A 57,671-nucleotide genomic window follows, 5' to 3' on the forward strand; every position below is an offset into this window, starting at 1 on the left:
CACTGTTCAGGCAAGCTGGCATCGTCAATTTGATGTATCGGTGCTGCACTTTCATAACTAACGGAGACCACCCGGTCTACGTCAGCGTCACTCCACAGGGGCGTCATCTGACTCTTCTTTGCCTCCGGCACCGGCCCCGTCGGATCGTATCCAAAACATCCGCCCAGCAACAAACCAACACACGCCAACAACCCCCACCGGGCGCCTGGTTCAAAAAGAATATTTAGCATGGGTGCTCATCTCCCTTTCCATTTTTATATTGTGAAAGACAACCGCTATGATCTTCAGAGACCATTAATAGGCAAGACCCGCCATTAACGTATCGATGAAATGCACCTCATTATAGGGCGGCCTGCCATAGGAAGATTGTTCATTCAGGCTAAAAAAAGGGCTCTGCCTTTCGGCAGAGCCCTTTATAAAACAAATTAATAGGGTGACGAAATGTGTATAGTCAGTTGTTCGCTTTCGCCCAGGTATCACGCAAAGTTACGGTCCGGTTAAACACCAACTTTTCCGGTGTACTATCCGCATCTTTTACGAAATAGCCTTCTCGCTCGAATTGATAGGCTTCACCTGCAACTGCATTGGCCAATGAAGGCTCCGCATAGGCCTGCGCTACTATGGTCAGTGAGTCACAATTAATATGGTCCAGGAATGACGTGCCGGCTTTGGAAGAGTCCGGGCTTTCATGGTTGAACAGGCGATCGTACAATCGAATTTCAACCGGCAGTGACCGGGTAGCAGACACCCAGTGAATAACGCCTTTTACTTTTCGCCCTTCCGGGTTCTTACCCAGAGTCTGGTCATCAATACTGCAACGCAGTTCAATCACCTCCCCCTGTTCATCTTTTATCACCTCATCACAACGCATAACGTAGGATCCGCGCAAACGAACTTCACCGCCGGGAATCAGGCGCTTAAAACCCTTGGGAGGCACTTCTTCAAAATCACTTCGGTCTATATAAATCTCGCTGCCGAAGTAAAGTTCGCGACTGCCGAGTGTTTCATCTTTCGGGTGAGCGGGTAAAGTCAATGTTAAATCGTCACTATGCTTCCAGTTTTCAATAACCACTTTGAGTGGGTTGATCACACACATAGCCCTCGGCGCACGCTTATCCAGATCATCGCGAATCGAAAACTCGAGCATACTCATATCGACGACCCCTTCACTTTTGGTGACGCCAATCATTTCACAAAAGTTACGGATGGAGGCCGGGGTGTAACCGCGTCGACGCATACCGGCAATCGTCGGCATACGTGGGTCGTCCCACCCGGATACATGTTGTTCATCCACTAATTGCTTGAGTTTACGTTTACTGGTCACCGTGTAATTCAGATTCAAGCGCGCAAATTCTATCTGTTGTGGATGGCAAGGAACATCGAGCTGGTTCAGAATCCAGTCGTAAAGCGGACGATGGTCTTCAAACTCCAAAGTACACAACGAGTGTGTTATGGATTCCAGTGCATCAGATAGGCAATGGGTATAATCGTACATCGGATAAATGCACCACTTGTCCCCGGTTTGATGATGATGTGCCCGGCGAACCCGGTACAACACAGGATCACGCATATTAATGTTGGGCGACGCCATATCGATCTTGGCTCTTAAAACCGCACTGCCATCGGCAAATGCGCCTTCACGCATACGCTCGAACTGTTGCAGGCTGTCCTGCACCGGTCGGTTGCGGTAAGTACTTTCGGTACCGGGCTCAGTCAAGCTGCCACGCATAGTACGGATTTCTTCTGCTGAGGACTCGTCAACATACGCTTTATCACGCTTGATCAGCTCGATCGCAAATTGATATAACGCATCAAAATAATCGGATGCAAAGCGGATTTCTTCATTCCATTCAAAACCAAGCCAGTTGACGTCCGCTTTGATCGCGTCAATGTATTCCTGACTTTCCCTTTCCGGGTTGGTGTCATCAAATCGAAGATTGCAGGTGCCATTGAACTCTTCTGCCATAGAGAAATTCAGGCAAATTGACTTTGCGTGCCCGACATGAAGATAGCCATTCGGTTCCGGTGGGAATCGGGTAGCTACCCGGCCGTCATTCTTACCTGATTCCTGGTCTCTGCGGATAATCTGGCGAATAAAATGGGTGGGCTTTACAGGTTCGGTCTTGCTCATAGAGTCGTTATAATCCCAGGCTATTGGATACGCTGCTTAGCACCCGGATTGCGTGCACAAATTGCCTGCAGAACCGATACTACGCTTTAGCCGCGTAGTATAGGTGATTCAACGGCACAACCCAACCAAACCCTGACACCGCGTCTAACATCAGACCAGCGCAATGGATAGCACCGCCATGGCCACGGCCATCACCGCGAGCAACGGCTTTAGCGCCACCTGCCAGGCGGGCTGTTGGTGTGGAAATGAGCAAAGCTCTTGCAGTAACGGCGCACAGGTTCCGCAGACTGTCCCGGCTCCGGTACAGGCCGCTAACGAATCGGCAGTGCTACATCCTGCTCTCTGCGCGTAGAGCAGCTTACCCACCGACACATTCCTGCAACTGCACAGCTTCGCGCTGGCCGGCCAGTCCCGGACGTGCCTGACTTTACCCACTGGCCACAAGCGGCCATCCTTTTTAAAGCGTTTTTTCTGCCAGGGCAGGATTCTTTGCTGCGAAGTCACCACCTGATGCAAACGATTTTTTTCTTCGCATTCCCCGATGGCCACCACACCGCGTAATCGGTTACGCTGCAAAAATAATTTCCGATAGGCTCCGCTTTCACAATGAAAAATCAATGTCTCGTCAATGCGATGCTCGTATTCATCGCCGATCCAGCCCAAAGTGAAGACAGGTAAATCCAGCACCTTAAGGCTGGTCGTTGCCTTGGAACCTTTATAGTGGGCGTTACCACCGCAAAGCCGATCCGCCAGAACGGCCGCCTGTTCATGACCTGGCGCTAACAGGCCATAGATCTGATCGTCGTGCTCCGCACATTCGCCAATGGCAAAGATATCCGGTAGATTGGTCTGCAAGTGATTGTTGATTCTTATGCCCCGTCCGACCTTGATACCACTGCTTCTGGCCATCGCCACATTCGGTTGGATACCGGTTGCGAAAATTACGGTATCACAAGTCAATACCTGCCCGTTGCGCAGCTCGACTCCGGTCACAACGTCCTCGCCCAGTAACGCGCTCACCCCCGCATTCAGCTTGACCTCAATACCATAGCCTTCCAGGCTGCGTTTCAAAATAGCACCGGCTTCCACATCAAGCTGGCGGTTCATGAGGCGGTTGCTTTGATGCAACAACGTCACCTGCGTATGATTACGCTGCATCGCACGGGCCGCTTCCACACCCAACAACCCTCCCCCAATCACCACGGTATGCCGGGTACGGACGCTGCGCGCCATCAATTGCTGAGCATCATCCAAATCACGAAAGACAAAGACCCCTTTGAGGTCGACTTTGTCTAGTTTGGGAATCCAGGGGGTCGAGCCGGTCGCAAGCACCAGCGCATCATATTGGTGGCGCACCCCGTTGCTATCAATCAATGAATGTTTGAGCGCGTGAATCTCGGTCACACGCCGGTTGAAAAAGTGGTAATGCTCTTTATCGGTGCTGATTTCCGGATACACGATGTCGCCGTATCGTATCTCCCCTGCCAGCAAAGCGGATAATTGCACCCGATTGTAAGGGCGCCAGGGCTCATCACCGAACAATTTGATAATGCCCTTGAAACCGCGCTGAATCAGCTCTTGCGCAAACTGCACGCCCACCGGACCGCTGCCCACAATAATTAAAACGGAGCTTGTGGTTATGTTTAGGGGCTTTGCTTTGGGTTTACGGTAGCTATTTTCCAATATCACCGTGCGCTCTACTCTCGCCATGAAAACCTGTGCCCTGACTTACGTTTGCCGATTAAAGAAAGCGTGTTCGTTCGCAATTGCCCTACAAGAGGCATGCCAAGTCCACCACAAAGGTCAATGAAACCTCCACCCCTTGCCGGCACGCTAATGGCTGCAGCACCAATAGGCTTCCGATATAGCCGAGCGCAGACATTCAACCGCTACCGTGAAACCGACTCGAACCGGCTCCGCCACCCCGTCAAACCTAGTCAATCTGCCTCACTACCCAACCCCAATTCACTGCGATTCAAGCAGATCCCTAATGGCCCTCGGCGACCAGGGTATCCCGCTGTGCAATCCAATTAGACCGGGGGTACTACCAAATGAAACATTCTATTGCCGCCAATTCGTTGGTTTTGTTTCACTTCTCCCATATAATACGCCCGTTTTAATTAGTGGGACCCAGTCTGTTTTTAACAGCGGGTAAATCTTTTTCGGCCACCGATTGCGGCCACCCACTTTCTGTTCATCCATAGGCTTGCCAGAGGAGACACGCTATGGAACGTGAATCGATGGAATACGACGTAGTCATCGTTGGTGCGGGGCCCGCAGGACTTTCGACTGCATGTAAACTGAAGCAAATTTCCGAAGACATCACCGTTTGTGTGGTAGAAAAAGGCTCTGAAGTTGGAGCCCATATCCTGTCCGGCGCAGTCATCGAACCACGCGCTATGAACGAACTGTTTCCTAACTGGAAAGAACTGGGCGCGCCCTTGAACGTTCCGGTGAAAGGCGACGAAGTTCACTTTCTGACAAGCGACACCAAAGGATCTAAAGTCCCTCATTTCGGCATTCCTAAACCCATGCACAACGATGGCAACTACATTGTCAGCCTGGGGAACGTCTGTCGCTGGCTGGCAGAACAAGCAGAAGGATTGGGGGTAGAAATCTATCCCGGCTTCTCCGCAGCCGAGGTGCTGTTTCACGAGGATGGCCGTGTAAAAGGGGTAGCCACGGGTGATATGGGTGTCTCGCATAGCGGTGAGCACAAACCCAGTTACCAACCCGGTTTCGAACTTCACGCCAAATACACTGTTTTCTCTGAAGGTTGTCGAGGCAATCTTGGCAAGCAGTTGATCAAGCATTTCAAACTGGATGAAGGAAAGGATCCACAGCATTACGGCATCGGTATCAAAGAGTTGTGGGATATCGACCCTGCAAAACATCAGGAAGGCATGGTCATACACGGCGCTGGCTGGCCGCTCACAGAAAATGGTGCCACCGGCGGGTTTTTCCTATACCACACCGAAAATAACCAAGTGGTTGCCGGCCTGATTACCGATCTGAATTACGACAATCCGTATCTTAGCCCGTTCGATGAATTTCAGCGTCTCAAGCATCACCCGCTGTTTAAAGATACATTGGAAGGCGGTAAGCGTATTTCCTACGGTGCCCGTGCCGTCATCAAAGGCGGCCTGCATTCCTTGCCTAAAATGACCTTTCCGGGCGGCCTCTTGATTGGATGTGATGCCGGCACACTGAATTTCAGTAAAATCAAGGGCACGCACACGGCCATGAAAAGTGGCATGATCGCCGCAGAAACACTGGCAGAAGCACTGAAACAAGAAACACCGCCAGCAGAAGTAACGGCATACACCACTGCATTTGAAAATTCCTGGGTTTATGACGAGCTGTTTAAAAGCCGCAACTTTGGAGCCGCAATGCATAAATTCGGCACGTTTATTGGCGCTGCGTTCAACTTCATTGACCAGAACATTTTTAACGGTAAGTTGCCTGTTAACCTGCACGATATGACACCGGATTACGCGTGTACTCAGCCGGCGGCAAATTTCTCACCCATTAGCTATCCGAAGCCTGACGGAAAACTCAGTTTTGACAAATTGAGCTCCGTTTTCCTGTCCAATACCAACCACGAAGAAGATCAACCCTGCCATTTGCAGCTAAAAGATCCGAGTATTCCCATTGATGTGAACCTGCCCAAGTACGCCGAGCCAGCTCAGCGATATTGCCCGGCAGGCGTGTACGAAGTGGTGGACAACGCAGACGGCAGTAAACGCTTTCAGATCAATGCGCAGAACTGCGTGCATTGCAAAACCTGCGACATTAAAGACCCGTCGCAGAATATCAATTGGGTGACACCGGAAGGCACAGGCGGTCCGAATTACCCGAATATGTAAGCGATCAAAAACTAAATCATCGCCTGATCAACCAGAACAACGTTACAGGTGACAAAAAAGGGAGCCGATGATATATCGACTCCCTTTTTTAATGATGTTGACCGGTCTTTTCACCGTCAACCCGATGGGTTTCGTTTTTAACCGACCTGCTTTGGCTCTAAAACTTTCCAAGACTAAAGCGCGATCCAAGGCTTGTCACATACAATTCATTGGTGTCGCCCTGTTCCACATCGGCCTGGTCCACCAACTGATAAAACACATTGCGGGAAATCAGCGCTTCCAGGTTTCGGCGTACGGTTATCAACGGAGTAGGTTCCTCGGTCACCGAATCGATCACCACCCGTATCGGGTTATCCGGCCCGGCGACCACCCAATCGCCGACGTTGGTCTCGAACACCAAAGCAGGCTCTCTGCTTTGATCATCAACCTTCTTCTGCACCGAAATGGCAATAAATGGCGCTACTTCAACAACAATACGATACTTTTCTACCGGGGTGACGAGAAAGTACTCGTCGTCTTCCCGCAACAATATAGTCGAAAACAATTTCACCATTGCACTGCGTTTAATTTCAGAACCCAGATAATACCACCGACCGTCCCGCGCAATACGCATATCAAGATCTCCGGAAAAGTCCGGATTCCATTTTTCTATTGGCGGTAAGCGTTTGCTTTTCCCTTCGATCTGTTCAGCGATTGTGTTCAGAGTAGTTGAATCCATCATGGCCTTTTTGAAGATTTACCTCTCGCTAATGTGCCTGGCTTGTTTATTGACTGGTATGAATTGTGACATTAACTGCGCAGCCATCGTTCCAGAATTTGTTTTAATTCTTCGGTTCTGAAGGGTTTGGCTACGTAGTCGTCCATGCCTGCCTTTATACATTGATCACGATCTCCCGCTAATGCATGGGCCGTCATCGCGATGATCGGCGTTCTTGCGCGGGTCGACAAACGCTTCTCTTCCTGACGAATTCGACGGGTAGCTTGATAACCATCCAAAACCGGCATCTGACAGTCCATAAATATAAGGTCAAATTGTTCCCCGTTCAGCATTTCAAGAGCAGCGGCCCCATTCTCTGCCACCTGGACTGAATAGCCCAATTTTTCCAGCCGCCCCCGAGCTACCTGCTGGTTAACCGCATTGTCTTCCACGACCAGCAGCTTATAGGAACCAAAAGGCAACAGATTAACCGGTTTCACCGCCGGGTCTATTTTGCTCATTACACAATCGGAGTTTACTTCGAACAAAGTATCCTTCAACCGCTTATAACGAAGCGGTTTCATTATAAAGCTGTGTTGGATTCTTTCTTCTGCTGTGAGCTGACCGCGTTGCTGCGCGGTACCGGCAATTGCAATTTGGCGATGTGAAAACCGATTCAGTAACAGCGAACAACTCAGAGTGGCTGCGACCATTTCAACTCCCGCACTCAGACTCATTATCACCCCATTATATTCAGCGGGGCTGTCTTCGAGTTCAACCACAAGGCTCTCCAGATCAGCCACCGACCGGGCTGTAATATTGAGCGTTGCCAGGTAAGTCGCAAAACTGGATTGCATTGCCCTGTCGGGCTCAAGAATCAGAAAGTGCTTTGTTTCGGGAAGCCTGTTTTGGTCTGGCTGTCCCACTTCCGCCAAGGTAAAGAATACTTCAAACCAGAATGTACTCCCCTTGCCATACTCACTTTCGACTCCGATTGTGCCATCCATCAGCCGCGTTAGCTGCTTACATAAAGCAAGCCCCAGACCGGTACCGCCAAATTCCCGAGTGGTCGATGTATCTGCCTGAGAAAATTTTTCAAATATAAGATCCCGTACTTCCTCTTTGATTCCGATCCCTGTATCGCAGACCGTGAAACGGAATTTTTTACGCTCGCCAAAATCGCCGGTTTGTGAAATCCCAACGCGAATGTGTCCTCTGGAAGTAAACTTGATTGAGTTGCCCACCAGATTCACTATTAACTGTTTAAATCGAATCGGATCGCCCACCACATTCAACGGTGTGCCAGGCTCCCAATCCAGCGCCAGCTCCAGCCCGTTTGACTGCGCGGATTCTGCCAGTATCGCAAAGACCTCTTCTATAGACTGACGCAGATCAAAACGGATGCTCTCCAGAACCAGCTTGCCCTGCTCAATTTTCGATAGGTCCAAAACATTATTAATCAGGTCTAACAATACGTGTCCCGACTCATAGGCGACGCCCAGATATTCCTTCTGCTCTTCAGACAGTTCAGTTTCGTTGAGTAATGACAGCATACCCAGAACACCATTCATAGGTGTACGCAACTCATGGCTCATATTGGCAAGAAAATGCGCCTTGGACGAGGCACTGGCTTCCGCCAAACGTTTGTTCTCTTCTGAAATACGGATGGCCCGGTTGGCCTGCTGCAAAGCTCGAACTGTCTGCTCCAGACTTTCATTTGCGGTTCGTAATTCCCGCGTTCTATCCTGCACATCCACTTCCAGCTTCAGATGCTGTTTACTCAGCTCGGCATCCCGTTCACCGATCTCCTTCAACATTTGGTTGAACGTATGAGACAACTCACCCAACTCATCACCCGGGATTTTTTCAACCCGGACCGCATAGTTTCCCTGGTCCCGAACCGCGTGTATCGCTTCGAGAAGGTTATCAATTGGCTCCGTCACCACTGACACCATACGTCTCACCATTAACCAGGCGACGCTCAATGCAAAAAGAAACACCAGTGCGACAAACCAACTTGAATTACTTTGGGCGCTCGATGCGTTTTGTAACGACAGCCGAACGAACAATCCACCCTGACGCTCAGCAGACAAGGGAATACTCTGAATGACCAGAACACCTTTCCGGGAGAAAACCACCGAATGCTTATCAGACCCTGGCCACTGCAATCGGCCACCGTACAAATAACTATAATCGGAATCTTCTAAGTGGGTATTGGAGGTGCTGTATCGAGCGAAAACTTCACGTCCCGGACCGAACAGAACCGCTTCTTTAACCGCGGGGTCAGATTGGTATGCCGAAAGCAAACGCGCAGCTTCAACCTGGTCTTCGCGTTGCAATGCAGGTGCAAGGCTGAGCGCCATGATTTCTGTCTGCTTGCGTAACCCGGACACAATCTGTTCACGATCATCGTTACGCTGGGAAACAACCAGAATCGCCAGCGCACAAAGCAACGCGGCGAACACGACAACCATATTGATCGACACCAACTTACCTGCGATCGAAAGCCGGTCAAAAAAGCGCTTCATCCGAAGCCTCCGAGCCTAATCCTTCTACCCCAGTCTCACTGTTTGCAACTGCCTAGGCCAGCTACAAATCTACTCCCTGATACCCTGCCTTGAGACATTGAATTAACACGCCCAGCGCGTGTCAGTTGATCTATTGACTGCGGATGTTATCAGCAATCAGTGTACAATGCATACCCATGAATGCTCAGTTCGGCACCAGTTTCGAGACAATTAACTGGTTTAATAAGCCCAGTTCTTTCAAATTGTCTTTGTAGAGGTACGAGGAAGCGCCTCTTCTGGATCGAGCGGAAATCGTATCTAACTGCCGTCGAGATAACACATCGTAGATGGCAATCATCACGCCCATTTCATCATTGGATGAGTTCTCATTGCTATCGCTGTCGCAGTTTTTCGTGGCCTGTGGCTCATTCTTGCAGTTACGGCTGCCTATTGGCTCAATATCCGGCCATTTCGTGATTCGGGGATACAATAAAATCTGCGCATTATTGTCGAGCGCCTGATTGAGTGAATGACTCAGACTTTGCGGGGTGTCAGACACACTGACCTCAATAAAGTATCGGCTAATCTGGTTGGCCAGCGCGTCACGCTGAAGCCTGTTCAGGTCTGCAGACTCCGCCACCGACATCCCTCCCGGTGCATACCCGATGTGAATTCGGTAGCGGCTGGCCAGCGTCGTTTGATGTTTACGGATCACATCACGGCTACCCACAGGTGAATAGGCACCAAACAGATCGGTAGAGGATTTGGCTACATGCGAATCAGAACTACAGGCAACCACAGCGCAAAAAGCGCTGCCAAGAATCAGTAAACGAATAAATTTCAATTGGACTCGACCTTTCAGATGCATTCTGAACGGTAAGTATAGTTAAGGTCTAAAGGGTGTGGGCGATAGCAATCGGGGTGCTTGCAATAAAAATTAAAAGAGCTGCCAAGTGCAGCCCTTTTTACCGGTAGGCCTGATCAAACAACCCGGATAACGGTCTACTCGTTATTACTCTTATTCTTTGTTCGTTTATTTCCCATACGAATACCAATATCGCCCAGAAAGCTGAAGAAGCCCTCCTTGTCATCAATAAACTCCTGGTAAAACTTGGAATGATGGATAGCCACCGCTCCGTGCACCAACGCCCAGGCGGCGAAGATATGGTAGTAGGTTGGCACATCTTCCAAGGTGCCGTCATCAATCTTGGCTTTGATCGACTCCGCAAGCTGATCCAGATTTTTTGCGCGGATTTCGTGTAAGGTCGCCACCAGCTCCGGGCTCGAAGTCCGGTTCGTTAATTTATGCTCCAGACGATGAAAAAGTGCATATTTATCCGGTTGTTTCATACGAAACGAAAAATAATCCTTCGCCAAACGGGCGCGATCTTTGGTATCACCTTCTTTAAGCCGGTCGAACATTGCGGCCAGCTCTTCTTCATAGCGAATCATTAATCTCAGGTAGATTTCATCCTTGGTTTCGAAATGTTTATAAATGGTCCCTTTGCCAATGCCTACCGCATCCGCAATCATTTCGACGGTAACCTTATCCTCGCCATTAGCAATGAAAAGCTCCTGCGCCCGCACTAAAATTTCCTCTTCCCTTTTCCTAAATTCCTGCGCCTTTAGGCTAGCTTTGTGCAAATCAGACATTTACCTCTCCATTCACCGGATTTTTGCTGCGCAATTATGCGCAATTTACGCGGGGTTTCCTATTGCTGGCAGACAATTTGTTTAGCTAAAAAACGGGTTTACCGAGCAGGATCAACCACTTATACGGCAATTAGATTGCCGCGTAAATCATGACCTTTGAGTCATCATATCAGACACTATAGACTATGGCCTAAATTGTTAAATGAACCGGATTGAGCACCAAATGCCGAATATTAAGGACCAATTTCCCCAGGATCCCGCCATCACCTATCTCAATCACGCTGCCGTTTCACCTTGGCCCCGCTGTACGGCTGACGCTGTCACCCAATTTTCCAAAGAAAACGTATTCCGGGGCGCCACTGATTATCCTGGCTGGCTAAAAACAGAAGCCAACTTACGCCAACAGCTGGCGCGCCTGATTGGAGCGCCTTCCACACATAATATCGCATTACAGAAAAATACATCGGAAGGTTTATCTGTCATTGCCTATGGGCTTGAGTGGCAGGCTGGTGACCAAGTTGTTATCAGCGACCAGGAGTTTCCGAGCAACCGAATCGTGTGGGAATCCCTACAACAATTCGGGGTGAAGATCGTTGAAGTAGACATTTCCGTCCCGGATCCCGAGGCGTCCATCATCAAGCACCTGACCCCTAAAGTACGCTTGCTATCCATTAGCTCCGTGCAATACGGCACCGGACTGGTGCTGGACCTTGATCGCCTGGGTCAGGCGTGTGCCACCCGGGATACTCTATTCTGTGTCGATGCGATCCAAAGCCTCGGCGCCCTGCCCTTCGATGTCACGGATTGTAAGGCGGATTTTGTCGTCGCCGACGGCCATAAATGGATGATGGGGCCGGAAGGCGTTGCATTACTTTATCTAAGCGACCGGGTTCTGAACTCACTAAAGCTGAATCAATACGGCTGGCATATGGTTCAGGATCGCGGTAACTACGACGTTAAAACCTGGCAGAGTGCGATTGATGCCACGCGCTACGAATGCGGTAGCCCTAATATGCTGGGCGCAGTAGCGCTCAGCAGCAGTATCGGTTTGTTGCTTGATATAGGGCTGGATCAGGTGCACAGTGAGTTGATGGCACGAATGGACCACCTTGAACGGCGTTTGCAAGAGATTACTGCCATTGACATCATCACCGATACCAGCCGATCGTTACGCTCAGGTATTCTTACCTTTAGACATAGCCAAATTGAATCCCTGGCGTTACAGAAACAGCTTCAATCGGCTGGAGTTATCTGCGCCTACCGGGGTGGTGGCATCCGTTTTTCGCCTCACTTTTACACCCCACTGGACCAATTGGACAAAGCAGTAGACTTGATTCCGCGTTGAATATAGAAATCAGGAAAATCAGCCGTCGATTAGAAGAGTATCACTATGGCCCTTTTTAAACCCTTTATTGAATTCGTGCTGGAGCGGCTGACCAAAGTTCAGGACAGCGGGGAGCACGGCCTGAGCGATTTTGAACGCGTCCGCAATGAAATCAAACCCTGTGACGTGCTTTTAATCGAAGGCACCAGCCGGTCTGACCGGGTGATACAGAAAGCGACGCAATCATCCTGGAGCCATGCTGTTCTTTATATCGGTCGATTACTGGATATTCCTGACCCCGATTTAAAAACGATAATCAGTCATTTTTTTGAAGGAGATGCCGACACGCCACTCATTATCGAATCCAGGTTGGGGGAAGGCATTGTTGTGAAACCATTGCACTACTATGAGCATGAACACGTTCGTATATGCCGGCCCAAAAGCCTGAATCGAAAAGATACTGCCCAGGTCATCCGTTTCGCTATTAATCGCCTGGGGGCCCACAGAGGCGGTGGCTATATGCTTGATCTGATCCGCTTCTATTTACCCTGGAGCCTATTGCCGCTGAACTGGCGCACAAAAGTGCTGGGGCAGTGGGCTGGACGCCACACTAAAAATGTAAGTGCGGCGTTTATTGCGGAGTGTTTCGGATTTATTCAGTTTCCGGTTTATCCTCTGGTAAAAATCAACGGAGACCAGGGTATAAGATTACTGCGACGCCATCCCAAATTGTGTATGCCCAATGAAATCGACCAATCTCCCAATTTCGAGATCATCAAATACCCTTTTATCGATTTTAAAATCTATGAGAACGAACGTTTGATTCCATGGAAGGGCAGCGGCATCTATTCCGGCGTCGATCAGGAGCCGGCATTAACGTTCGATAGCAAACCCACACACCTGAACCATGTGGATCCAAAACAACTCGGCGACCAAACTAAAATCACACCGATCAACACCAAATCGGACTGACAATTCAGTCGTCAGCAGGCATGGCCCCTACTTATGCCGAATGGGCAGAACTTACGTCTTTTTAATGTCTAAAGAGTTTAACCATTTACTGGATGTTTCAGGTTGTTACGCAATACTTACCATTACTGATGTTGCTCACTTTCCCCCAAACGTGAGAGATAGCATTGGTTGGGTCACCTAGTGTGGTCCAGGTACCGTGGATCGTGTACCGCATATTTAACTCCTATTGGTCTTAACCCGACTCCCCCCCAGGGGTCGGGTTTTTTTTTACCTGGAGTGCCCGAGCGTTTGTTTCCGTCCCCTGCATCCAATCACTGCGCATACCCCGATCTGAATACCACTTGGCAATAGAACAAGATACCCTGCTATTTGGCACAAACTAGGCAGAATTCAGTTTTGCGGATATAGTGAATAATGAAATGATCAAGCACTGCTCTAAATGTAAGTTGGCACTTTTCCCAGAGAGAGAAAAACATTGAAAGGCCGGTTTCACCTGAAAAATATTCTGGCAATAGCTGCAACTGTTGCCGCGCCGATGTCAAAAGCAGAGAATGCAAAAACAGAAAATGATCAAGCCTGGACTTGCCTTACGGAACAAGTTGTCGAATTGGGGCGGGACACGGACCTTTTAGCCGCGGTTAATAATTACAATAGCAACCCACCTGACCCGATCCAGCTGGATAAAATATGGCCTACCCTGGATAAAAGCACGGAGATCATCGAAAATTTAACTCAAACGCCAGCGGCCCGATCTATGCGGGAATGGATTAACGCTATTTCGATTCAAGGGGAAGGTCTGCTTATCGGTAAGAATGGAGGTTTAGTTGCTTCGACTGATAAAACCTCAGACTTTTGGCAGGGGGACGAAGCGCAGTTTCTGCAAGCGATCACACTGCCTGAATCACAGGTGCATATTCAGAGGGAAATGTTAGACGAGAGCACTAACATGATGCTTCTGAAAGTATCAGCACCTATCTATAACCCGCGTTCAAACCACGCAATAGGCGTCCTGGTCATCGGCTTTGACCAGTTTGTGATTGACTTCAATCAGCCCTGCGAACTAGATTACCATTGATCTTATTGATCCGGGCTTAGCAAATCATGCGCAGCGTTCTGCGAGCCGGGGAGTTCATCTTCTAGCTGATCTGGGGCTGCATCTTCCCGATAAGAAGCCGGCATGGTTTTCTTAGCCTTGGCACCCAACGATTCCAGCTGAGATACCCGTCTAATAAGATTCCCCTTGCCTGTTGCTATGCGTTTGCGCGCGATCTCATAGGCTTCGTTCGCTTTCGAAATTTTGTCGCCGATATCTTCCAACGATTCCAGAAACAACACAAATTGGTCATGCATGGAACCAGCACGTTGCGCTATTTCCAACGCGTTCCGATTCTGATGTTCATAACGCCAAATATTATGGATGGTTTTAAGGGTGACCAATAATGTAGACGGGCAAACCAACATAATATTCTTTTCAAACGCCGCGGAAAACAGGGCAGAGTCGACCTCAAGTGCTTTCAGAAATGCCGGTTCAATGGGTATAAACATCAACACATAATCCGGTGTATTTATTCCATATAAATCAGGGTAGTTTTTAGCACTCAGTTCTTTAATATGTTTTTTTATAGATTCAACATGAGCCTGCAAATGCCCGCTCTGCTCTTCATCCTGCACCGAGGTAAAACGTTCCCACGACGTCAGTGACACCTTCGAATCAATCACCACCTGTTTATTTTCAGGCAAATGAACGATCACATCGGGTCTCAACCTCTGACCGTTTTCATTACTGTAACTACCCTGAGTTTGGTATTCCCTGCCCTTTTGCAGCCCGGACGCTTCCAGTACCTTTTCCAGCACCATTTCACCCCAGTTACCCTGAGCCTTACTATCCCCTTTAAGCGCTTTGGTCAGATTGATGGCGTCCTCACTCATTCGGAAATTAAGCTCTTTCAGCGACACGATTTCTTGCAGCAATCCGATTCGGTCACGGGATTCTTTATCGTACACATCTTCAACTTTCTTTTTAAAATCGGAAAGCTGGTCTTTTAAGGGAGACAGAATCTCGCCCAAATTCTGCTTATTCTGCAGAGTAAACTTCTCGCTCTTGTCTTCAAATAGTTTCTGCGCAATATTCTGGAATTCATGTTTAAGCTGATCTTTCGCTTCTTGCAACAACTGAACCTTTTCTTTCGTTTCTCGCTCGGCGGCTTCCAGGCGTGCCTTTAATTCCTTCGCTTGTCCATGCTCCTGTTTCAGCTCAAGCTGCAGTTCAGCGACCTGCTTTTCCTCTGCGAATAACGCCTCCTGCAAACGCTGCTGATGTTTTAATTGCTCCTGAGCCTGGATAAAATTGCGCTCCGCAGTGGTCAATAACTGCCGGTTTACCTCAATAGTCTGCTGCGACTCTGAAACTCGCCCGTTGAGCTCATCTATTTTCTCGAGTTTTTGCGCCAACGCTTGTTCAAATAACGCCTGCGCGTGCTCAGACTCCAAACGCGACTTTTGCAACCGGCTTTTGCCTATCAATGCACCGGCAACCCAGCCCACTAACACACCCACCAGAGCCACACAGGCCAGCGTCAATTGCATTGTGGGATCTATTTTCATGAGTTCGTGCAAATCGATCATTCCCGGGGTGAGAGTAAATGGTCAGGCAGGATTTGCTTTTTGAAATAACTGAAAAAAATTATCAGTGGTGACCTGAGCAACCTCCTCAATATCAACGCCCTTTATTTCGGATATCTTTTTCGCCACCTCAAACACATACTGGGGCTCGTTCTTTTTGCCGCGATGGGGCACCGGAGCGAGCCAGGGAGAATCGGTTTCCACCAGTATCCTGTCCAGTGGCAAGGACTTTACGACCGCCCTTAATTCATCTGCATTGCGGAAAGTCACAATCCCCGAAATCGAAATCAGAAAGCCCAGATCTATGGCTCGTTTCGCCATATCCAAATCTTCAGTAAAACAATGCAGAACACCGTTGACCTGATCGCCACCAACCTGCTTAAGATAATCCAGTGTGTCTTGCTTTGCACCGCGGGTATGGATAACAAGTGGGAGTTTGGTCTCCCGCGCGGCCTGAATATGGACACGGAAGCGGTCTTGCTGCCAACTCAGATCCCCTTCTCCATAAAAATAATCAAGTCCGGTTTCACCAATCCCAATGATTTTCGGGTGATTTGACCATTGCAAAAGTTCATCTAAAGCAGGTTCACGACTGTCGCGATAGAGCGGATGAACACCCACCGTCGCAAATACCTGATGATATTGCTCAGTCAGGCTGACTACATGCGCAATATTTTCAAGATCAATACCGATACACACCACATGCTCGACGCCGCGAGTCCTGGCGGCAGCTAATGCTTGGTCCAGATCACCCTGGTATGCGGTAAGATCGAGTTTATCGAGATGACAATGGGAGTCGACCAGCATCGAGCGAAAGCCTCTTAATTCGTAAAATCAATAAGATGCAAAGTTTACACGGAAGCAGGTCCGGATTCGAGGAACGGGTACCAAAAGGCATTTACATAGTGTGAGTGGGACGATCCGATTGCAATGCGCCCGCCAGGTAGGTTTCAATTTTGGAACGAGCGGTATCATCCTGATCATTGAATTGCACGCCAATTCCAGCGGCACGATTACCCTGCGCGCCTCTGGGCGTAATCCAGACAATCTTACCTGCTACCGGGATCTTCTCGGTCTCTTCCATCAGGTTCAATAGCAAAAACACCTCTTCCCCTAATTTATACTGCTTGTTGGTGGGAATAAAAAGACCCCCGTTTTTTACAAACGGCATGTACGCCGCGTAGAGCACAGCTTTGTCTTTTATTGTGAGGGATAGGATGCCACTCCGGGAACCGCCAATTGCCATAGAATATCCACTGATTCGCTATTTACTCATGTTTATCCTGAGTTTAGCATTTAAGCAACCGGATGCCAGCATAAGGCTAACGCTTTGCGGCCTGCGACCATTTCAATAGTAATTCTTCCAGCAACAGTTGCGTATTGGGGTTAGCCTGACTGGCAATGAGACGCTTCACGTTGAGTAAATGCTCGTAGCAAAAAAACAACTGGTTTACGTTCAGTACCGCCGCCGCTGCATGCAGGTCTTGCTCCAGATCCTGATTATGAATGGGTTGCTGTGAGCCGGATACCAATCTTGCCAAATCCACCTGCCACGCCTGTAACCAGTTCAATAGTTCTTTCAACGGATATTGCATCCAGCCATCTGCCGTCCGCACCGCATCACGCTTTCCGGTAAGCACACCTAACCACTGCTGAACCACGGTCACCCTTTCCCCCAGCCACTCGCTCTGATCCAGGGACAAAGCCCTACAAGGGGCGCCTCCCGCAACATTGAGCAACTTCTCAACTTTATTGTCGTCACCTATCTGGGGTAATAACCAGCTTTTCGCCACAGAGCGATCGGGAATTCCGAATTCCATTACTTCACAGCGGGAACGTATGGTCGGTAAAACACCACTGATCTGATCCGATACCAGAATCAATAACGTGCGCTCACCGGGTTCTTCCAGTGACTTCAACAACGCGTTGGATGCGTTGGCATTCATTGACTCTGCGGGCCCCAATACCATTACGCGGTAGCCACCCAATTGAGCGGTTTTACCTACAAATTGCACCACTGCACGAATCTGATCCACTTTAATGGCCCGTCCCGGCTCCTCGGGCTCCAAAATAGCCAGATCAGGGTGGGTACCCGCCAGATTCAGCAAACAACCCTTACATTTGCCACAGGCGGTATTCGCAACCGGTTGCTGGCACAACAAATACTGCCCCAATGCCAGTGCAAACTGTCCTTTTCCTGTACCGGGCTCCCCTCGCAGCAGCAGAGCATGGGGCATCCTGCCAGCCTGTAAACGCTCGATCAAACGCAACCAGGACGCCTGTTGCCAGGGCAACGCAACCATCAGATGATTAATTTCAGCAAGGTTCATTTATGTTCTCGCTACGTTAAATCGGCTTTTAGAGTAGCCAGCACCAAATTCAGCTGTTGCTGAACCCGATCCAGCGGCTGCCCGGCATCCACTACATGATAACCTGAATGGTTTGCCGCCCGCGCCAGATAGCCCGCCCGAACACGCTCGAAAAAGGCGACATCTTCACGCTCAAACCGGTCCAGTTCACCGCGACCGCGGGCTCGTTGCAAACCTATTTCTACCGACACATCCAGCAAAATAACAGCGTCAGGTCGCAGACCGTTCTGAACCAGGTTTTCCAGCTGCGCTATGGTGTCCTGGTTCATGCTTCTACCGGCGCCCTGATACGCGTATGTGGCGTCGGTAAAACGATCACATAAAACCCATTTTCCTTGTCGTAACGCGGGCAAAATCACCTGATTCAAATGCTGCGCCCTGGCAGCAAAGACCATTAACAGTTCAGCGGTTTCATCAACAGATTCTTCCCGGGGTTGCAGCAGAAGTTCCCGTAACTGCTCCGCTAAAGGCGTTCCTCCCGGCTCACGGGTCACTATAAACTCGATCCGGTTTTCAGCCAGCCAATGCTTAATAAACTCGATATTAGTGGTTTTGCCCACGCCTTCACTGCCTTCCACAGTAATAAAGCGGCCTTTCGGCAACTTTTCAGAATTTTTCATTGGGTTGCTGATTTCCTTGGTAGTACAGGTGAAGAGCGATAGTCTGAACGACGTTGCCACTGAAACTGGCGCACGGCCTTCTGGTGTTCCTCTAAGGTTGTGGAAAACTGGTGGCTACCATCGCCTTTGGCAACAAAATACAAAGCTTTTGTAGTTGCCGGATGCAAAGCTGCTTCGATGGCAGGCAACGCCGGATTGGCAATAGGGGTCGGCGGCAAACCTTTAATACGATAGGTATTATAGGGCGTGTACGCTTTTAAATGAGCACGGGTTATATTGCCCTGGTACTCTGCGCCCAACCCGTAAATGACCGTGGGATCCGTTTGCAGCCGCATATTTTTTCGAAGCCGGTTTACGAAAACTCCGGCAATCAGGGAACGCTCTGAACTGACAGCGGTTTCCCTTTCCACTATGGACGCCATGGTCAGTGCTTCATAGGGTGAATTATAAGGTAGCGCATCCGCTTTACCGGCCCAGGAAGTTTCCAGCAACGTATTCATTCTCTGGTAGGCCCGACGCAAAATATCCAGATCGGAGTCACCGGCTTTGAAATGATAAGTATCGGGATAGAAAAGACCTTCAGGGTGACTGTATGGGGAGTTCAGTTGTTCGAGCAGCGCTTGCGTCCCTAACTGTTGGAATTCCTTCGCTAAACGAGGGTCCCCTTGCAAGGTTTCAACAAACTGGTTAAATGTATGGCCATCAATTAAGGTAACGGCATATTGAATGACGTCACCGGACTGTATTTTGTTGATGAGTTGCCTGGGCGTGGTGCCGGATGCAATATGATATTCTCCCGCCTGAACCAGATTCCCCAGATTATTAATGCGCAAATACGCCCGCAGCAATAGGGCATGCTCAATTAAACCTTCAGCCTGCCACTGCCTTGATAAACGATGAAAATTGAAACCTGAAGGGACGACTATTACGCGGTCCTGGTCCAGCTTGAGCGGCGCCTCTCCCCAATGATTCAGACAGGCTTTCCCACCAATCACAGCTAACACAGCTAATATCAACAAGACCAGAATGGATTTAGAAATTCGTTTTAAAGACACCAGTGTTCAGACACCATTTTCTGAGCAAGACGCGCTACCGGTCCTGCAGGCCAAGTATTTTCTTCGAACCGGCGTACCGGCCAGACACCATACACACTATTGCAAAAAAAGCGCTCATCTGCGAGCTTGAAATTGTCGGGGGTTAACTCACCTTCGACTGGGTTGTAACCCTGGACAGCAAACTGTTGCAGCAGCCAGTGACGCATAACACCTGCAACCCCGCACTGCTCTATTGCCGGCGTCAATACGGTCTTGTTTTTTACCACAAACACATTACTGAACACCCCCTCTACTACCTTGCCATATTGATCGAGCACCAAGCCCTCCTGGTATTCCTGGCCAGCCCATTCCTGACGCGCCAAAACCTGCTCCAAACGATTCAGATGTTTTATACCGGCTAAACGCCGATGACTCGACAAACGGGTTGCACAGGGGAACACGGAGATGCCTTCATCGTAATTTTGACTGGGATAGGCTGGCTCGGGGTGGCTGGTGAAGATCCGTGTTGGCGGTGCTGAATTTTCGCAACTATAACCACGGCCACCTGCTCCGCGGGTGACAATAATCTTCACCACGCCACACTGCTTGAAGCCGGGGTAGGATGCCAATTCTGACTCCAACAGGACTGGGTCAATTTCGATAGCAAGTCTGCGTAATCCTCGATAAAGGCGCTCCAGATGCAACGACATTAACACCGGGCCGGACCGGCTAACTCTTATGGTTTCGAATACACCATCGCCATAGGCTAGACCGCGGTCCTGCGTGGACAACCCGCCTTGTGCAGCGGGTGAACCATTGATCCAGGGGAAATCAACTTTGCTTTGTTCAGACACGTTTGAAAATTAATGATCCATTGGTACCACCAAAACCAAAGGAGTTGGACACTGCTATATCAATTTTGCGCTGCTTAGCTTCATTTGCCACATAATCAAGATCACACCCGGTATCCGGGTTTTGAAGATTGATCGTGGGGGGTGCGACCTGGTCCTGCAGCGCTTTGAGGGTAAAAATAGCCTCGATGCCACCGGCTGCGCCCAGCAAATGTCCGATCATCGATTTGGTCGAGCTCACGGATAAATCGTAAGCATGACTGCCGAAGACCGATTTTATTGCGTTTGTTTCTGCCATATCGCCAGCCAGGGTAGAAGTACCATGGGCGTTGATATAGTCCACGGCAGAGGGATCAATTCCGGCATCACCAAGAGCATTTTCCATAGAATCCGCGGCGCCGCGGCCGTTCTCGGGAGGAGCTGTTATATGGTAAGCATCGCTGCTGGCGCCGAACCCGATTAATTCTCCGTACACGGTTGCTCCGCGTTTCACAGCATGTTCGTATTCTTCAAGTACCACAATCCCGGCACCATCCGCCAACACAAATCCGTCGCGCTCTTTATCCCACGGCCGGCTGGCAGACTGCGGATCGTCATTGCGGGTAGAGAGCGCACGAGCAGCGACAAATCCCGCCATGCCAAGAGGACTGGAACCACATTCCGCTCCACCGGCGATCATAACGTCAACATCGCCGTATTTAATCATACGGGATGCATAGCCAATACAGTGGGTCGCTGAAGTGCAGGCGGTCGTGATTGCCCAGTTCGGACCGTGGAAACCAAACATGATTGATAGGTTTCCGGCAATCATGTTAATAATCGAGCCGGGCACGAGAAACGGGCTTACTTTGCGGATTCCGCCTTTATCAAGTAGCTCTTTATTTTTCTCGATAGAGCCTATGCCGCCAATACCTGCGCCAATTGCTGCCCCTATCCGCTTGCGGTTTTGGTCGGTAATTTCAATACCGGAGTCCCTGATCGCCTGGATGCTCGCAATCAGACCGTATTGTATGAACAGATCCATTTTTCTGGCATCTTTGGCGGGCAGATAATCAGTCACGTCCAGATTTTTAACCATCCCGGCAAAACGGGTCGGATAACTGGATACGTCATACGTATCTATCGGTGAAATACCGCTCTTGCCATCCAGTATCCCTTTCCATGTATCATCCACGTTATTCGCCAGGGGCGATATAGCACCCATTCCAGTGACAACCACTCTGCGACTCACGATATTGCCTCCAATATTCTCATGCTGATTTCTGCGTAGCCTATTTCCGGAACGCTAGTGTACCCTCGTTACATTATTGTTATATAGTTGAAATATCTTTCAAAAGGTTTCGTAACAAGAGATTAGCAAGATTCCACTATAACGCATTGTAAGCATTATAATTTAGCAAAAAAAAGCCGCTGAGAAATCAGCGGCTTTTTTTATCACGATACCTGCTCACATGTGGGCAGAAACGTAATCGATAGCTTCCTGAACCTTAGTGATTTTTTCGGCTTCTTCATCAGGAATTTCGGTTTCGAATTCTTCTTCCAGAGCCATTACCAGCTCAACCGTATCAAGAGAGTCTGCCCCCAGATCTTCGACGAAAGAAGAGTCGTTAGCTACTTCTTCCAATTTGACGCCAAGTTGTTCGGCAACGATCTTCTTGACGCGCTCTTCGATATTGCTACTCATTTGACTCTTATCTCCTGTGAATGATCCCTACTTCTGTAGGATATTAGTAGTTTATATAAAGCGCGATGGTAATTACAACCTGCAAAATATAACGACCAACAATCACGCCATAAAAAAACAATGCGGAAACTATATCACATATACATACCACCATTAACAGGAATTGTTGCCCCTGTTATGTAACCAGATTCTTCACCTGCGAGGAAGCTGATAGCAGCAGCGATTTCTTCCGGTTGACCCAACCGTCCGGCCGGAATCTGCCCCAACAAGGCTTCTTTTTGAGCATCAGGGAGTTCTTTCGTCATGTCGGTGTCAATAAAGCCCGGTGCAACTGCATTCACGGTGATATTACGCGATCCGATTTCCCTCGCTAACGAACGGGTAAACCCTTCCAAACCGGCCTTTGCAGCGCTGTAATTCGCCTGCCCTGCGTTACCCATCAACCCCACCACCGAACTGACGTTGATGATACGCCCCCACTTGGCTTTGGTCATTCCCCGCAGGCAGGCCTTACTCATCCTGAATACAGAGGTCAGATTGGTATCAATTACCTGTCCCCATTCGTCTTCTTTCATCCGCAACATAATATTGTCTCGAGTGATGCCGGCATTATTAACCAGCACCAAAGGCGCACCGAACTCATCTTGAATAGCCGACAGCACAGAGTCAATACTGCTGACATCGGTTACATTCAGGCAATATCCGCGCCCCTTACCACCCGCTTTCTTGATATAGTCAGTGATCTTTTCTGCACCTGACTCCGTAGTGGCCGTTCCCAGCACAATTGCGCCCTGCGATATCAGGGATTCAGCAATGGCTTTTCCTATACCGCGGCTGGCACCGGTTACTAATGCCACTTTGTCTTGTAAAGACATTCCGCTCTCCTTTACTAATGAATTTTATGTGTTTTGTTATTATTCAGACTTGCAGGGCCGAAGGCACAGGGTAATTCTGCAAGCTGAATTTTTATTGATTCTAGGCGTTCAACTGCGCCAAAGTGCTTTCAAATCCGCTTTGATCCTGCAGAGTAGACACCTTTAATTGACGGGAGATCCGCTTATTCATACCACAAAGCACCTTACCCGGGCCACACTCAACCGTGTGCGTAACACCACTGCCTACCATATTGTTTACTGATGCAACCCAAAGAACCGGGCTGTAAAGCTGTGTTGCCAGCTTTTGCCTGATCAGATCGGGATCCAACTCGATGGCAGCATCCACGTTATTAATCACCGGAATGACCGGCGCTTTAATCTCGGTATCTCTCAAGCGCGCAGACAAATCTTCACTCGCAGCCTTCATTAAATCAGAGTGGCACGGCACGCTCACTGCCAGCGGCATGGCTTTCTTGGCACCCGCCTGCTTAGCCAGATCAATGGCTCGATCAACCGCCTCCGCATGCCCAGCTATCACGACTTGCCCCGGCGCGTTAAAATTCACAGCCTGCACTACCTGCCCTTGAGCTGCCTCTGCACAAACAGCGATAGCCTTTTCATCTTCCAGGCCTATCAGTGCTGCCATTTTTCCTTGGCCATGCGGGCAAGCGTCCCGCATCAGCTCGCCACGGCGCTTGACCAAACGGACGCCCTGCTCCAGCGAAATAGATTCTGCGCACACATAAGCACTGTACTCACCGAGACTATGACCTGCCATTACTGCCGGGCGAATTGCCGATGCCTGACACCAGGCCCGCCACGCCGCCACACCCGAAACGAACATGATCGGTTGAGTGATCTCAGTTTGCGCTAACTCGGTGTCCGGACCATTTTGGATTAAAGCCCACATATCTCGGCCAAACGCGTCGGAAGCCTCATCAAAGGTTTCTTTTACAACGGGGTGCGTATCGTTCAGATCCGACATCATGCCTACGGATTGGGAGCCCTGACCGGGGAAGACAAATGCGAGTTGTTGGTTCATTGGAATCCTAAATTGAAAAGATTTTGGCTATGATAACTGGCCTAACCGCTGTCTGCTCACCTCAAAAGTAACAAAATTTAGCGCGTCAGCTAATTAGACTTTCAATCTTGGCGGGCAAGTTTTTATCCACATAATTACGAGCTGCCAATATCGCCTGACAGAACTCCTGCTTATCGGCGTCACCATGACTTTTCACCACTACGCCCTGCAAACCGACCAACACTGCGCCATTGTAGGCACTGGGATTAATCCGTTCCTCAACTCGCAGCCAGAATGGCACAAACAAAACACTCAAAATTCTGCTCCACCAACTGCGGGCAAACTCACGCTTGGTTTCCGCCATAATAAACCTGGCCAGACCTTCGATCGTTTTCAACGCCACATTGCCTACAAAGCCATCACAAACCACAACATCGGCCTTATTTCTGAATAAATCCGAGCCTTCCACAAAACCGACATAATTCAGGCTATCATCGGCGCGGAACAGCTCGCTGGCCGCGCGCACCTGGTCATTACCCTTTACTTCCTCGGTTCCGATATTAAGCAATGCAACCTTAGGGTGATGTCGGCCATCCATCACCTGGGCAACTGCCTGCCCCATTATTGCGAACTGGTAAAGCTGCTCAGAATCGCTTCCCACATTCGCCCCCAGGTCCAAAATAAAAGTATGCCCGCCATCCTCTCGGGGAAGCGCAGATATAATAGCGGGGCGATCTATGGATTCTGAAGTTTTGAGGATAAACCGGCTTAATGCCATTAAAGCACCGGTATTACCGCCACTGACACAACCGTCTGCCCGCCCTTCTTTAACGGCCTGCAGCATGAGCGCCATGGAGGATTTTTTCTTGGAACGAAGTGCCACTGAAGGTGCATCGTCCATCTTTACCGCTTGCTCAGAGTGACAGACCACCAACCGGTCGTGACTGTGGCCACCCAACAAAGCTGCGATAGCAGGTTCGTCACCAAACAACAAAACCCGCAAATCCTGTTGCCATCTAAGGGCATCCAGAACTGCGGGTACAGTTATCTGGGGACCAATATCCCCACCCATTGCGTCAACCGCAAGGGTCACCATAATCAGCTAGCTATTTATTCGTCGTCTTTGCTGGCGATAACCTGACGGCCACGGTAAAACCCGTCAGGGGTTACGTGGTGGCGACGATGAACTTCACCTGTGGTTACGTCTTCTGACAAAGTCGAACCAGGCAAACTATCGTGTGAACGACGCATGCCGCGCTTGGATCGGGTTTTACGGTTCTGTTGAACTGCCATTTGTATGTGCTCCTGACTACCGATACACGTAATTAATCGGAATTTTTAACGTTCCCTTTCAGCTGTTCTAATACAGCGAACGGGTTGGGTTTCTCGCTTGCTTCAGCTTCGCCACCATCACTTCCTTCGTATGGGAAAGGCTTACACTTTTCGTGATAAGCGACTATCGGCAACGCCAAAATCAATTCTTGTTCGAGCAGGCTGGCCAGGGGGATTTCCTCCTCTTCCAGCATAAAGGGCTCAAGATCACCCGGCATCTGATTTACCTGCTCTTCAGTTTGGGCAACCCCTAAAGCAACCTTAATATCAATTTCCACTTCAACCGGCTCAAGGCAACGCTGACAAACCAATTGCAACGCCGCTTTCGCCGTGCCATGGATTTCAGGTCGGGCACCGTTCATATGAAGTGCAAGATCGGCCTCCACTCTACCATCGTCAGTCGCGCAATCAGCCACCAGCGCTGTCAGCTGTTTCAAAGGCATATAACCAACTAACTTACCTTCTTTACGGGCAAGTTTTACGGGTTTTATTGTCGTGGGCAGTGGGTGCTCAAACATAAGCGCGCAATTCTATTGTCCAGTTATAAATCTGTCAAAGGCTTTGACCGGATTTTTTCGGCTGGATGTGGCTTATTTGCTATGAGATCATGGGATTTCACGCGCTCAGCACCTAGTATCTTTAGGTTTTGAAGTCGAATTCATTAATTGCCTGGAATCACGAATATTTTTGCAAAACCAGGCACGGTACGGAGTCATCCGTGAAGCAAATTGTGTTGGGGTCCAGTTCCCCTTTCAGAAAAGAACTGTTGGGTAAAATTCTGAGTCATTTCGAAACTTGTTCACCCGACATAGACGAAACGCCTCGCGCCGATGAATCCCCTTCAAACCTGGTAAAACGCCTGGCGCTTGAAAAAGCACAAGCAGTTGCAACCAGCTATAAAAACGCCCTTATTATCACCAGCGATCAAGTCTCCGTAATAGACGGTGAAATAAACGGAAAGCCGGGCAATTACGACAATGCATTTCGCCAATTAAAACGTTGCAGTGGAAACACCGTCACATTTTTAACCAGTTTATGTCTCTATGATGCTCCTACAGCAACATATCAGTTAGAGGTCGAACCCTTTTGCGTTCACTTTCGCGACTTGAATGACGGGCAAATTGATCGTTATTTAAGAAAAGAGTCACCTTTTAATTGCGCCGGAAGCTTTAAATCAGAAACTTTAGGCATAGCACTCTTCAACAAGTTGGAAGGTAACGATCCTAACGCGTTGATTGGATTACCCCTAATAAAATTAGTCACAATGCTCGGTAAACAGGGTGTACAAATTCCGTAATTTTTTTTGCTAATTTCTAAACAAAGTTCGTCGGGCGTCTACACTTATATTGTTAGGTGCTACGGAGTGTTCGCGCAGTCAGTCGAACACCTGTGTAACGAGGCGAAAAAACAGATGGCCGATGAATTTCAAATTACTAAACCAAGACGCAGAAACACCAAAGAAAAGATCATAGACGAAGCGGAAGCGCTTGCTGCTTTACATGGTATTGAGCATTTAAAGCTACAGGACGTTGCAGATAAGATCGGAATTAAACTTCCATCTGTCTATGCGCACTTTAGCGGCCGAGAAGACATCCTCGCAGCCATGGGTGCACGAATCAGTAAAGGGATGGGGCAACTTTATATTGCCCGACCGGGTGAATCTGCAATCGAAACCCTTAAGCGGGGTGCGCAGGATATGTTGAAGTTCCTGGGTGAGCATCCGGCGTATTTCCGATTGATGCTGCGAGATCATTCAGTACCGCTTGGATACGACCCACTGAATCACCGCGCAGCAGTGAATCAGAACGTCAGTTTGCCCAGTGAAATCCAGGACATGCATTCCCGCCTGCAGCATTTAATTGATCGGTGCAGCGGGGAGAACAGCAAAATTCAGGCAGTCGATTTTGCAGCCTGCATACACGGGTTTCTTTTGATGAGATTGAGCTGGTTGCCGACACGCAACGACGACCAGGGACGTGTCTATATTGAGTATCAGCCACTTCAGAGCACAATCGATACCATTATCAACCGGCTGATAAGCTGCTCCTGAAGCGGATTTTCGGAAAACTACGATAATACAGCCCGGCTATAAGTCCGGGCTGTTTTTTGCTTGGCGTTATTTCAATTGAATGGTACCAATCCCCAAAGTCGCCATAACGCGATCTGCCATGGATACCCCCAAACGGCCAGTCAAAGCCTCAAGCGGACTGACCCGCGGAGTATAATTCACGATTTTCTCTTCGCCGATCACTTCACGCGCCACCTGCCCAGGACTTGCCAGGCCGTCGACCAGACCTAAATCCAGCGCCTGACGGCCCGACCAGAATAATCCGGAAAACACAATATCATCATCTTTAATCCGATCACCCCGCCCGGCTTTCACTGCGTCGATAAACTGATTGTGCACATCACCCAGGATGGTGGAGAAAAACGCTTTCTGCTCCTCGTCTACGGGTTGGAACGGATCCAGCATTGCCTTGTTGGCTCCCGCATTAAACACCCGACGCTCAACACCCAACTTATCGATGGCCTCGACAAATCCGAAGCCATCACTGATTACTCCAATTGAACCCACTAAACTCGCGGGGTCTGCGTAGATTTCGTCAGCAGAGGCTGCAATATAATACGCTCCCGATGCGCCGATATCGGTTATGACTGCGTATACTTTTTTATCAGGATATTCGTGCCTTAGCCGCTGCACTTCCCGATAGACTAATCCGGATTGCACCGGGCTGCCCCCCGGGCTGTTGACGCGGATAATGACGCCTCTGCTATTTTCTGCCTCGAAGGCATCCCGAATCCCCTTGACCAGGCGGTCAGCACTGGCTTCACTATCGGCCATAATCGGCCCACTCAAATCCACCAGCGCTACATGAGGTGAACTCTCGGACGGTGCATCGCCACTCCACATTCCCGGGTTGAACACCATCAATGCAACGAACAAATAACCAAACATCAAAAATTTAAAAAAGATGCCCCAGCGCCGGGCTTTTCTCTGCTCGTCCTGGGAGGACATCACCATTTTCTCTATCAGCTTCCATTCTTTACTGGTCCGCGGCCGATTGAAACGATTCCGGTCATTTTGCTGATACTCGTTGGTTTTACTGTCGTCTTCGCTCATCTATCCTTCCTATGCAATATCATCATGCAACCAGGCTGATAATTCCTCTACGCGGTCAACACAGACCTTGGGATTATGGCGCCGGAGTCGTGTTATATCATGCGCGCCCCAGGTCACGCCAACCGCATCCACTTTTGCCCTGGCGGCCATTTCGAGATCGTATTCGGTATCACCTACCATTACCGCCTGAGCGGGGCTCAAATTATGCAATTGTAATATTTCCAGTAACATATCGGGCTCCGGTTTAGACCGGGTCTCGTCAGCACATCGTGAGCTGTGAAACAGCGCGCCGACGTCATGGGCACCGAACACTCTGCTTAGGCCTTTTCGACTTTTACCGGTAGCCACACTGAGCAATCGACCCTGTTGCGACAAACTGCGCAGCATTTGAGGAATTCCCGCGAAGAAAGGGCTCGGTGCTGCCTCGGCCTTGATATAGTGGAAAGAATAACGCTGCCGCATCAGCTCGACCTTTTCATCTGACAACGATGGATGCAGTTGGCGGATAGCAATTCCCAACGCCAGACCGACAATATTTTCAATGGCCGGAGCAGACGCCGGAATGATATTTAAATCCTGGGCGGCTGCCTGCATGCATTGGACTATACGGGACAGGGAATCCATGAGTGTGCCATCCCAGTCAAAAATGATTAGTTGATACCTGAACATCGCTACTACGCCTACAATCGCTCTAAAAATGCTTTCAGTTCATCCGGTAGCGGCGCTTTAAACCGCTGCTTTTGACCCTGTACGTCTACCAACTGAAGCACAGAAGCATGCAGAAACAACCGCTGAAGCCCTTTTTCTGCAAAATAGTCACCCTGCTCCCTGTGTAAGTATTTGTCATCACCGGCAATGGCGTGCCCACCGTGCTGGGCATGCACTCGGATCTGATGAGTACGGCCGGTAACCGGCTTGGCCTCCACCAGGGTTGCGTTGTCATACAGTTCGAGTTGCCGGAACAACGTCAGTGAAGGCTTGCCATCGGCTGACACTCTCACCACACGCTCACCGGACGGTAAGTGGAACTTACGCAGCGGGGCATCGATACGGTGCTGAAGCCCATTCCAACGCCCCCACAACAAGGCGGTGTAGCTCTTTTCCATGCGATTTTCGCGTAAATCGTCATGCAGTTTTTTCAGTACACTGCGCTTTTTTGCAATCATCAAGCAACCTGAGGTATCACGGTCTAAACGATGCACCAGCTCCAGGTAACGCTGTTGAGGTCGCATCAGACGCAAAGCTTCAATTACGCCCAGACTAACACCACTACCACCGTGCACAGCAATGCCGGAAGGCTTGTTAATAACGATCAGGCCATCGTCTTCATGCACGATGGACGCTTCCAGCCGTTTTTTCAGTGGGTCGCCAACAAACAAGTTCTTATCTGCTTCAGGCCGCACCCTTACCGGCGGCACCCTGACGTTATCGCCTATTTTCAACTTGTATTCAGGCTTTACACGGCCTTTGTTTACGCGCACCTCCCCCTTCCGGATGATCCGGTAAATGACTGATTTCGGGACACCTTTCAGTCTCGACATCAGGAAATTATCAATCCGCTGATCAAGGTTGTCTTCCGTTACTGTAACTACGACGACCGCTGTGGAACTTTCAGTGCTGTTCATGAAAAATCAAGGACTTATTGCTATCTATTTGATGAGGTTAACAATTCCTGCTATATTGGACGTTGGCCAAAAAAGAAGCTTAGATGAGCTAGCAGGGACTGCGTCAGATGGTAGCTCCATCCCGCGCAACACCTTCGCTAATTGCCCCTACCCGAATCAAATCAGGTGGCCAATTGAGCGAAGGGCCGCATATTCTAACCAGAATAGCGACAATAACCCAATCCTCATATGATCTTTCTTCGTAGGGCCGGGAAGCCGGTTGATCCGGTCTCCATACGGCATTCTGCAGCGGATGTGAGTGAACGCATCGGTTAGTATCATGTTACCCCATGAACGATGATGCTACTTAGCCATCCGCTAAAGCCGTGTTTAGGACGCCATTGGTATGCTGAAAGCCAATAGTGAATTGCAATAAATTTTGTAATTTTAATCGTTATAAATAGGTACGTTGCCATTTCAAAACGAGCAACGTGAACGTTAAACATGCGTTTAACACAATTTCAGAACAGATTATTTGTCAGACTTGATTACAACGCCCGACAGTCCATCGCACACAGATTTAACACAGTGCGATCAAAGCTAGGGCATCATAGTTTGATCAGGGTGTAAATAAGACACCCAGCACAAAAAAATGCAGCAGTAAACCGGCAAAGCAATTGGATTTTATACCCATAGGCCCACATCGAGTTTTAACGATTCGGCCATGGCGTCAGGGCTTGTAAAGCCCGCGACCGAAAGCAGAAATAAATGCGTATGGCGAATCTATTATACCAGCGCATTTCTCGCATTCAGCCAAGGGGAAACCATTTCAAAAGCGATGTTCACGGCGTTGTCATAATCAACCGCCATGATTGTTGGTTACCCGCCCGCATTTCAATATGTGTTCATACTCTTTCTTGTTTGTGTTTTGCGCTTTGATTGCTGGATTTAAACCTGCATGAAAAGAATGCTTATTAATGCAACCCACTCAGAAGAGTTACGGGTTGCTCTGGTCGACGGTCAACGTTTATATGATCTGGATATTGAACACCGCACCAGAGAACAGAAAAAATCAAACATCTACAAAGGCCGTATCACACGCCTAGAACCCAGCCTGGAAGCCGCTTTCGTTGACTTCGGATCTGAACGCCACGGCTTTCTCCCTCTGAAAGAAATCTCCCGCGAGTATTTTGTTAAAAACCCGAAAGACATCCAGGGTCGATTTTCCATCAAGGATGTTATTAAAGAAGGCCAGGAAATCATTCTTCAGGTTGGAAAGGAAGAACGCGGCAATAAAGGCGCAGCCTTATCCACTTTTATCAGCCTGGCCGGTCGTTACCTGGTTTTGATGCCAAACAATCCGCGAGCCGGCGGAATTTCGCGCCGCATTGATGGTGACGAACGTGCCGCGTTGCGTGAAGTAATGAACGCACTAAATATCCCTCAGGATATGGGGGTTATTATCCGGACTGCCGGTATCGGTCGCAGCGTTGAAGAGCTGCAATGGGATCTTAATTACCTGCTGACATTGTGGGAATCGGTCACTGAAGCATCCGCTAAAAAGTCGGCTCCATTTCTGATATACCAGGAAAGCAACGTTATCATTCGTGCCGTGCGTGACTACCTGCGCCAGGATATTGGTGAAGTACTGATTGATACACCCGAAGTCTATGAAGAAGCCATAAGCTTTGTGCGTCAGGTAATGCCGCAGTACGAAAACAAGATAAAAACCTATCGCGATAATATCCCGCTTTTCAATCGCTACCAGATTGAATCGCAGATCGAAACTGCGTTCGAACGTGAAGTTAAACTGCCTTCCGGTGGATCCATTGTTATTGACCCGACCGAAGCCTTGGTATCCATTGATATAAACTCTTCAAAATCCACTAAAGGTTCGGATATTGAAGAAACAGCGCTGATGACCAATCTGGAAGCAGCAGATGAAATTGCCCGGCAATTGCGCCTGCGTGATATCGGTGGCTTGATCGTGGTGGATTTCATAGACATGAACGCCAATCGCAATCAACGTGAAGTTGAGAACCGGATGCGCGATGCCCTGGAACTGGACCGGGCCCGCGTACAAGTAGGCCGGATTTCCCGCTTTGGGTTAATGGAGCTTTCCCGTCAACGTCTGCGTCCCTCCCTTGGAGAAACCAGCGGTCACATTTGCCCACGCTGCAACGGGGTCGGCTTTATCCGGGATCTGCACTCTTTATCGCTGAATATTATGCGGCTGATTGAAGAAGAAGCACTGAAAGAGAACAGTTCCGAAATCCACGCGAAAGTCCCCGTTAACGTTGCCACTTACCTGCTTAACGAGAAACGGGACAATATTGTTAACGTAGAAAACCGCAACAAGGTTCGGGTCCTGATATTGCCGAGCCCAAATCTTGAAACACCTCACTATGAGGTGTCGCGCTTCCGTACTGATCAAGTAGAAAATGACGGAACCGTGAGCTATGAGCTAATAGAAGAGGCTGACGAAGTCGAAGAGACGTTCCTGGTGCCCGGAGAATCTCCAATTAAGCGCCATGAAGAAGCCGCCGTTCAAATGATCCAGCCAAATACACCGGCACCGGTACCTGTAGCACCGGTGGTCAAAAAGGATCCGAGCTTCTTTGCCCGCCTGTTTTCCTGGTTTATACAACTGTTCAGCAGCAACACTCCGGAACCTGAAGAGAAAGAAGTAAGCAAACCCAATAATCGCAACAATAACCGGAATCGGGACAACCGCAATCCACGCAACAACAGCCGTCGCCAAAGTAATGACAACCGCACCCAAAGAGGCCGCAACCGTCGTAATAGCAACGCCGACAAACAAGATGCGGAAGCCAAACCCGGAGCCCAGGACACATCAAATAAGGACAGCAATAAGGATCAACAGCAAAAACCGGAACGCAAGAGCAATAATCGGCAAGGCAACCCGAAAAGGGAAGACCAGGGAGCCAAGAAACAAAACGCCGAAAACAAGCAATCGCGTTCAGATCAACCTGATAAAGAGAATAAAGACAATCAGGAGCGCGGCCCACAGGAACGCAACGCACGGCGTGGCCGACGTCGCAACCCCGGTGACAACCGCCGACGCCGCCAGAGCAAGGCGCAGTCTGAAAAGTCTACTGATAACAATAGCTCGCCCGAGAACAGCCAGCAGCAGTCACCGGCACCGCAGCCAACGACCGCTCATGTTGACACTCAAAAAACCGCCAAGCCGGATCAACAACCGGCAGTAGCTGAAAACAAGGGTGTAAAACCGAGCCAGAAGCCAGCAGCGTCCCAGCTGCCTGATCAAGGCGAAAAAAAGTCAGCTGATAGCGGCTCAAACAGAAACACCACTGTGCAGCAAGGTCAGCCTTCCGCGCCAAGCCCCAGCCCGGCTCCGGAGAAAGCTGCGGGGAAAACCCCGACGCCACAAGCGTCAGAACAGGCCCCAAACCCAGCACAAAAACCACAACACGGCACTCCGGAAGTGTCCAAGCCGCAACCTGCAAAACAGGAAGCCGCTGCCAGTTCCGCACCGCCTGTGCCAAAAACCAAACCCTCCTCACCGGTAGCGGATCAGGCTGAGTCGTCTTCGACGCCACCAGCGCAGGCGAAACTGGATCGAGCGAAGGTTGAGGCAGTAAAAACAGAGCCTGGAAAAAACGTTCCGCCAGCGGCAACCGCGCAAGCACCCAAGATTGCGGCTGCAGCACCGGAAGCCCCTAAAAAGCCAACCGCCGCAGCGCAGGACAAGGCTGAACCCAAACCTGAACTCAACAAAACCGAGAACAGGCCAGCCGCAGCGGTAAACGACGAGCAACCCAGAAGGGCGTCAAACGACCCGAGGGAAATTCGTCGCCGCCAAATAGCTGAAGCAAAAGCAGCCCAGGGAAATGCTGCACCGAAGCAAGACAATTAGACTTGCTTGAGCATTTGCTTTAGTCAGCAAAAAGCCCCCCTGCAATAGTTTGCACGGGGGCTTTTTCATAAGCTTTCTGCAGCGGAATTCTCTGCTTGGAGCTGAACACTGGCGTTTGCCTTAGACAATCCTTGGTTCTATTTCCAATACCACACCGAAATGAGCTGACACATCTTTTTGAATGGATTTGGCTAGAGTTAGAAGGTCTTCACAATGACCTTCTCTCACGGTCAAAACCAATGCCTGTCTTGAATGCACCCTGGCCATACCCAGCACCTTTCCCTTCCACCCCAACCGATCAATCATCCACCCCGCAGCCAATTTCACGTCGTCGTTATCAGTGGCCGGGAAATAAACCAAATCCGGGAAGCTCTCCAATATAGTTTGCAATTGCTTTTTACCGATGACCGGGTTTTTAAAAAAACTTCCTACGTTGGGAGTCACTTTGGGGTCGGGTAATTTACGTGCACGAATAGTTGAAATCAATTGTCGCAGCTGCACGGGGGTCAGCTCTTTCTCGCTGATGCGGCTGGCGTCCATTTCGCTTCTGATTTCCCCATAATTTAATTTCAGAGTCGGTCTTTTATCTAACCTGAACGTTACTGAGGTGATGATGTGCTTATCTTTTTCAGCCTTTTTGAAAATGCTGTCCCGATAACCAAACTCGCACTCCTGCCTGTCAAACTGACGAACCTGGCCTGACACCAATTCAACAGTGGATACAGAGACCAAACAATCCTTAAGCTCGACCCCATAAGCACCTATATTTTGAATAGGTGCCGCACCAACTGTTCCGGGAATCGCACTCAGGTTTTCCAGGCCGGCCCACCCCTGGGATAAACTGTAGGCAACAAATGCATCCCAATTTTCACCACCCCCGACGCTGACCATAACAGAGTCCGAATCCTGATGGACGACATCAATGCCTTTAATCGCGTTCAATAACACCAGGCCCGGAAAATCCCGGGTCAACACCAGGTTACTACCACCCCCGATCACCAGAATACCGCCCTTCTCCGTAACGGCAGGGGTGCGCAGCAATGAAATTAATGCAGCTTTTGAATCAATCCGACAAAACCAGGCCGCGCAGGCATCGATCCGTAATGTGTTGTAGTCAGCGAGGCTAACCTGCTGTTTCAATGTAGTCATACTGTATTTGATACTACCAATATACTAAGCGCCGTTCTCATTGCTTCGGAGCCGTTCTATCAGCCCGTCACACGCGTTCTCTACCAAATCCAGCACCAAATCGAAACCGGATGCCCCGCCATAATAGGGATCCGGCACTTCCAGGTAATCGCTATCACCAAATTCCAGCAGCAACTGAATCTTATCGCGGTATTTTTTAGGCGCCCGTTTTCGCATCTCGTTGGCGTTGGCGTTGTCCATCGCTAACAAATAATCAAACTCCATATAGTCCGCGTCTGACAATTGGCGGGCGCGTAGATCTGACATATTGTATCCACGTTTAACGGCCGCCTGCTGAGAGCGCTTATCCGGAGCTTCGCCCGCGTGGTAGGCGGCAGTCCCGCAAGAATCAACCTGATATCGGTTTTCCATTTGTAAGTTCTTGAGTTTGCCTCGCAGAACCGCTTCAGCAGTCGGGGAACGGCAAATATTTCCCAAACAAACAAATAGGATTTTTTTCAATTTTTATTCCCTACAATCAAACTAGGACTGAAAAAAAGCCCGGACCCGATTCAGATCTGCTTCGGTATCGACCCCGGCCGGTGGTGTAATCTGAGCTTGCTCAACGTGTATTTTAACACCATGCCACATCGCCCGTAGTTGTTCCAGGCATTCAGTCTGCTCCAGATCACACGGCCCCCAGCGAACAAAATCATGTAATAAGCTGACCCGATAAGCGTAAATACCAATATGGCGATGTAAGTTCATCTGCGGCGGTAAAGATCCGTAGTTTTGCCCGTGTGAGCTGTTAAACGTGTCGCGACTATAGGGAACAGGTGCTCGACTAAAATACAACGCGTAGCCTTGCGCATCCGCCACCACTTTTACCGCATTGGGATCAAATGCCGTTTCCATATCGATGACCGGCTCACACAAGGTGGCAATACCGGCACTGGACGCAGCCAAATTCTGAGCCACCTGCTCAATTACCTGGGGTGGAATTAACGGTTCATCGCCCTGCACATTGACCACGATGTCGTCTGCCGCCAAGCCCAATTGACTGACCACTTCCTGCAAGCGGTCCGTTCCTGATTGATGGTCAGCTGAAGTCATAACTGCTTTTGCACCAAATGACTGAGCGGCCTGCTCGATACGGGCATCATCGGTGGCGATAATAATTTCTTTTGCAGAACTTTTGCAGGCTTGCAGATAAACCCGCTCCACCATGGATTTACCCGCGATATCCAGTAGCGGTTTTCCGGGTAAACGGGAGGATGCGAAACGGGCGGGAATAATAACTCGGTAGTCAGGCATAACGTGTGCTCAATAACGGTGGCTGTGATGTAATTTAAAATCCTCAAGCCTGGCCATGATAACATCAATCAGGCCCTCCTGAAGTTTGGCATTTACCGGCAAGTACGCTCCCCGAACTTGCGGGAAGCATTGTAATTTCACAGCGTCTTTTTCAGTGGTAACGATAAAATTCTTACCCATAGCCACTCGGCTCAGCTCTGACAAATCCTGCTCAGTATACCGGTGGTGATCCCGAAACGGATACGGGTCAAATTGGATAGACAGATCACTTAGCGTTTGGAAAAACCGCTGCGGATTGCCTATTCCGGCGACCGCCTGAACCCTGCCAGGATTTTGCAAAGCCATGCTACCCGAGCCTAGTGGTTGCTCTGATTCTTTATTAAGTGCGACCAGGTCACCCGCTGTTAGGTGCATTTGAAAGCGGGGTGCCATCGCATCCATGTCATTCAGACGCGACACCAAGGCCTGACCAGCGCTGCAATTAATAACCACTGCATCCACTTCCTTCAATCTTCCCACCGGCTCTCTCAGCGGACCCATAGGTAGCAGATTTTCATTGCCGAATCCACGCTGGCCATCAACCACCGCCAACTCTACAGTGCGGGCAAGCCGGTAATGCTGCAGGCCATCGTCGCTGATGACAACGTCAACTGCGTTGTTCTTTAGTAACGCCTGAACGGCACTTGAACGATCAGGATCAATGACCACCGGCACCTTACTGCGTAAATAGATCATCAGTGGTTCGTCACCCACTTTATCTGCGGTATCTGCCGGGCCCACCTGATGCGGGTATTGATCCGGATCTCCGCCGTAACCACGACTGACCACGCCGGGTGTATAGCCGCGCTCACGCAAAGCCTCAATTAGCCAAATCGTTAACGGGGTTTTGCCAGTACCACCCACCGAAATATTACCCACCACGATGACGGGAACCGGCGCATGAAACACAGGCGACTGTCCGTTTAAAAAAGCAGAACGACGACGAGAAGAAAGAGAGTGAAATAGTCGCTCGAAAGGCCACAACAAATATCGCAAGGGGTTGTGGCCGTACCAGAAAGACTGAATAGCTTTGTTCAGCAGATTCATATCAGCAACCGCAAGCGTTACTCACCGGGTTGCTGAGCGGTTAAACGCAGTCGGGTAAAGCCGAGTTGTCCTGAAACATCCATTGCGGTCATAACAGACTGATGAGCGGCTTTTGCATCCGCCGTTATGATTAGGGGAGTATCCATATTGCCATTAGCCAGATCTTTTAATGCCCGCGATAGGGTTTTGCTATCCCGGTTCACCAGACGCTTGCCATTGACCGCGTATTCACCTTCGGGGTTGATTTCTATTTCGATAAATTCAGTGGATTCGGCTATGGCTTCGCCCACGGCTTCCGGCAATTCAACCGTAAGTTCCCGCTCACGGGTAAAAGTGGTAGAGACCATAAAGAATATCAACAGAAGAAAAACGATATCGATTAACGGTGTCAGATTGACGTTGACCTCTTCAACCGGCTGACGTTGAAATTTCACCGCTTCGCCCCTTCACTGTTTTCTTCTTCCCGATCACCGTGAATTACATCCACCAATTTTATCGCGTCTTGTTCCATCAATACGGCGATCTCATCAATACGACGAGTAAAGAAACGGTGAAAAAACAAGGCGGGAATTGCAACTACCAAGCCGGCAGCTGTGGTATAGAGCGCCTCTGAGATTCCACCCGCCAGAATCGCGGCATTACCCGCGCCTTCAAGTACAATGGCATTGAATACTTTGATCATCCCAATGACGGTACCCAGTAATCCCAACAGGGGCGCAACCGCGGCTATGGAGCCCAATAAATTTAGAAAACGACCTAACTCGTGAATCTCATGAGTTGCGGTATCGACAATCGCCTCTTTCATAATGTCACGACCATGCTTGGCGTTGATTAATCCGGTTGCCAACACCCGACCCAACGGCGAAGAATCTTTTAGCTCCTTAACCTTACGACCATCCATTTGACTATTTTTAACCCAACCCCACACCTGAGCGATCAGGTTTCTGGGGCTGATTTTATTCACTCTTAATGCCCACAACCGCTCTGCAATAATGGCCAGAGCCAATATAGAACATAAGAGGATGGGGTACATTACGATGCCCCCGGCCAAAATCAAATCAAGCACTCGCACGCGCCACACTCTCCCTTGTTTTTTTAATAAGACTTTAACAGCGAATTTAACCGTTAATTGTCTGATGAATATAGCAATTTAATTTAGCACAATCAGTGGATGATCTCCTATTAAATGGGAACAAATGCGGACCTTTGTTTATTTTTTTAAGGCGATATAAAAAAAGCCATCCTGATTCAGATTATGCAACAGGCCTCGATCCAGTTTCTCGGTGAGCCAGTCGCTATTCTCATACTCGGCATCCCAGTCTCCTAGTAAAACAACCTGGCTTTCACTAGCCGGGACCTGCTTCATGAACTGTTCTATTCTCAATCGCGGGCCTGCTTCCAGCACCAACAACGAGGCTGACGGAGGCAATGGTTCCGTAGAACTGAGCATAGCGCCCCGGATCCCCTGCTCCGCCGCTGGCCAAAACAACCCGGTCTGTCCAGCCATATTCCACTGCAGTGCGCAGTATCGAGAATTACCTTTTGCAACCAGCGCCGATAATGTGACCACGCCGTAGCGCAACGGATGGCGAGATCCGCACACATCCTGGTAAATAACCTTTTCAACCACCGCTTGCCCCAACCAGTTCCGCTCCAGCCTGTATTCCGTAGCCACGAGACCTTCAGCACGCCATAGCTCAGCGCCTTGCTCAACCGGCACCAGCGCCGCCGGCATCTGCAGTCCCCAATACCTGAGCAACTTCTCGTGCCAGTCGGGCACTATTTGTGGCCAGTGACTATCTGAAACGAACACCACCCGGTCCGGAAGATAAATGGCCATCTGCAGCTGTTTTGACTGTAACACGGTGAGGCCATAACCTTGAGAGTGCGCCAGAAATATCGGTGCCAACAGAATCAGCCCCCAAAGCCGCCCCGGCACACCCGCACTACACAACCACAGAACGCCGGCCATCGCGAGCACCATGTCTGTCCAGTGCGATGCGCCAACAGACCAAATGCTCCACTCCCAGGCCGCAGCCTGCTCAAGCAGCGCAATTATTGCCTTCACCAGCCCCGACAATACCACCAACACGACATCAGCGGATGCGCCAAAAACGCCCCATAACAACACCCACAACAAAGCGAACGGAACCACCAGAAAGCCAACTACCGGAACGGCAATCAAATTGGTCAACATTGACACCAGAGACGTTGCCTGAACTTGCCATAACAGAATAGGCGCAAGGCCGATAAGCAAGCCGACCTGAACTCTGACCCAGACCCGGACAGGTGAAGCAATGATGGCGGAACCACCAACCACCCATATGATGAGGTATACCGCGACAAAAGACAGCCAAAACCCCAAGCTGACGCAGGCTACAGGATCCCAGGTCAGCACCAAACAAAACGCCAGCGCCAGTGCAAACCAACGCTGCTGAATCCGGCCCGACAATTTAAGCGCCACAAAAACAGTCAGCATAATCACAGCGCGCTGAACCGGAAATGCAAAGCCGGCCACAGCGGCATATATCAGAGCGCCCGCCAGCGCTATAACGATGGAGCCGTGGCTGGCAGGATAACGATCAGTGAACCAATGCCAACGCCGCAACAACGGTTGCGTGCACCCTATAATAAATGCAGCCACCAGCCCGATATGCAATCCGGAAATGGCGACCAGATGAGAAGTTCCCGTGCGGTTGAATACGTCCCAATGCAGATCGCTCATCAAGGAACGATCACCGGTGACTAACGCCAGGATAACAGCATAGGGCGATAGTTCCGCAGGCGGGCCCGAATCCTGTTGCTGTGCCAGATACCGATTCACCCGAAGCCGGAACCGATCCACTGAAAACCACGACTGATCAAGGATTTTCGGATTACTGCCGCTAATTAGCACAAACTGCGCAACCACATGCTGGCTAAGCAACCAACGATGAACATCAAACTCCGCCGGGTTGTCTGCGGTTTCTATGTTGCTGAAACGCACCCGGAAACGGACCCGCGCCCCGGGGACGAGGTCGAGTTCGCGTGGCAGGTTAATATGCGCATAGACTGATTGCCCCCACAACGCCTGCAACCAGGGGCGGCGGTAGCCTTCACAGTGATCCGGCTTCACCCCCAAACATTCCATTCGTACTTTTAGACGCTGGCTGTAGAAACGGTCTGATGGTAACTCGACTACCTCGCCAGTGAGAAAATACGCATCGGGCGGCAAAGCCCAGGGTGCCAACTTGAGGGAGGAGATTGCACCCCACTGCCAGCCGGCTCCCGTAGTCAAAAACAACAAAAGCACCGTCAAAGTCCGCTTGGCAGGTCCTGAAATTTTTGTTCGCGCAAAACCCAGGCCGCAGCACGCCAATACCAGCAGCAAGAATGGACTAAGACCCGCATTTTCTTCAGGAAATAGTACCCCACCGACTATTCCCACTGGGAAGCCCAGTACCAGAAACCACATCTAGTGTTATCACTCCATTGACGGCATAATAGGCGCGCTGTTAGCGGCAACCAGGTATTAATTTCTCTTGAAGAATATATTCAAAAAGTACATTCCAGCTCCGCACACCATTACGGAGCACCGCTGGATTTCAAAACTTGGTCCAAAAATAAAAGACCCCAACCTATGGCACCTCAACCGCAGGTCTGTGTCCTATGGTATTTTGGCCGGCACTTTCTGCGCTTTTATTCCATTGCCGATACAAATTTTCTTCGCCATTTTTGCGTGTTTTTTTATCCGCGGTAATCTACCGGTCGCGGTGGCATCCACCTGGATAAGTAACCCTTTCACCTATCTTCCCCTGTACTTTTTTTGCTACGAAGTGGGTGCCTGGCTTTGGGGCTTTCCTGTCGACAGCACAGGTAAGCCGATTCAGATACAGTTCGATTTAATTCTGTCCGATTTTCAACTATTTATTCATCAGTTGGGGAATCTGGGCTGGAAAGCGATGGGGCCGCTGCTGTTAGGCTGTTTTATTGTAGGCACTCTGACTGCAGTTGGCTGCTTCATAGTAATTAGAGTGCTGTGGCGAGTGCATATTTATCGCGCCTGGAACCACCGCCGCGAGAAACGCTTCAACAAAAAAAAATGGTAAATCAAAACCGGGACCCATCACCTTACAACGATTGACTAGAGCCCGCTCATCAAGCTCTCCCTATCTGCCTCACTCAAATGCCCATCTTCCATTTTGACTACTCTATCCACCTGTTGAGCTAATCCAAGGTCGTGAGTCACAATCAAAAACGAAATATTCAGGCTACGATTCAGGTCATGCATTAATTTCTGAATTTCTTTTGCTGTATGCACGTCAAGATTACCCGTAGGCTCATCTGCCATCACGCAAGCGGGCTCGGTCACAAGGGCTCGAGCTATTGCCACCCGCTGCCGTTCACCTCCGGATAACTCAGATGGTTTGTGCCGCAACCTGTGACCCAATCCCACCCGTTCCAGCATCTCGGCGGCACGCCGTTTTACCTCTGCCGGCGCCTCATTGCGAAGCAATAACGGCATCCCTACGTTTTCCAACGCTGAAAATTCAGGTAAAAGGTGGTGAAATTGATAAACAAAGCCTATGTGGCGGTTGCGTACAATCCCCCTATCTTTGTCGTTTAAGGAACTGAAATCGCGACCATTAATTAAAATGGCACCGGAAGTGGGTGTATCCAATCCGCTTAGCAGATGGAGCAAGGTTGTTTTGCCGGATCCGGAATTGCCGATAATCGCAGCGAAATCCCCTCTGGCCAGGGAAAAGTTGATGGCTTTGAGCACCTGTATCTGCTCCGGACCTTCATCAAAACTTTTGCTTAAATCCCGACATTCAAGCACGATCGGGTTATTGGTGTGATGAACGTCGTCACTCATAACGCAGTGCCTCCGCCGGTTGCACTTTGGCTGCTCTGCGTGCGGGGTAAAGTGTCGCCAGGAAGCTCATAATAAAACCCATACCACTGACAAACATGACATTGCCCCAACGCAACTCGGATGGCAGATAATTCACGAAGTACTGCTCGAACAGCTGGGTATTTGAAACCTCTTCAACCCAGAGAGCGAAGTCACTGATATTGAGGGCAATAAATACACCCAATAAAGTTCCCATCAGCGTGCCCATCACTCCGATAAAGCTGCCTTGAACCATAAACACCGTCATGATAGTTCGAGGTGAAGCCCCCAACGTTCGTAAAATCGCGATATCTGCTTTCTTATCCGTCACAACCATCACCAGGCTGGATACAATATTGAAGGCTGCCACCGCCACGATCAGAGTCAGTAACAACGCCATCATCGTTTTTTCCATTTTGATGGCCTGGAATAATGTGCCATGAGTACGGGTCCAGTCCGAAGCATAAAACTGCCCATCCAGTTTACCGGCGATTTGCCAGGCCACCTGACCCGCAATAAACAGGTTATCCACCTTAATGCGTACGCCTTCCACCTTACCCTTGATTCGGGCCAGGCGCGCAGCATCTTCCAAATGAATAAATCCGACGATACCGTCCAGTTCTGCCCCGACTTTAAATAGCCCGGACACAGTGAATCGTTTGAAGCGGGGAATAACCCCGGCAGGTGAAACCGTTGCTTCTGGTAACACCAGGGTGACTTTATCACCCACGGCAAGGCCTAATTTACCTGCCAAAGCGCTGCCCAGAACAATATTAAAACTGCCGGATTGCAGATCCTGTAGACTGCCACTGGTCATGTATTTCGAAATAATGGATACCCGGTCTTCATAGTCCGGATGAACCCCTGTAATAAACGCACTGTCTACCGTGCCCTTATGACTGAGTAGCCCTTGCAGCTGGATAAAAGGGGCCGCGCCTTCAACGTGTTTTTCAGTTTCTGCGTCTGCGATTACCTTTTCCCAATCCGAGAACGGCTGATACCCGACAATGCTACCCTGAGGCACCATACCCAGAATGCGGTGCTGCAACTCGCGGTCGAATCCATTCATCACCGACAACACCACAATTAAAACCATAACGCCGAGTGTGAGGCCCAATATAGAGGTCAATGAGATGAAGGATATAAAGTGATTACGCCGCTTTGCGCGGGTATATCGTAATCCGATAAATAATGAGACAGGTCTAAACATGGACGGAATTAAACCACAGCAGAGAATCGAATACTATCAGGATATTAGACCCCATAAACTCACCAATTGCAGGTTTTCTGATACACTTTTTTTAAGGTACTTTGCAGAGGAATAAACGTGAACGATCTGGACCGCAGGGATTTCTATCGTATTGACGACCTGATTCATCTGATTCATACCCCCATCGACCCCGACCACGCTTCGGGAAATCCCTATGATGAGCGTTATCCAATCCCGCGGGAGGCCCTGCTGGTAAGCCAGCTGCAGACGATAAACAACGATAACCGTGATTTGCTCAGACTGGTGGGTGACTCGAACCGGGCATTGGGAAATTACCTGCGCAGCATCGACGAGAAAATCAAGTTATTAGCGCAATACATCGCAAGCGATGACCCCGAACTACAGCAGAAAGTACCCGTCACCCTGAGCGAGGGTGGCCTCTCCTTCTATAGTGGCGAACTGCTTGAGATAGGCACCTGCCTACACCTGGTGATCGTGCTCTTCCCCAAAATTAATGCAATTGCTGCGATCGGCACCGTTAAAACCAACGAAAAACTGGAAGAGCACCCCACCCTATACCGGCTTGGGGTAGAGTTCACATCCCTGAACGAGGCGGATCGCAAACAATTAGTGCGCCATATCCGACGCCTTGAGTCACAAGGGATTCGTGAACAAGGCCAAAATTCGACCAACAATAATTAGCGAAACCAAAGATCTATCTGCTATAACTTATTTATAAGTGATAAAAGGTTGATCCATTATGAGAAAACTGAAGCCATTCCTATTAGCTTTGGCGGTGTTGGCATACGCGCCACTGGGCATTGCCCAGGATGTTGCTATCCCCGTTGGACAGCAAGGCACCGAATACAGCAATGTTGAACGCCCGAAAACCGGCCAGAGTATGGACCAGGTGAACGCCCGATTCGGCGCTCCGGATCAGAAATTAGCGGCCGTAGGCGAGCCCCCCATATCACGCTGGATTTATTCTCAATATACGGTTTATTTCGAGAGCGGCCAGGTCATCCACAGCGTCCTCAACAACAGCCACTAAAGCTCTTTAAAAACAGGCGGTAATGGGCTATGTTACCGCCTCGTTTACCCCATCTTTGGCTGTGATTTCCCGACTATGTCTGACCCCTTTCAAATGCTGCCTGAGTGGGCAGAACAGTCTGCTGTAATGTTGGCGTGGCCACATGAGCGCTCTGACTGGAAGCCCTGGCTAACCGATATTGAGCAGGACTACGTGGCTCTGGCAAGCGCCATAGCCGACAGTGCCAACCCGCTAATCTTGTGCCGCGACCATCATCACCAGGCACGTATAGAGCAACTGATAGGCGATTGTTGCCAACACCCTCCCCAATTTTATATTCGCTCCTACAACGACACCTGGTGCCGGGATTTCGGGCCGTTGGCGCTGGGTCACCGGAACGACCTGGTTCTGATGGATTTTCGATTCAATGGCTGGGGCGATAAGTACAATGCCGAACTGGATAACGCTATCAACAGCAGCCTGAAGGCGGTTTGGCAGGTGCCAATGCGTTCGGTCGACTTTGAATTGGAAGGCGGCAGTATCGAATGTGACGGCCTCGGCACCCTGCTCACCACCGAGCACTGCCTTTTGGACAGCAACCGAAACCAACACTTCGACCGCAACACCATCGAACACCTGATCAAAGACAAATTGGGGGTGTCCAGGGTTCTCTGGCTTTCTGCAGGCGCTCTGCTGGGAGACGATACCGACAGTCATATAGATAATCTGGCTCGCTTTTGCGATCCCAGAACAATCGCTTTTGCAAGCTGCAACAACCCTGAAGACCCTCACTTTCCACACCTGCAGGAAATGGAACGTCAATTGAAAAAGTTCAGGCAGTTGGACGGATCACCTTATATCCTGGTGCCCATAGAGATTCCCGAGCCACAGCTGGACGAAAGTGGACAGCGCCTACCAGGGAGCTATGTTAATTTTCTAATTCTGAACCAACAAATTATTGTCCCCGTTTTCGGTTGTGAGCAGGATGAAGCGGCCCTGAATTCGCTCCGTCGCTGTTTTCCTGACAAAAAAATTCGTCCGGTTCGGGGAAATAATCTGATCCGTCAGTTTGGTGGCCCTCATTGCGCAACCATGCAACTACCGAAAGGAGTCATTGCCTTATGAGTGAAAACACCCACATTCGCGTGGCCGTTATCCAGCAACCGGCCTGGCCAGACAAAGATAAAAGTCTGGCCCAAACAGAACAACTGCTACAGGAAGTCATGGCGTCAGCCAAACCGGATTTGGTTTTGCTCCAGGAGCTACATTGCACTCATTATTTCTGCCAGACAGAAGATACCCGGTTATTTGACCTGGCCGAACCATTGGACGGCCCTTCTGCTCAGCAACTTGCTGGCTGGGCAGCACAGTATCAAGTCGTGATAGTCGGCTCACTGTTTGAAAAGCGTGCTCCCGGTGTGTTTCACAATACCGCCGTGGTTTTTGACAAGGATGGCTCGCTAGCCGGGTTTTATCGCAAGATGCACATACCTGACGACCCGGGCTTCTACGAGAAGTTTTATTTTACGCCCGGTGACGCAACCCAGCTAAACGGTAACAACGGATTCACACCAATCCAAACCAGCATAGGCAAGCTGGGCGTGTTGGTGTGCTGGGATCAATGGTACCCGGAGGCAGCACGCCTGATGGCCCTGGCTGGTGCCGACCTGCTTTTGTACCCCACCGCCATCGGCTGGGATCCGGGCGATACCGAGGAAGAAAAAAGCCGTCAAAAGGAAGCCTGGCAGCTGATCCAGCGCTCCCATTCAATAGCTAATCACCTGCCCGTATTGGTCGCAAACCGGGTGGGCCATGAATCAGACCCGTCCAAGCAAAGTGAGGGCATTCAATTTTGGGGTAATAGTTTTATTGCCGGGCCCCAGGGTGAGCTACTGGCGCAGGCGGATGCGATCAGCGCCCAAAGTCTGTACGCAGACATCGATATACACCGCACTGAATACCTGCGCCGCATCTGGCCTTACTTCCGTGACCGTCGTATCGACGCCTATGACGGGCTTACCAAGCGTTTCTTGAGACCCTGATCCCATGCAAATTATTGGTCATCGCGGCGCGCGTAATGAAGCACCTGAAAATACACAGGCCGGATTCGAGTATCTGCGTCAACTGGGCCTGCATCACGTTGAACTGGATATCCGGCTTTCCAGCGACGATCAATTGGTGGTTATTCACGATACCAGTGTCAACCGGACCTGTAACGGACGCGGGAGAGTCCGGGAACTCACCGCGTCTGCAATGCAAGCGCTGGATGCCACCAAGCCCTTTTCTCAATGGCCGCAACCAAGTGGCGTCCCTCTGCTGTGTGACGTATTAGAGCAATGGCCTGCTTTGCAGTCCATCCAGTTGGAAGTTAAAACCACCGATTTACCGTCCTTGAAAATCATTGTCCGAAAATTGGTGACCTTGATCGAACAATTCAATCTCCATGACCAGGCCACCATCACCACCACCGATCAAAAATTGCTTCAGTTATTGCACCGGTCCGAACCCCATATCGCCCGAGGATTGGTAGCCGAGCGCTTCATCCGTTCGCCGATCGACGTTTGTCTACGCCATCAATGCACCCTGATCGCCGCTAATTATCATCGCTGCTCAGAACGATTTGTCGCCACTGCCCACCAGGCAGGGCTGCAGGTTTCCTGCTGGACCGTCAACAGCGTCAATGTTGCGCGTCGTCTGCAAAGTATCGGAGTTGACAGCCTGATAACCGACTGTCCCACCACCCTGCTCCAACAGCTATCGGGCTGTGATGTCTAAATCCATTTTTCGTACGCTTCGTTGCTGTCTGCTAATTTACCTCATGATCCTGGTGGCCGGATGTGACGCAACCTATTATTGGCAAGCCGCTTCCGGGCAGCTCCAGCTCATTACTGAGCGTCAATCGATTGAAGAGCTGGTGCAATCGGAGCGAACGCCACCGGCGCTAAAAAGCCAATTACAGTTAATACTCGACGCGCGGCAGTTTGCACTGGATCGATTACCTATTACTGCAAACGACTCCTACCTCAGTTATGTCGATCTGAAGCGCGAACATGTTATCTGGAATCTTTTCGTCACCCCGAAACTGTCTATGGAGAATCAAACCTGGTGCTATCCGATCGCCGGCTGCGTGAGTTACCGGGGCTATTTTTCGCAACAAAAAGCATTAGCGTCCGCCCAGGACTGGCAACAGAAAGGATTCGATGTTTATGTCGGTGGGGTGGATGCCTATAGCACCCTGGGCTGGTTTGACGATCCTGTGCTGAGCTCGTTTCTTTCCCGCCCCCCATTGGGACTGGCTGCCCTGCTGTTTCACGAGTTATCGCATCAGGTACTGTACGTAAAAGACGATACGGTTTTCAATGAGAGCTTCGCCACCACAGTGGAAGAAATACTGCTGCAACAATGGGTCGTCCACAACCATTTACAACCGACCTGGAGCGATTATCATACAAATAAAGCTCGCCAAAATGCGTTCATGGAAATGGTGATTGACAACAAACTTCAACGGGACCAGCTATTCCGCTCAGATCGCCCCGCCTCGGAAAAAGCGATCGGAAAACAACGATTGATTGCTGACTTAGCCAGTCAATATCAGCAGTTCAAAGCGGAATGGGACCACTACAGTGGTTACGATGACTGGTTCGCGCAGGGACTCAACAATGCCCAACTCTCAACGATTGCCACGTATTATGAGCTAGCCCCCGGCTTCCACGCACTGTTCCAACAGAGCAACAACGATTTAGCCGAATTTATCAATCGCTGCCAGGCGCTTGCGGAGCGCTCCAAATCCGAAAGGGACTCCGTACTGAAACAACTCGCAACCGCGAACATCGACTATACTGAAAACTAAGTAGATGAATTAAAAGCGGTTAACCTATTTCTGATGGCCAGTACGCTAACTCACCCCGACAAGAATGCCCTCGATCCTTTTAGCAGACTGGATGCATTAATCCCTGTTCTGTCCGACCTCTATACGGCAATCAAGGCCAAGCACGCCGGGTGTGTGGACATGATGGATAAAATCGTGGCTGTAATTTGCCTGATCACGGATACCTATCCGGATGCTGCGCTGGCCGCGATACACCTTTCCCGGCAGACATCGCCTCTAAAACAACCTATCTATTGCGCTGTTATTGCTCACCTTTTCGGCCAACAGCATCAGCTGAGCCCGGATAAACAAAAAGCACTAATGCAGGCCGTATTAAGCTGTAATATCACTTTTTACGAGTTCCAGGTGTTACTCAACAGCATGGATGGCAAGCTAACAGCAGCCCAACGGGTCAAACTTGAGAAGCATCCCTTGCAAAGCGCCCTGTTACTGGAAGCAGCCGGCTTCAACGATGCCATGCTGATTAAAGCGATCCGCCAACATCATGAACGACCGGACGGCAGTGGCTACCCGAACCACCTGACCAGCACCGATATTTCGGACATCGCATTAATGGTGTCCATGTGCGAAGTCTACAGTGCACGCATCGACAATCGTGCGTATCGTAAACCGGTATTGGCGCGTGAAGCCCTGGCCCATTTTAATAATGATCAGGATGACAGGCTGAAAGGATTGCTGCTCAATTTCGCGAAATCCGTCGGCATTTATCCGCCGGGCACCTGGGTAAAATTAGCCAGCGGAGAAACCGCAATAGCCACGCATCGGCAGAAAAACAGTCCGGTGCCCATTGTCAGAGCACTGTTCGATGCTGATGATGAACCCTATATGGGCTCAGTAGTAAGAGATTGTAGCCTGCCGGAATGGAAAGTAGTCCAGGCAACCGCTCCCCCTGCGCGGCCTTTGGTCGACCTAACGGTTTTATTCATGGGGAACGAACACAGATAGACAATTAAGCGGATGAACTTCCCCGGGCTACAACAAGTTGCCTGAAAGGCTTCCGCACTAGCCAATAAGCCCCCACCGCAATTACGTCTGCGAGCAAATCCCACAAAGAAAACTCCCGGTAGGCTAACTCACTTTGCAATAGTTCTATCGATACCCCGTACAGAAATAGGGGCACAAATTTGAATTTAAAAAAGTTGTACCCCGGGAAACCGCGGTCAAGGCAGTACGACAGCACAAAAAAGGCAGCAAAGTGGTTCACCTTGTCAGTCGCCAACTCCGCAATTTGCACTTTGGAGGCCGTAAACGCCAGCCAACTGATAACGGTCAGATTAATCAGCAGTGCTATGCGAAAGGCCCAACATAACTGATGGGGTTTTAAGGGTACGACAATCATTAATAACTGCTCACTCTGTACAGTCCGTTGAGTGCTGCAACCCGGTAGGCTTCAGCCATGGTGGGATAGTTGAAGGTGGTATTCACAAAATACTCGATGGAATTTGCTTCACCGGGCTGGTTCATAATCGCCTGGCCAATATGAATTATCTCGGAAGCCTGATCACCAAAACAATGAATACCTAAGATCTGCAACGTTTCGCGATGGAATAGAATTTTTAGCACACCTACGGTTTCACCGGTAATCTGCGCTCGCGCCACGGTTTTAAATGCCGCCTGCCCCACCTCGTAGGGAACCCGCTCTTGCGTTAGTTCTTGCTCGGTCTTTCCCAGCGAGCTGATTTCCGGCAGAGTATAAATTCCCGTTGGCACATCTTCCACCAGGTAAAAATCCTCTAGCCCGGCGACACCGGCTCCGGTAGATCGCCCCTGATCATAAGCGGCACTGGCCAGGCTGGGCCAACCGATAACATCACCCGCCGCATAAACATGACTGGCAACCGTCTGATAACGGTCGTTGACCTCCAGTTGGCCGCGATGGTTAGCCAAAAGACCGATGGCATCCAAGTTCAATAAATCGGTATTGCCGGTACGGCCATTGCACCATAGAAAGGTATCACCACGCACAATCTTCCCTGATTTCAATTTTACCACCACGTCACTTTCCCGACCGATAACGTCCTCATACTCTTCGCCATTGCGGATCAGCACACCGATATCCCGCAAGTGATAACTCAGACTATCTGAGATTTCGTAATCCAGAAAATCGAGCAAGCGGTCGCGGGTATTAATCAATTCCACCCGGACACCTAAACCGCAAAAGATAGAAGCGTATTCGCAACCAATAACACCTGCTCCGTAAATGACAATTTTTCGGGGCGTGTGTTGCAGTTTCAGCACCGTATCGGAATCGTAAATTTGCCGATGACTAAAATCCACATCATCAGGGCGATACGGTCTGGAACCGGTCGCAATGACAAACTTATCCGCAATCAGGGTTTCGATTGATCCATCACTTTTCACTACCTCGAGTGTATTGCTATCCGTAAAGCGGGCTTGCCCGTGATAGAGTTTTATCTCATTACGCGAGTAAAATGTTGTTCGCAACTTTACCTGCTTCGCGATAACGCTCTCTGCCCGCTTCAGCACTTTGGGAAAGGAAAAAGTTCTGGGCTCACCGATATCTCGAAATAACGCATCGGTATTAAACGTAATAATCTGCTTCACCGCATGCCGCAATGCTTTTGACGGTATGGTGCCCAAATGTGCGCAGTTACCTCCGACCATCGCTTTCTCATCGACCATCGCGGTTTCCAGTCCAGCCTTTGCTGCCCGCATTGCAGCACCCTCCCCGGCCGGTCCGGCACCGATTACCACCAGATCAAATTTAGTGGGCATGCTATGTTAACCACCTGAATTTAGGATATTTTTTTCAGTATAGAAAAAGAAAAGCCCTGATGAAATCAAATCGCATTCCGTCAGGGCTTTAATTGTTGTTTTTGCGAACTTTGTGAGTCAGTGCAGTTCGCACGGGCGCTCATTCAGTTACGTCTACCGGCGTCGTAAGCCAAACCTGCCAAATTCTCTTTCCCAGCGGACTTTTCATCGCATTTGGACAGATTTCCGCCACAAATTTCGCAGTCGCCTTCGAGTCCAATATTATTAAGGCCACCGCAGGAACCTTTGATAGGCTTATTGGAAAAAATAACGCCGACGGCCATCGCGGACATAACTATAGCGAAGAAAATCAATGCAACGAAAAAAGTAGCCATAACAGGTCCCGGGAGATAAGTTGGAGTACAGTTTACACCGTCTCACAATGCATGAACACCTAGCACCAGTTTGCGGGCTTACTGATCCATATATTGCTTGAATGCAGTGCTGTGATGGGTAACCAGTCCTTTTTCGGTTTTCAAAATCAAATAAACTGCCAAATGGTTAGCTTCAGCAACTTCCATACCCTGCTTCGGGCCCAGCACCATCATCGCCGTAGCCCAGGCATCAGCAGAGGCGCACTGAGGCATGATTACGGTTGCAGAAACCAAACGATGGTCAATCGGTTGTCCATTTCTAGGATCAATGGTATGAGAATAGCGCTTACCATCGAATTCATAATAATTCCGGTAATCACCTGAAGTTGCCATAGCCACATTATTTAACTTGAGCACCCGGTGCACCCGCCTCAGATCCTCGACCGGCTCTTCCACCGCCACCTGCCAAGGCAGGTTATGGGCTTTATTATTGCCGACTTTGATTTCACCACCGACTTCCACCATGTAGCGACGCACACCCAGGTCTTCCAGCGCCTGCGCTACCCGATCTACAGCATAGCCTTTGGCAATTGCAGATAAATCGAGATACAAATCCTTGCTCTTTTCCACCTGGAAATCATCTATATGCAACGACAGGCCATCAGAGCCAACGCGGTTCCAGGCCTTTTTCATGGCTTCGGGATCGGGAATGGTATGGGGCCGGTTTTCCGGGCCAAATCCCCACAAATTAACCAGAGGGCCGACCGTTATATCAAACGCCCCTTCGCTCAAGCGCCAGATTTCCAGCGATTTGCTCAGAACTTCGAAAGTATCCTCTGATACGGTAAAGGGCTCTGAAACAGCAGCCCTATTAAGCTTAGACAGTTCAGAACCCGGCTGATAGGTCGACATTTTGTCGTTAACGTTGTCCAGCTCCCATTGAATTACTTCGGAAACCTGATCTGTGTTAACGGCCTTGGGAAGATCCACCATCTTCACCGAGTACCAGGTACCCATGGTCTGACCGCTGATTTCCAGAATATCCGGTGCGTCAGAATGGGAGCAGCCTACAATCGACAGACTAATAACGATCAGACTGAAAATAATGGACTGCTTAAGTTTCTTCACAAGGGTTATCAGCCGCCGAAGTCATCCAGGAAGATATTGTCACGCTCCACACCCAGATCTTCCAACATTTTAAGAACAGCCGCATTCATCATCGGCGGCCCGCACATATAGTATTCGCAGTCTTCCGGAGCATCATGATCTTTCAGATACTGCTCAAACAATACGTTGTGGATGAAACCGGTTAAGCCATTCCAGTTATCTTCCGGCTGCGGATCCGAAAGCGCTATATGCCAGTCAAAATTTTCGTTTTCGTCCGCCAGCATGTCGTATTCTTCTTTATAGAAGAGTTCCCGCATACTTCGCGCACCGTACCAAAATGAGATTTTACGGTCCGTTTTAAGGCGCTTAAGCTGGTCAAAGATATGCGAACGCATTGGAGCCATACCAGCTCCGCCACCGATAAAGACCATTTCGTTATCGTTATCCGTTGCGAAGAACTCGCCGAAAGGCCCGTACACCGTCACTTTATCCCCAGGCTTCAAATTGAACACCCAGGAAGACATTTGCCCGGGTGGCGTGCCATGAGAACCCGGAGGCGGCGTCGCAATCCGGATGTTGAATTTCAGAACCCCGTATTCTTCGGGATAATTCGCCATGGAGTAGGCCCGGATAACGGTTTCATCTACTTTAGACTCCAGATCAAAAAAGCCGAAACGCTCCCAGTCGCCGCGAAAGTCGTCCTCGATTATGAAGTCTTTGTATTTCACATGATGAGGTGGGCATTCCAACTGAACATAGCCACCTGCGCGAAAATTCACTATTTCGCCTTCGGGTAAATCCAGTGCAAGCTCTTTAATGAACGTGGCCACATTGTGGTTTGAGCGCACCGAGGTTTCCCATTTTTTTACACCGAAAAAGGCCTCGTCCAATTCAACTTTCATATCCTGTTTTACTGAGACCTGACAGGACAAGCGCCAACCTTCTTTAACTTCACGAGGTGTGAAATGGCTTTCTTCAGTAGGCAGGATATCGCCACCACCGTCTTTGACGATAACCTTGCACTGAGCACAAGTTCCACCGCCACCACAGGCTGATGACACGAAAATGCCTTTGTCCGCCAACGTATTCAAAAGTTTACCGCCGGCCGGCACAGTCACCCCTTTTTCAGGGTCTTCATTAATGTCTATTTGAACGTCTCCGGTACTGACCAGCTGCGAACGCGCCATCAGAATCAGAGCAACCAACAGCAGCAAAATGCCGGTGAACATGGCTACGCCCAAAAATATTGTATTTTGATCCATTTCTAATATCCCCTCGACCAATTACAACTGAATGCCAGAGAAAGACATAAAGCCCAGCGACATCAAACCAACCGTAATAAAGGTAATACCCAAACCTCGTAATCCGGATGGTACATCGCTGTATTTCATTTTTTCGCGGATTCCGGCCAGAACCACTATTGCCAAGGCCCAGCCAGCACCGGAGCCGACACCATAGACCACACTTTCACCGAAAGTGTAATCACGCTCGGCCATAAACAGCGAGCCACCAAGAATGGCGCAGTTCACTGTGATCAGCGGCAGGAAAACACCCAGTGCGTTGTACAAAGCCGGTACGTATTTATCGAGGAACATTTCGAGTATTTGAACCAACGCTGCAATAACACCGATAAAGCTAAGCAAGCTCAGGAATGTGAGGTCGACTCCTTCAATTCCAGCCCACGCCAGCGCGTCTTCTTTCAATAACCCGGTCAGAATCAGGTTGTTCACAGGCACTGTAATGGCTTGCACAACAACCACGGCAATTCCTAATCCCATGGCCGTCTGTACCTTTTTGGAGACGGCGATAAAGGTGCACATTCCAAGGAAAAAGGCCAATGCCATATTTTCAACGAATATGGCTTTAACCAGGAGGCTTAAGTAATGTTCAAACATGTCTACTGCTCCTTAGTGAGTGGCTAGTGTTTTAGATTGAGGCGCCATTGAGAACTCCGCTTTTTCAACTTGCTCCGGTTTAGCGCTACGCAATGCCCAGATCAACAGCCCGATCAGGAAGAAGGCACTGGGTGGCAACAATAATAAACCGTTGGGAACATACCAGCCGCCGTCGTTCACCGTGGGTAGGATTTCGATACCAAACAGTTTGCCGGCACCAAACAATTCCCGCACGACACCCAGACTCAGAAGCACCGCGCTGTATCCAAGCCCGTTGCCAATACCGTCAAAAAAGCTCGGAATTGGCGGGTTTTTCATAGCGTACGCTTCTGCACGTCCCATAACGATACAGTTTGTAATAATCAGGCCGACGAACACCGATAGCTGCTTGCTAACCGCATAGGCATAGGCTTTCAGAAACTGATCGACCACAATAACCAGAGACGCGATGATCGCCATTTGCGCGATAATACGAATGCTTGACGGGATCTGTTTTCGTATACAGCTGATAAAGAAGTTGGAGAATGCCGTTACCGTGGTCAGAGCAATGCACATGGTCACCGTGGTGTTAAGGTTACTGGTGACGGCCAATGCCGAGCAAATCCCTAGTATTTGCAAGGCAATCGGGTTGTTGTCCATGACCGGCCCGAACAATACTTTTTTGATTTCAGAAGCCATTATCTTACACCCCTTCCTTTTTCACTTTTGCCAGGTATGGACCAAAGCCATTTTCTCCCAGCCAGAACTGAATTAAGTTGGTCACACCATTACTGGTCAATGTTGCACCGGCCAAGCCGTCCACTTTGTGTTCTGCGTCGGGTGCATTCGGATCCACAGACCCTTTAATCAGGTGGATATCGACCTTGCCCTGATCGTTGAAAACCTGCTTACCCGGCCACAATGCTTTCCACTTGGGGTTGTCAACCTCCCCCCCCAAGCCCGGCGTTTCACCATGCTCATAGAAACCCAGACCGCGAACGGTAGTCGTATCCGTTTTTAATGCCAGAAAGCCGTACAAAGTGGACCACAAACCATAACCGTGAACCGGCAGGATGATCGTGTCAAATTCACCCTCTTCATTCTTTGCCAGATAAACCGTTGCATACTTGGCCTGTCGCTTGATACTGGCTTTATCTATGCTGCCTTCCAGTATTTCATTTTCACCCGTGGTTTTAGCCGCTTTCCGCTGGTCATAAGCAACAGGGTTTGCCAACGCTGCTTTTTCCCAATCTTCGGTGGCGCTCTCTGCAGTCAGATATTCGCCCGTATCCAGGTTCACCAATTTCACTTCTAATCGGTTTTCGAAGATCTCAGCAACTGACTTGCCTTCTTCCAGCATGCCGGCTGCGGCAAGAATGTTCTTATTCTTGTCGAGCAACTTGTTTTTTACCTGTTCCCCTTTCAGGGCGACAGCCGCGGTAGAAACTACTATGGAACAAACGATACACAGCAGTGCCGCAACCAACAGGGTTTTACCGGTTGAATCGTTACTGGACATTGCGTGCTAACCTCCGCTTGATGTTGGCTTGAGTGACAAAGTGATCGATGGTGGGGGCGAATAGGTTCCCGAACAAAATGGCGAGCATCATGCCCTCAGGGAAGGCCGGGTTCACCACACGAATCAGCATAACCATAACGCCGATCAGAATACCGAAAACCAGCTTGCCTTTGTTGGTCATCGCCGCCGATACCGGATCGGTTGCCATAAAGAACGTACCAAAGGCCCAGCCACCCAACACATAGTGCCAATAGAAAGGCACGTCGAACATTGGATTGGTGTCACTGCCTACTGCATTGAATAGTATGCCCATCAACGCTGTTCCCAGAAATACGCCGAGAACGATTCGCCAGGAAGCAATACCGGTCAACACCAGGAAACCACCGCCAATCAATATAGCCAGTGAAGAAGTCTCACCAATGGAGCCCTGCATGTTTCCGAGGAAAGCATCAAACCAGGTCAGCGAACTCTGAATTGCTTCGACACCACCTTGTGCTGCTACGCTGAGTGTTGTCGCACCGGAGAAACCATCGACTGCAGTCCATACGGAATCGCCTGACATGCTTACCGGATATGCAAAGAACAGGAATGCCCTGCCGGTTAACGCCGGGTTAAGGAAGTTTTTACCGGTGCCGCCGAACACTTCCTTGCCCAGAACCACACCGAATGAAATACCCAGAGCGACCTGCCACAAAGGAATTGAAGGGGGACAAATTAAGGCAAACAGCACTGAAGTAACAAAGAACCCTTCATTCACCTCGTGACCACGTTTGACGGCAAACAGGACTTCCCAAAAACCACCTGCAACCATAGTAACGGCATAGATCGGAACAAAATACATGGCACCGTAGATGAAACAATCCCAGACACTTGCAGGATTATAACCGGTCAGCATATCTGTGAAGAAAAAGCGCCAGTCACCGCTTGCAGTTACACCGCTGTCGGCCATATAGGCAAGTGCTTGCGCGCCCACGTTATACATCCCGAAAAACATAGCAGGAAAAGTGCAAAGCCAAACCGTGATCATAATGCGTTTCAGGTCAATGCCGTCCCGCACATGCGCATTAGCATGGGTTACTGTTGGCGGGCTATAAAAGAAGGTATCCACCATTTCATAGACGGAATAATACTTTTCGTATTTGCCACCTTTCTCGAAATGCGGTTCCAGCTTGTCTAATAAATCTCTAAACACCGGCTTAACCCTCCTTCTCGATTCGTTCTAGATTGTCACGAAGGATCGGGCCGTACTCGTATTTGCCGGGACAAACATAAGAACACAGCGCAACATCATCTTCATCCAATTCCAGGCAGCCAAGATCCTGCGCGGTCTGGGTATCTCCGACAATAAGCGAACGCAGTAGCTGAGTGGGT

Annotated in this window: 58 protein-coding genes (2 of these 58 running past the window's edge); 15 read left to right on the forward strand and 43 right to left on the reverse strand. The window is 49.8% G+C overall.

The genetic code is table 11. From position 1 onward, the window contains the following. From FT643_RS00795 to FT643_RS00805, 3 genes are all read right to left on the reverse strand, one after another. Window positions 1–230 carry the beginning of a hypothetical protein gene (locus tag FT643_RS00795; RefSeq protein WP_156868787.1) on the reverse strand. Its footprint begins 1,651 nt before the window's first position, so only the first 230 of its 1,881 coding nucleotides appear in the window; its start codon is at window positions 228–230; its stop codon lies beyond the left edge, outside the window. Between the two features lie 221 nt (window positions 231–451). Beyond that, window positions 452–2,131 carry a glutamine--tRNA ligase/YqeY domain fusion protein gene (locus tag FT643_RS00800; RefSeq protein ID WP_156868788.1) on the reverse strand — a complete coding sequence of 560 codons (1,680 nt, stop codon included), beginning with the start codon at window positions 2,129–2,131 and terminating at the stop codon, window positions 452–454. A gap of 150 nt (window positions 2,132–2,281) precedes the next feature. Further along, window positions 2,282–3,841 (reverse strand): FAD-dependent oxidoreductase, encoded by a 1,560-nt coding sequence (locus tag FT643_RS00805; protein ID WP_156868789.1) that lies wholly within the window; start codon window positions 3,839–3,841, stop codon window positions 2,282–2,284. A 515-nt stretch (window positions 3,842–4,356) separates the two neighbouring features. Between FT643_RS00805 and FT643_RS00810 the strand changes: the two genes are divergently transcribed. Continuing rightward, a complete protein-coding gene (locus tag FT643_RS00810) occupies window positions 4,357–5,997 on the forward strand; it encodes an electron transfer flavoprotein-ubiquinone oxidoreductase (protein WP_156868790.1) in 1,641 nt (546 codons plus the stop codon). Window positions 5,998–6,154: 157 nt separating this feature from the next. On the opposite strand, the gene FT643_RS00815 is transcribed toward FT643_RS00810, so the two are convergent. The 4 genes from FT643_RS00815 to FT643_RS00830 form a co-directional block, all read right to left on the reverse strand. Continuing rightward, window positions 6,155–6,718, reverse strand: a complete 564-nt coding sequence (locus FT643_RS00815; RefSeq protein ID WP_156868791.1) for a DUF1285 domain-containing protein — start codon at window positions 6,716–6,718, stop codon at window positions 6,155–6,157. A gap of 68 nt (window positions 6,719–6,786) precedes the next feature. After that, window positions 6,787–9,222 (reverse strand): response regulator, encoded by a 2,436-nt coding sequence (locus FT643_RS00820; protein ID WP_156868792.1) that lies wholly within the window; start codon window positions 9,220–9,222, stop codon window positions 6,787–6,789. Window positions 9,223–9,406: 184 nt separating this feature from the next. Beyond that, window positions 9,407–10,045 (reverse strand): DUF4823 domain-containing protein, encoded by a 639-nt coding sequence (locus FT643_RS00825; RefSeq protein WP_198043228.1) that lies wholly within the window; start codon window positions 10,043–10,045, stop codon window positions 9,407–9,409. Window positions 10,046–10,203: 158 nt separating this feature from the next. Beyond that, window positions 10,204–10,845, reverse strand: a complete 642-nt coding sequence (locus FT643_RS00830; protein ID WP_411267793.1) for a TetR/AcrR family transcriptional regulator — start codon at window positions 10,843–10,845, stop codon at window positions 10,204–10,206. A gap of 232 nt (window positions 10,846–11,077) precedes the next feature. Between FT643_RS00830 and FT643_RS00835 the strand changes: the two genes are divergently transcribed. The 3 genes from FT643_RS00835 (at window position 11,078) to FT643_RS00845 (ending at window position 14,225) form a co-directional block, all read left to right on the forward strand. Further along, a complete protein-coding gene (locus FT643_RS00835) occupies window positions 11,078–12,199 on the forward strand; it encodes an aminotransferase class V-fold PLP-dependent enzyme (protein ID WP_156868795.1) in 1,122 nt (373 codons plus the stop codon). 45 nt (window positions 12,200–12,244) lie between these two features. Then, on the forward strand, window positions 12,245–13,150 hold the full coding sequence (locus FT643_RS00840) for a hypothetical protein (protein ID WP_156868796.1): 906 nt from the start codon (window positions 12,245–12,247) through the stop codon (window positions 13,148–13,150). 475 nt (window positions 13,151–13,625) lie between these two features. Further along, window positions 13,626–14,225 carry a PDC sensor domain-containing protein gene (locus FT643_RS00845; RefSeq protein ID WP_156868797.1) on the forward strand — a complete coding sequence of 200 codons (600 nt, stop codon included), beginning with the start codon at window positions 13,626–13,628 and terminating at the stop codon, window positions 14,223–14,225. A gap of 2 nt (window positions 14,226–14,227) precedes the next feature. On the opposite strand, the gene FT643_RS00850 is transcribed toward FT643_RS00845, so the two are convergent. From FT643_RS00850 to FT643_RS00915, 14 genes are all read right to left on the reverse strand, one after another. Beyond that, window positions 14,228–15,766 carry a DNA recombination protein RmuC gene (locus FT643_RS00850; RefSeq protein WP_198043229.1) on the reverse strand — a complete coding sequence of 513 codons (1,539 nt, stop codon included), beginning with the start codon at window positions 15,764–15,766 and terminating at the stop codon, window positions 14,228–14,230. Between the two features lie 30 nt (window positions 15,767–15,796). Next, complete coding sequence (locus tag FT643_RS00855; protein WP_156868798.1) at window positions 15,797–16,579, reverse strand: TatD family hydrolase; 783 nt, start codon at window positions 16,577–16,579, stop codon at window positions 15,797–15,799. 91 nt (window positions 16,580–16,670) lie between these two features. After that, window positions 16,671–17,018 carry a PilZ domain-containing protein gene (locus FT643_RS00860; RefSeq protein ID WP_156868799.1) on the reverse strand — a complete coding sequence of 116 codons (348 nt, stop codon included), beginning with the start codon at window positions 17,016–17,018 and terminating at the stop codon, window positions 16,671–16,673. A 76-nt stretch (window positions 17,019–17,094) separates the two neighbouring features. Beyond that, window positions 17,095–18,102, reverse strand: coding sequence for a DNA polymerase III subunit delta' (locus FT643_RS00865; protein ID WP_156868800.1), 1,008 nt, complete (start codon window positions 18,100–18,102; stop codon window positions 17,095–17,097). Window positions 18,103–18,113: 11 nt separating this feature from the next. Further along, a complete protein-coding gene (tmk, locus tag FT643_RS00870) occupies window positions 18,114–18,761 on the reverse strand; it encodes a dTMP kinase (protein ID WP_156868801.1) in 648 nt (215 codons plus the stop codon). Beyond that, a complete protein-coding gene (gene mltG, locus FT643_RS00875) occupies window positions 18,758–19,816 on the reverse strand; it encodes an endolytic transglycosylase MltG (protein WP_317621901.1) in 1,059 nt (352 codons plus the stop codon). Before mltG ends, tmk begins: the two co-directional genes overlap by 4 nt. Continuing rightward, a complete protein-coding gene (gene pabC / locus FT643_RS00880) occupies window positions 19,807–20,649 on the reverse strand; it encodes an aminodeoxychorismate lyase (RefSeq protein ID WP_198043230.1) in 843 nt (280 codons plus the stop codon). The genes mltG and pabC overlap by 10 nt, the downstream gene beginning before the upstream one ends. After that, a complete protein-coding gene (gene fabF / locus FT643_RS00885; RefSeq protein WP_317621926.1) occupies window positions 20,642–21,880 on the reverse strand; it encodes a beta-ketoacyl-ACP synthase II in 1,239 nt (412 codons plus the stop codon). The genes pabC and fabF overlap by 8 nt, the downstream gene beginning before the upstream one ends. A gap of 213 nt (window positions 21,881–22,093) precedes the next feature. Next, window positions 22,094–22,330 carry an acyl carrier protein gene (acpP, locus tag FT643_RS00890; protein WP_156868802.1) on the reverse strand — a complete coding sequence of 79 codons (237 nt, stop codon included), beginning with the start codon at window positions 22,328–22,330 and terminating at the stop codon, window positions 22,094–22,096. A gap of 134 nt (window positions 22,331–22,464) precedes the next feature. Next, the gene (fabG, locus tag FT643_RS00895) at window positions 22,465–23,205 is read right to left on the reverse strand and encodes a 3-oxoacyl-ACP reductase FabG (protein WP_156868803.1); all 741 of its coding nucleotides are present in this window, start codon (window positions 23,203–23,205) and stop codon (window positions 22,465–22,467) included. A gap of 100 nt (window positions 23,206–23,305) precedes the next feature. Continuing rightward, window positions 23,306–24,247, reverse strand: a complete 942-nt coding sequence (fabD, locus tag FT643_RS00900) for an ACP S-malonyltransferase (protein ID WP_156868804.1) — start codon at window positions 24,245–24,247, stop codon at window positions 23,306–23,308. An 85-nt stretch (window positions 24,248–24,332) separates the two neighbouring features. Continuing rightward, entirely contained in the window at window positions 24,333–25,322 is a 990-nt protein-coding gene (gene plsX, locus FT643_RS00905) for a phosphate acyltransferase PlsX (protein WP_156868805.1), read from the reverse strand. Between the two features lie 14 nt (window positions 25,323–25,336). After that, entirely contained in the window at window positions 25,337–25,519 is a 183-nt protein-coding gene (gene rpmF, locus FT643_RS00910) for a 50S ribosomal protein L32 (protein ID WP_156868806.1), read from the reverse strand. A gap of 32 nt (window positions 25,520–25,551) precedes the next feature. Beyond that, complete coding sequence (locus tag FT643_RS00915) at window positions 25,552–26,076, reverse strand: YceD family protein (protein ID WP_156868807.1); 525 nt, start codon at window positions 26,074–26,076, stop codon at window positions 25,552–25,554. A 200-nt stretch (window positions 26,077–26,276) separates the two neighbouring features. Between FT643_RS00915 and FT643_RS00920 the strand changes: the two genes are divergently transcribed. After that, a complete protein-coding gene (locus FT643_RS00920; protein ID WP_317621902.1) occupies window positions 26,277–26,855 on the forward strand; it encodes a Maf family protein in 579 nt (192 codons plus the stop codon). A gap of 114 nt (window positions 26,856–26,969) precedes the next feature. Beyond that, window positions 26,970–27,608 carry a TetR/AcrR family transcriptional regulator gene (locus tag FT643_RS00925; protein WP_156868809.1) on the forward strand — a complete coding sequence of 213 codons (639 nt, stop codon included), beginning with the start codon at window positions 26,970–26,972 and terminating at the stop codon, window positions 27,606–27,608. A 66-nt stretch (window positions 27,609–27,674) separates the two neighbouring features. On the opposite strand, the gene FT643_RS00930 is transcribed toward FT643_RS00925, so the two are convergent. From FT643_RS00930 to rluC, 3 genes are read right to left on the reverse strand one after another with little or no spacing between them, the layout of a single operon-like run. After that, window positions 27,675–28,679 carry a S49 family peptidase gene (locus tag FT643_RS00930; protein ID WP_156868810.1) on the reverse strand — a complete coding sequence of 335 codons (1,005 nt, stop codon included), beginning with the start codon at window positions 28,677–28,679 and terminating at the stop codon, window positions 27,675–27,677. A gap of 9 nt (window positions 28,680–28,688) precedes the next feature. Further along, the gene (locus FT643_RS00935; protein WP_156868811.1) at window positions 28,689–29,348 is read right to left on the reverse strand and encodes an HAD family hydrolase; all 660 of its coding nucleotides are present in this window, start codon (window positions 29,346–29,348) and stop codon (window positions 28,689–28,691) included. Between the two features lie 11 nt (window positions 29,349–29,359). Next, the gene (rluC, locus tag FT643_RS00940) at window positions 29,360–30,304 is read right to left on the reverse strand and encodes a 23S rRNA pseudouridine(955/2504/2580) synthase RluC (RefSeq protein ID WP_156868812.1); all 945 of its coding nucleotides are present in this window, start codon (window positions 30,302–30,304) and stop codon (window positions 29,360–29,362) included. A 937-nt stretch (window positions 30,305–31,241) separates the two neighbouring features. Between rluC and rne the strand changes: the two genes are divergently transcribed. Beyond that, a complete protein-coding gene (gene rne / locus FT643_RS00945) occupies window positions 31,242–34,181 on the forward strand; it encodes a ribonuclease E (protein WP_156868813.1) in 2,940 nt (979 codons plus the stop codon). A 120-nt stretch (window positions 34,182–34,301) separates the two neighbouring features. Here rne and murB read toward each other — a convergent pair whose 3' ends face one another. The 7 genes from murB to FT643_RS00980 all read right to left on the reverse strand — a co-directional run bounded on the left by murB (window position 34,302) and on the right by FT643_RS00980 (window position 41,163). Further along, complete coding sequence (gene murB / locus FT643_RS00950) at window positions 34,302–35,330, reverse strand: UDP-N-acetylmuramate dehydrogenase (protein ID WP_156868814.1); 1,029 nt, start codon at window positions 35,328–35,330, stop codon at window positions 34,302–34,304. Window positions 35,331–35,354: 24 nt separating this feature from the next. Continuing rightward, on the reverse strand, window positions 35,355–35,831 hold the full coding sequence (locus tag FT643_RS00955) for a low molecular weight protein-tyrosine-phosphatase (RefSeq protein ID WP_156868815.1): 477 nt from the start codon (window positions 35,829–35,831) through the stop codon (window positions 35,355–35,357). 21 nt (window positions 35,832–35,852) lie between these two features. Continuing rightward, the gene (gene kdsB / locus FT643_RS00960; protein WP_156868816.1) at window positions 35,853–36,623 is read right to left on the reverse strand and encodes a 3-deoxy-manno-octulosonate cytidylyltransferase; all 771 of its coding nucleotides are present in this window, start codon (window positions 36,621–36,623) and stop codon (window positions 35,853–35,855) included. Between the two features lie 9 nt (window positions 36,624–36,632). Further along, a complete protein-coding gene (gene lpxK, locus FT643_RS00965) occupies window positions 36,633–37,709 on the reverse strand; it encodes a tetraacyldisaccharide 4'-kinase (RefSeq protein WP_156868817.1) in 1,077 nt (358 codons plus the stop codon). Between the two features lie 17 nt (window positions 37,710–37,726). Continuing rightward, window positions 37,727–38,143, reverse strand: coding sequence for an ExbD/TolR family protein (locus FT643_RS00970; protein WP_317621903.1), 417 nt, complete (start codon window positions 38,141–38,143; stop codon window positions 37,727–37,729). Next, complete coding sequence (locus FT643_RS00975) at window positions 38,140–38,775, reverse strand: MotA/TolQ/ExbB proton channel family protein (protein WP_317621927.1); 636 nt, start codon at window positions 38,773–38,775, stop codon at window positions 38,140–38,142. Before FT643_RS00975 ends, FT643_RS00970 begins: the two co-directional genes overlap by 4 nt. A gap of 144 nt (window positions 38,776–38,919) precedes the next feature. Further along, complete coding sequence (locus FT643_RS00980; RefSeq protein WP_156868818.1) at window positions 38,920–41,163, reverse strand: ComEC/Rec2 family competence protein; 2,244 nt, start codon at window positions 41,161–41,163, stop codon at window positions 38,920–38,922. Between the two features lie 67 nt (window positions 41,164–41,230). Here FT643_RS00980 and FT643_RS00985 point away from each other — a divergent pair, with 67 nt between their 5' ends. Then, entirely contained in the window at window positions 41,231–41,797 is a 567-nt protein-coding gene (locus FT643_RS00985; protein WP_156868819.1) for a DUF2062 domain-containing protein, read from the forward strand. Window positions 41,798–41,832: 35 nt separating this feature from the next. Here FT643_RS00985 and lolD read toward each other — a convergent pair whose 3' ends face one another. Further along, window positions 41,833–42,564 carry a lipoprotein-releasing ABC transporter ATP-binding protein LolD gene (gene lolD / locus FT643_RS00990; RefSeq protein WP_156868820.1) on the reverse strand — a complete coding sequence of 244 codons (732 nt, stop codon included), beginning with the start codon at window positions 42,562–42,564 and terminating at the stop codon, window positions 41,833–41,835. Beyond that, window positions 42,557–43,792, reverse strand: a complete 1,236-nt coding sequence (locus FT643_RS00995; protein WP_156868821.1) for a lipoprotein-releasing ABC transporter permease subunit — start codon at window positions 43,790–43,792, stop codon at window positions 42,557–42,559. The genes lolD and FT643_RS00995 overlap by 8 nt, the downstream gene beginning before the upstream one ends. 117 nt (window positions 43,793–43,909) lie before the next feature. Between FT643_RS00995 and FT643_RS01000 the strand changes: the two genes are divergently transcribed. From FT643_RS01000 to FT643_RS01030, 7 genes are all read left to right on the forward strand, one after another. Beyond that, the gene (locus FT643_RS01000) at window positions 43,910–44,494 is read left to right on the forward strand and encodes a PilZ domain-containing protein (RefSeq protein ID WP_156868822.1); all 585 of its coding nucleotides are present in this window, start codon (window positions 43,910–43,912) and stop codon (window positions 44,492–44,494) included. 58 nt (window positions 44,495–44,552) lie between these two features. Further along, the gene (locus tag FT643_RS01005; RefSeq protein WP_156868823.1) at window positions 44,553–44,843 is read left to right on the forward strand and encodes a hypothetical protein; all 291 of its coding nucleotides are present in this window, start codon (window positions 44,553–44,555) and stop codon (window positions 44,841–44,843) included. A gap of 75 nt (window positions 44,844–44,918) precedes the next feature. After that, on the forward strand, window positions 44,919–45,947 hold the full coding sequence (locus FT643_RS01010) for an agmatine deiminase family protein (RefSeq protein WP_156868824.1): 1,029 nt from the start codon (window positions 44,919–44,921) through the stop codon (window positions 45,945–45,947). After that, window positions 45,944–46,864, forward strand: a complete 921-nt coding sequence (locus tag FT643_RS01015; protein ID WP_156868825.1) for a carbon-nitrogen hydrolase — start codon at window positions 45,944–45,946, stop codon at window positions 46,862–46,864. The genes FT643_RS01010 and FT643_RS01015 overlap by 4 nt, the downstream gene beginning before the upstream one ends. A 4-nt stretch (window positions 46,865–46,868) precedes the next feature. Further along, entirely contained in the window at window positions 46,869–47,597 is a 729-nt protein-coding gene (locus FT643_RS01020) for a glycerophosphodiester phosphodiesterase (protein ID WP_156868826.1), read from the forward strand. Next, window positions 47,590–48,672, forward strand: a complete 1,083-nt coding sequence (locus FT643_RS01025; RefSeq protein WP_156868827.1) for an aminopeptidase — start codon at window positions 47,590–47,592, stop codon at window positions 48,670–48,672. Before FT643_RS01020 ends, FT643_RS01025 begins: the two co-directional genes overlap by 8 nt. Window positions 48,673–48,705: 33 nt before the next feature. After that, complete coding sequence (locus tag FT643_RS01030) at window positions 48,706–49,656, forward strand: HD-GYP domain-containing protein (RefSeq protein WP_156868828.1); 951 nt, start codon at window positions 48,706–48,708, stop codon at window positions 49,654–49,656. 4 nt (window positions 49,657–49,660) lie between these two features. Here FT643_RS01030 and FT643_RS01035 read toward each other — a convergent pair whose 3' ends face one another. From FT643_RS01035 to FT643_RS01080, 10 genes are all read right to left on the reverse strand, one after another. After that, window positions 49,661–50,050 (reverse strand): VanZ family protein, encoded by a 390-nt coding sequence (locus FT643_RS01035; protein WP_156868829.1) that lies wholly within the window; start codon window positions 50,048–50,050, stop codon window positions 49,661–49,663. Next, window positions 50,050–51,447 carry a Si-specific NAD(P)(+) transhydrogenase gene (gene sthA, locus FT643_RS01040; protein WP_156868830.1) on the reverse strand — a complete coding sequence of 466 codons (1,398 nt, stop codon included), beginning with the start codon at window positions 51,445–51,447 and terminating at the stop codon, window positions 50,050–50,052. Before sthA ends, FT643_RS01035 begins: the two co-directional genes overlap by 1 nt. A 143-nt stretch (window positions 51,448–51,590) precedes the next feature. Further along, complete coding sequence (gene nqrM / locus FT643_RS01045; protein WP_156868831.1) at window positions 51,591–51,821, reverse strand: (Na+)-NQR maturation NqrM; 231 nt, start codon at window positions 51,819–51,821, stop codon at window positions 51,591–51,593. A 78-nt stretch (window positions 51,822–51,899) separates the two neighbouring features. Further along, window positions 51,900–52,928: an FAD:protein FMN transferase gene (locus FT643_RS01050; protein ID WP_156868832.1), complete on the reverse strand. Its 1,029-nt coding sequence runs from the start codon at window positions 52,926–52,928 to the stop codon at window positions 51,900–51,902. Between the two features lie 8 nt (window positions 52,929–52,936). Continuing rightward, on the reverse strand, window positions 52,937–54,169 hold the full coding sequence (nqrF, locus tag FT643_RS01055) for an NADH:ubiquinone reductase (Na(+)-transporting) subunit F (protein WP_156868833.1): 1,233 nt from the start codon (window positions 54,167–54,169) through the stop codon (window positions 52,937–52,939). A 21-nt stretch (window positions 54,170–54,190) separates the two neighbouring features. Further along, entirely contained in the window at window positions 54,191–54,802 is a 612-nt protein-coding gene (gene nqrE, locus FT643_RS01060; protein ID WP_156868834.1) for an NADH:ubiquinone reductase (Na(+)-transporting) subunit E, read from the reverse strand. A gap of 12 nt (window positions 54,803–54,814) precedes the next feature. Then, complete coding sequence (locus tag FT643_RS01065; protein WP_317621928.1) at window positions 54,815–55,483, reverse strand: NADH:ubiquinone reductase (Na(+)-transporting) subunit D; 669 nt, start codon at window positions 55,481–55,483, stop codon at window positions 54,815–54,817. Window position 55,484: 1 nt separating this feature from the next. Then, on the reverse strand, window positions 55,485–56,300 hold the full coding sequence (locus FT643_RS01070; protein ID WP_156868836.1) for a Na(+)-translocating NADH-quinone reductase subunit C: 816 nt from the start codon (window positions 56,298–56,300) through the stop codon (window positions 55,485–55,487). Next, a complete protein-coding gene (locus tag FT643_RS01075; RefSeq protein ID WP_317621904.1) occupies window positions 56,290–57,492 on the reverse strand; it encodes an NADH:ubiquinone reductase (Na(+)-transporting) subunit B in 1,203 nt (400 codons plus the stop codon). Before FT643_RS01075 ends, FT643_RS01070 begins: the two co-directional genes overlap by 11 nt. Before the next feature lie 4 nt (window positions 57,493–57,496). Beyond that, window positions 57,497–57,671, reverse strand: the 3' end of a protein-coding gene (locus FT643_RS01080; protein ID WP_156868837.1) for a Na(+)-translocating NADH-quinone reductase subunit A. It continues 1,160 nt past the right edge of the window; only the last 175 of its 1,335 coding nucleotides appear in the window; its start codon lies beyond the right edge, outside the window — the gene reads right to left on this strand; it ends in the stop codon at window positions 57,497–57,499.

It is taken from the genome of Ketobacter sp. MCCC 1A13808 (assembly GCF_009746715.1).
Lineage (GTDB): Bacteria > Pseudomonadota > Gammaproteobacteria > Pseudomonadales > Ketobacteraceae > Ketobacter.

Excerpts from the sequence above, each read along its gene's own strand:
- FT643_RS00800 (WP_156868788.1), bottom strand. The coding sequence starts at position 2,131 with ATGAGCAAGACCGAACCTGTAAAGCCCACCCATTTTATTCGCCAGATT.
- FT643_RS00805 (WP_156868789.1), bottom strand. The coding sequence starts at position 3,841 with ATGGCGAGAGTAGAGCGCACGGTGATATTGGAAAATAGCTACCGTAAA.
- FT643_RS00810 (WP_156868790.1), top strand. The coding sequence starts at position 4,357 with ATGGAACGTGAATCGATGGAATACGACGTAGTCATCGTTGGTGCGGGG.
- FT643_RS00815 (WP_156868791.1), bottom strand. The coding sequence starts at position 6,718 with ATGATGGATTCAACTACTCTGAACACAATCGCTGAACAGATCGAAGGG.
- FT643_RS00820 (WP_156868792.1), bottom strand. The coding sequence starts at position 9,222 with ATGAAGCGCTTTTTTGACCGGCTTTCGATCGCAGGTAAGTTGGTGTCG.
- FT643_RS00835 (WP_156868795.1), top strand. The coding sequence starts at position 11,078 with ATGCCGAATATTAAGGACCAATTTCCCCAGGATCCCGCCATCACCTAT.
- FT643_RS00840 (WP_156868796.1), top strand. The coding sequence starts at position 12,245 with ATGGCCCTTTTTAAACCCTTTATTGAATTCGTGCTGGAGCGGCTGACC.
- FT643_RS00855 (WP_156868798.1), bottom strand. The coding sequence starts at position 16,579 with ATGCTGGTCGACTCCCATTGTCATCTCGATAAACTCGATCTTACCGCA.
- FT643_RS00860 (WP_156868799.1), bottom strand. The coding sequence starts at position 17,018 with ATGGCAATTGGCGGTTCCCGGAGTGGCATCCTATCCCTCACAATAAAA.
- FT643_RS00865 (WP_156868800.1), bottom strand. The coding sequence starts at position 18,102 with ATGAACCTTGCTGAAATTAATCATCTGATGGTTGCGTTGCCCTGGCAA.
- tmk (WP_156868801.1), bottom strand. The coding sequence starts at position 18,761 with ATGAAAAATTCTGAAAAGTTGCCGAAAGGCCGCTTTATTACTGTGGAA.
- acpP (WP_156868802.1), bottom strand. The coding sequence starts at position 22,330 with ATGAGTAGCAATATCGAAGAGCGCGTCAAGAAGATCGTTGCCGAACAA.
- fabG (WP_156868803.1), bottom strand. The coding sequence starts at position 23,205 with ATGTCTTTACAAGACAAAGTGGCATTAGTAACCGGTGCCAGCCGCGGT.
- fabD (WP_156868804.1), bottom strand. The coding sequence starts at position 24,247 with ATGAACCAACAACTCGCATTTGTCTTCCCCGGTCAGGGCTCCCAATCC.
- plsX (WP_156868805.1), bottom strand. The coding sequence starts at position 25,322 with ATGGTGACCCTTGCGGTTGACGCAATGGGTGGGGATATTGGTCCCCAG.
- rpmF (WP_156868806.1), bottom strand. The coding sequence starts at position 25,519 with ATGGCAGTTCAACAGAACCGTAAAACCCGATCCAAGCGCGGCATGCGT.
- FT643_RS00915 (WP_156868807.1), bottom strand. The coding sequence starts at position 26,076 with ATGTTTGAGCACCCACTGCCCACGACAATAAAACCCGTAAAACTTGCC.
- FT643_RS00925 (WP_156868809.1), top strand. The coding sequence starts at position 26,970 with ATGGCCGATGAATTTCAAATTACTAAACCAAGACGCAGAAACACCAAA.
- FT643_RS00930 (WP_156868810.1), bottom strand. The coding sequence starts at position 28,679 with ATGAGCGAAGACGACAGTAAAACCAACGAGTATCAGCAAAATGACCGG.
- FT643_RS00935 (WP_156868811.1), bottom strand. The coding sequence starts at position 29,348 with ATGTTCAGGTATCAACTAATCATTTTTGACTGGGATGGCACACTCATG.
- rluC (WP_156868812.1), bottom strand. The coding sequence starts at position 30,304 with ATGAACAGCACTGAAAGTTCCACAGCGGTCGTCGTAGTTACAGTAACG.
- rne (WP_156868813.1), top strand. The coding sequence starts at position 31,242 with ATGAAAAGAATGCTTATTAATGCAACCCACTCAGAAGAGTTACGGGTT.
- murB (WP_156868814.1), bottom strand. The coding sequence starts at position 35,330 with ATGACTACATTGAAACAGCAGGTTAGCCTCGCTGACTACAACACATTA.
- kdsB (WP_156868816.1), bottom strand. The coding sequence starts at position 36,623 with ATGCCTGACTACCGAGTTATTATTCCCGCCCGTTTCGCATCCTCCCGT.
- lpxK (WP_156868817.1), bottom strand. The coding sequence starts at position 37,709 with ATGAATCTGCTGAACAAAGCTATTCAGTCTTTCTGGTACGGCCACAAC.
- FT643_RS00980 (WP_156868818.1), bottom strand. The coding sequence starts at position 41,163 with ATGTGGTTTCTGGTACTGGGCTTCCCAGTGGGAATAGTCGGTGGGGTA.
- lolD (WP_156868820.1), bottom strand. The coding sequence starts at position 42,564 with ATGAGTGACGACGTTCATCACACCAATAACCCGATCGTGCTTGAATGT.
- FT643_RS00995 (WP_156868821.1), bottom strand. The coding sequence starts at position 43,792 with ATGTTTAGACCTGTCTCATTATTTATCGGATTACGATATACCCGCGCA.
- FT643_RS01005 (WP_156868823.1), top strand. The coding sequence starts at position 44,553 with ATGAGAAAACTGAAGCCATTCCTATTAGCTTTGGCGGTGTTGGCATAC.
- FT643_RS01010 (WP_156868824.1), top strand. The coding sequence starts at position 44,919 with ATGTCTGACCCCTTTCAAATGCTGCCTGAGTGGGCAGAACAGTCTGCT.
- FT643_RS01015 (WP_156868825.1), top strand. The coding sequence starts at position 45,944 with ATGAGTGAAAACACCCACATTCGCGTGGCCGTTATCCAGCAACCGGCC.
- FT643_RS01020 (WP_156868826.1), top strand. The coding sequence starts at position 46,869 with ATGCAAATTATTGGTCATCGCGGCGCGCGTAATGAAGCACCTGAAAAT.
- FT643_RS01025 (WP_156868827.1), top strand. The coding sequence starts at position 47,590 with ATGTCTAAATCCATTTTTCGTACGCTTCGTTGCTGTCTGCTAATTTAC.
- FT643_RS01030 (WP_156868828.1), top strand. The coding sequence starts at position 48,706 with ATGGCCAGTACGCTAACTCACCCCGACAAGAATGCCCTCGATCCTTTT.
- FT643_RS01035 (WP_156868829.1), bottom strand. The coding sequence starts at position 50,050 with ATGATTGTCGTACCCTTAAAACCCCATCAGTTATGTTGGGCCTTTCGC.
- sthA (WP_156868830.1), bottom strand. The coding sequence starts at position 51,447 with ATGCCCACTAAATTTGATCTGGTGGTAATCGGTGCCGGACCGGCCGGG.
- nqrM (WP_156868831.1), bottom strand. The coding sequence starts at position 51,821 with ATGGCTACTTTTTTCGTTGCATTGATTTTCTTCGCTATAGTTATGTCC.
- nqrF (WP_156868833.1), bottom strand. The coding sequence starts at position 54,169 with ATGGATCAAAATACAATATTTTTGGGCGTAGCCATGTTCACCGGCATT.
- nqrE (WP_156868834.1), bottom strand. The coding sequence starts at position 54,802 with ATGTTTGAACATTACTTAAGCCTCCTGGTTAAAGCCATATTCGTTGAA.
- FT643_RS01070 (WP_156868836.1), bottom strand. The coding sequence starts at position 56,300 with ATGTCCAGTAACGATTCAACCGGTAAAACCCTGTTGGTTGCGGCACTG.